The following is a 57,671-nucleotide window of genomic DNA, read 5'->3' on the forward strand; positions in this document are numbered from 1 at the left end:
TGGCCTGGGCCTTGGCAGTTTCCAGATCGGGATACCATTTGCCGCAACGGTGCGGGGTGACGAAGCGATACATCAGCATGCTCCGACAATGCCTGCAGCGCCGTGCCGTTCCCGCTTTCTGCTGCGCGCGTGCGCGATTTGCGACGATCCGTTTGTTGCGGGAAACGGCTGAAAATGTTGCTTTAATATGTCTACCAGGCAGAGGCCATCGGTGGCAGCATTTCCGCCAGGAATTCGATCCAGGCGCGGGTTCTGGCGGCCGGCCGGCGCGAGGGATGGGTGACCGCATGGATCGCGCCGAGTTGCGCCAGGGGCTGGTCCAATGGCACCTCCACCAGCCGGCCCTCGCGCAGCGCGCGTGCCGCGATGAAGCGCGGGCCATAGACCAGGCCCAGGCCCGCAGCAGCAGCTTCAACCAGCACATCGCCGTTGTCGGCTTGCAGCGTTCCGCGCACCGGCTGGTGGATCGTGCCGTCCAGGCCAAAGCGCCAGATGTGCCGCCCCAGCATCGACAGCGTGAAGCCAAGGCAATCGTGCTGTGCCAGGTCGCTCAATTGCGTGGGCGTGCCGCGCCGCGCGAGATAGCTGGGTGAAGCGCAGACGACCAGGTGCATGTCGGCCAGCTTGCGGGCGATCAGGTTGCCATCCAGCAGCCGGCCGATGCGGATCGCCATGTCCCAGCGCTCTTCCACCAGGTCGACATGCCGGTCGCTCAACCCCAGTTCGATGACGATGCCCGGGTGGCGCTGGTTGAAGGCGGCCACCAGCGGGGCCAGGTGCAGCACGCCGAACGACATCGGCACGCTTACCCGCAACAGTCCCTCGATCGCCACGCTTTGGGCGGCGGCATCGGCTTCCGCCTCGCGCAAGTCGGCCAGCACGCGCGTCGCCCGGTCGAGGTAGGCCGTGCCCGCCTCGGTCAACAGCAGGCGCCGGGTGGTGCGGTGGACCAGCGTTGTGCCCAGCCTGCTTTCCAGCGCGGTAAGATGCTTGGCGGCCATCGCGGGGGACATGTGCAGCGTGCGCGCGGCGGCCGAAAGCCCGCCCAGGCGGATCGCTTCCACGAAGACTTCGATGCCGGTCAGGCGGTCGGCCACAGATTTCCTACCTCTGGTAAAAAGACAATGTCGTTGGCGACATATTATCATCCAAGGGTGGAAACGCCATCATGGCTGGGATCATTTCAACAAGGACGATCCCCTGTCATGACACGCAACAAGACTTTCGCCGCCCTGGCCCTGGCGCTGGCGGTTCCCGCCCTCGCGGTGCCGGCGCTGGTCGCCGCGCAGGCGACTGCCGCGCCCTCGGCCGTGCCGGCTGGCACCTATCAGGTGGAAAGCCACCACACCCTGGCCGAATTCACGGTCAGCCACTTCGGCTTCAACGATTTCTTCGGCGTCATCCCCGGCGCCACCGGCACGATGACGCTCAACCCGGCGGATCTTGCCGCCACGGCGCTCGACGTGTCGCTGCCGGTCTCGGCCATCTCCACCACCAACGCGACGCTCGATGGTGAACTCAAGAGCGCCGACTGGTTCGACGCGGCCAAGTATCCCACCATCCGCTTCGTGGCGCGCAAGGTGGTGCCCACTGGCGAGCGCAGCGCCAAGATCGAAGGTGATCTTACCCTGCACGGCGTGACCAAGCCGATTACGCTCGATGCCACGTTCGGCGGCGCCGGTGCCAATCCGATGAGCAAGGCCTTCACCGTGGGCTTTGGCGCCACCGGCACGCTCAAGCGCTCGGACTTCGGCGTGAGCAAGTACGTGCCCTTCGTGAGCGACGAAGTGCGGCTCAAGATCACTGTGGCGTTCGAAAAGAAGGCCTGATCGGCAAGGCGGCCCGGTGCGTGCAAACGCATCGGGCCTGCCGGCCAACCGCTGCTCGCAGGCAACAAAAAAGGCGGGGCAAAACCCCGCCTTTTCCGTTTGTCTTGTCCGAATGGACCGACCGATCAGCGCGAATAGAATTCGACGACCAGGTTCGGTTCCATCTTCACCGGATAGGGCACTTCGTCGAGCGTGGGCACGCGCACGAAAGTGATCTTGTCGTTGCCTTCCTGGGCGACGTAGTCAGGCACGTCGCGCTCGGGCAGGGCCTGGGCTTCGGCGATCAGGGCCATTTCCTTGGCCTTGGGGCCCAGGGTGATGACGTCGCCGGGGCGCACGCGGCGGCTGGCGATGTTGCACTTCACGCCGTTCACGCGGATGTGGCCGTGCGAAACGATCTGGCGAGCCGAGAACACGGTCGGCGCGAACTTGGCGCGGTACACGACCATGTCGAGGCGCTGTTCGAGCAGGCCGATCAGGTTCTGACCGGTATCGCCCTTCATGTTCGACGCTTCCTGGTAGGTGCGCTTGAACTGCTTTTCGGTCACGTCGCCGTAGTAGCCCTTGAGCTTCTGCTTGGCGCGCAGCTGGATACCGAAGTCGGAAACCTTGCTCTTGCGGCGCTGGCCGTGCTGGCCGGGGCCATACGAGCGGCGGTTCACCGAGCTCTTGGGGCGGCCCCACAGGTTTTCACCAAGGCGACGGTCAATCTTGTACTTGGACGAATGGCGCTTCGACACGCGTTCGTTCCTTTCAACTAGCGTTTCATGTGAGGAAAGCCGCAGCGGCCCTCCTGGCTGTTGTCCGGACCCGCACCATCTGGCCTGTTGCCAGATGCGGCCACCACTTCACCGGACGTGTGGGGCCAATTGCGAAGGCGCGCCTAGAACAGGCATTGCCTTCAGAGTCAAGTGCGGAAAGGGAGAACGGGAAAAATCGGCGGGTTTGCGCCGTTCAGGGCCGCTCGCCAGGGGTGCGGCGCAAGGTGGAGAGCACCCCGCGCAGGGTGCGGATTTCCAGGTGATTCCACGCCGGCTTGGTCAACATCGTGCGCAAGGTGCGGCGGCTGGCCTCAGCGCGGCTGGGGGGCTGGAAATAGCCACGCGGTTCCAAGAGGTCGCACAGCTGGCTGAACATGCCCTCGAATTCCTCCTGCGGGGCAGGGGGCAGCAGCTCTTCCACCGTGGGCTGCACCAGCGCGGTGGCGCAGCCCTGGTGCTTGGACCATTCATAGGCGCACAGGATCACCGCCTGGGCCAGGTTGAGCGAGCCGAATTCCGGGTTGATCGGCACGGTCACGATTGTGCGCGCTAGCGCCACGTCGTCGGTCTCCAGGCCCGACCGCTCCGGGCCGAACACCAGCGCGCTGCGGCCTTCCTCGGCCACGATCGCGCGCGCGGCTTCCTCGGGTGTGACGACCGGCTTGGTCACCCCGCGCTTGCGCACGGTGGTGGCATAGACATGGGCGCAATCGGCCACGGCCTCGGCCAGGCTGTCGAACACCTGGGCGCGTTCCAGCACGATGTCGGCACCCGAGGCAGCGGGCCCTGCCGAGGGGTTGGGCCAGCCATCGCGCGGGGCGACGAGGCGCATTTCAGCCAGGCCGAAGTTGAGCATGGCGCGCGCGGCCTTGCCGATGTTCTCGCCCAGTTGCGGGCGCACGAGCACGATAACGGGTTGGAAAGGCATGGTTCTTACTTGGCCACTTCGCGCACGGAAGAGGCGAATTCCTCGAAATCGCGGGCTTCGGAAAAATCGCGGTAGACGCTGGCAAAGCGGATATAGGCCACGCTGTCCAACTGGCGCAGCCCGTCCATCACCATTTCACCGATCACCTTGCTGGCCACTTCGCCATCGCCCATCGTCTCGATCTGGCGCTGGATGCCGGTGACCAGCTGGTCGAGCCGTTCCTGGGTGACCGGGCGCTTGCGGCAGGCGAGCGCCACGGACTGTTCGATCTTGGTGCGGTCGAACGGTTCGCGGCGCGGCTCGCTGCCATCGCCCTTGTTCTTCACCACCAGCACTTCGCGCAATTGCACGCGTTCGAACGTGGTGAAGCGGGCGCCGCAGCTTTCACATTGGCGCCGCCGGCGGATCGAGGTGTTGTCCTCGGTCGGCCGGCTGTCCTTCACCTGGCTGTTGTCATGGGCGCAGAACGGGCAACGCAAACGTTCAAAGCTCCGGGTAGATGGGGAACTGGGCGCACAGGTCGGCCACGGCATCGCGCACGCGCTGTTCCACCTGGCCATCGCCTTCGTCGCCATTGCGGGCAAGGCCTTCGACGACCTGGGCGATCAGCTGGCCGATCTGGCGGAATTCTTCCTCGCGGAAGCCGCGCGTGGTGCCCGCCGGCGTACCCAGGCGAATGCCCGAGGTGACAAACGGCGAGCGCTTGTCGAACGGCACGCCGTTCTTGTTGCAGGTGAGCCAGGCGCGATCGAGGCCCTTTTCAGCGGCCTTGCCGGTCACGTCCTTGGCCGACAGGTCCACCAGCATCAGGTGGTTGTCGGTGCCGCCCGAAACGATCGACAGGCCCGCATCGACCAGCGACGCCGAAAGCGCGCGGGCATTGGCCACGATCTGGTGGGCATAGGCCTTGAATTCTGGGCGCAGGGCATCGGCAAAGGCCACCGCCTTGGCAGCGATCACATGCACCAGCGGACCACCCTGCAAGCCGGGGAACACCGCCGTGTTGAACTTCTTGGCCAGCGCCTCATCGTTGGTGAGGATGATGCCCGAACGGGGACCGCGCAGGCTCTTGTGCGTGGTGGAGGTGACCACATGGGCATGCGGGAACGGCGAGGGGTGCGCGCCACCGGCAACAAGGCCGGAGAAGTGCGACATGTCGACCAGCAGCCAGGCGCCCACTTCATCGGCGATTTCGCGGAAGCGTGGGAAATCCCACACGCGCGAATAGGCGGTGCCGCCCGCGATGATCAGCTTGGGCTTGTGTTCGCGCGCCAGGCGGGCCACTTCGTCCATGTCGATCAGGTGATCTTCCGGGCGGACGCCATAGGGGATCGGCTTGAACCACTTGCCGCTCATGTTGACCGGCGAACCGTGGGTGAGGTGGCCGCCCGAATTGAGATCCAGCCCCATGAAGCTGTCGCCCGGCTGGAGCAGGGCCAGGAACACCGCCTGGTTCATCTGGCTGCCCGAATTGGGCTGCACATTGGCGAAATCGCAGCCGAACAGCTTCTTCGCGCGTTCGATCGCCAGGGTTTCCACCACGTCGGCATATTCGCAGCCGCCGTAATAGCGCTTGCCCGGATAGCCTTCGGCATACTTGTTGGTGAAGACCGAGCCGGTCGCCTCCAGCACGGCCAGGCTGGTGATGTTTTCCGAAGCGATAAGCTCGATCTTGGTCTGCTGGCGCTTCAATTCACCCTGGATGGCGGCGAAGACTTCGGGATCGGCCGAGGCGAGGTGCTCGGTAAAGAAGCCGGCCGTGCGGACTTCCGACGGTGCGGTGGCAGCGGTGGACATCGGTGGGGCTCCTTTTCAGAGTGCGGGATTGGAAAGCTTGGTAACGCGGCGCACGTGGCGGTCACCAGCAAAGGGGGTGGCGAGAAACGCCTCGACGCAGGCCTTGGCCATGTCCAGCCCGGTCAGGCGGGCACCCATGGCCAGCACGTTGGCATCGTTGTGTTCGCGCGAAAGCTTGGCCGAAAGCGGCTCACCCACCAGGGCACAGCGCACGGCGGGATTGCGGTTCACGGCAATGGAAATGCCGATGCCCGAACCGCACAGGGCAATGCCGCGCTCGGCTTCGCCAGCCGCCATCGCGCTCGCCAGCTTATAGCCATAGTCGGGGTAGTCGACGCTGTCGCCGTTGTAGGGGCCAAGGTCGGCCACGTCGTGGCCCAACTCGCCCAGCCATTGGACAAGATCGGCTTTCAGCGCCAGCGCGGCGTGATCGGAAGCAATGGCAATGCGCATGGGTTATAGCGTTTCCGGTTGCCTGTTACGGATATCGTGTCGGGGATTCTGGCGTCCCCCTAAACCCATTGCGCGCGCTATGCCAGATTAATTGGGCTTATGTTGCACCCATTGCCCCGATGGGTGGGCGAGGGGCGTCTGCGCTCAATGCGCCTCGCCGTGCGCGGCAGCCATCTTCCTGGCCACTTCGGGATGCTTGGCGAGATAGTCGGTGATCTGCGCTTTCATTTCCTGCGCGGTGGCCATCCCAACGGACATGCCCTCGCGGTTGAGCGCACCCATCACGGCCACCACTTCCGGGTCCTGCATCAGCTCTGCCGCGCGCGAGAGATAGCGCCCGCCCGCCGGCGTCTGGGCAAAGGCCAGGATGGCGCGCAGGTCTTCGCTGGAAAAGCGGCGCACATAGGCATGGGCCATCGCCTGCGTCAGTTCGGGCAGGTGGCGTTCCATCGCCGGGCGCATCGCGGCGGGCATCTTTTCGAGCATGGTGTCGAAAATCTGGTTGAGGCCGGGATCGTCCACGCCCAGGCCGGCGGCGATGTTGCCGCGCATGGCAGCCATCATCGCTTGCGTGACGCGCTCCACGATGGCCAGGCGCTGTTCGGGCGGCAGGATCACCGCGATGATCTGGTTGGCCACTGCCACGTCGGCGGGATTGAGCGGCACGGCAGCGGGGGGCGGCGTGGTCTGCGCGGCTGCGGGGCTGAGCGGCATGGCAATGGTGGCCAGAACGGCAAGGGCCATGGCGCGGCGGGCAAACGGCATCATCGGCTTCTCCCAGATACGGGGCAGGTGATCCATGCGTCCCGTGGCGCGGTGGTTGCGCCTTGTTGCATCCCGGTCAAGCCGCGAAAGCACTGCGACAGCGCCATGCACCGGGTTGAAATGAAAACGGGGCGGCATCGCTGCCGCCCCGCTTCATGTCATCAGCGGAACGAACCGCTGAGCGAAACCCCGATCGTGCGGGGATCGTTGTAGATCCCGGCGCGATAGTTCGAGGTGTCGATCACCCCGATCAGGTTGCGCTTGTCGGTCAGGTTGCGGGCAAACACCGCCAGTTCATAGCGGCCCCAGGCAAAGCCAGCCTTGGCGCCCAGCTCGTAATTGCCGTTGGAGGTGTATTCCACCGTCTTGTACGGCACGTACATGGTATAGCCCTGCAGATTGAAATCGCCGCCGACAAAGGCCTTGAAATCATCGCTGAGCGGCAGGTCGTAACGGCCCGAGATGTTCAGGTTGAACTTGGGCGCGTTGGGCAGCGGATTGCCGTTGATCTGCGCAAAGTAGTTCGCGCCCACCTGCTTGACCGGGTTGAGCACGGTTTCCGACAGCACGCCGCCGGCCGAGCCGGCCTGGGCATAGACATTGCTGTCCTTCACTTCGGTGTGCAGCACGCTCACGCCGATATCGAAGCGCAGGTTCGTTGCCGGGCGCAGGCCCAGTTCCGCTTCCGCGCCATAGCCCACGGCCTTGTCGGCATTGAACAGCACGCCGCTGCCGTTGCTGTCGTTGCCGTTGAGCTGGATGTCGGTGACGGTGTAGTAGAACCCGGTGAGGTTGAACGTGACGGCATTGTCCAGCCACGCGCTCTTCACGCCGGCTTCCCACGAGGTGTTCTTTTCCGAATTGGCCGTGGTGAAGGCCGAATTGAACACGGCCGAGCGACCCTGGATGGTCGGGCCACGGAAGCCTCGCGCCACGCGGGCAAAGAACGACAGGTCGGAATTGGCGCGATAGAGCAGGCTTGCGTCAAAGCTCGGCTGCGTGTCCGACAGGCGCACGGTGCGCGGCGCGGTGGACGGGAACGTGACGACGCCGCCCACGGTGTCTGCCGTCTTGAGCAGCGAGGTGGTCTTGGTGTCGTTCGACAGGCGCGCGCCAGCGGTGAAGCGCAGCTTCTCGGTCAGGTCATAGCTGGCCTGGCCGAACACCGCCCAGCTGGTGTTGACGTTGTGCAGCAGCACCCAGTTGTTGGGATTGGGCGTGGTGCCCAGCGCATTGCTGGTGAGGAAATAGGCGCGCTGGTCGAACTCGGTGTAATCACGCGAATCGAAGTAGATGCCGCCAAACTGCCACTTGAAGCGGGCCGCATCCGGGCTCGCCAGGCGCAGTTCCTGGCTCCACTGGTTGAGGCTGCGCAGCACGCCGCGCGATTCGCCATAGCCGGCGCCGCCGAAATTGGCAGCCGCGCCGCCGTCGGTGTCACCCCGGCTGGACCCGTGCGAGGCTTCGTAGGCGGTGATCGAGGTCAGCGTCGCGCCGCCGAAATCCTGCACGGCCTTGAGCGAGACGCCCTTGGTCTTGTAGGCCTGCGGGTTGTTGCCGCCTTCGTCATAGGCAACATTGGTCAGGTCCAGGTTTTCCGGCACGGTGTGCGTGCCCTTCTGGATCGACCCGCGATAGAAGATCGAGGCGCTGCCGTCATAATCGCGGTAGTGGCCCGACACGCGCAGCGACAGGGTTTCGGTGGGCTGGACCAGCAGCTGCAGGCGCACGTCGCGTTCGTTGAAGCCGCCCATCACATTGTTGCCGGGCTTGGTGCCGTCGTCGCTCACGCCGGTGTAGGTGTTGTTGATCCAGTTGTCGCGGTGCTGGTAGAGGCCCGACAGGCGGAAGCTGATGCGGCCATCGCTGGTCAGCGGGCCGCCGACGCCGGCATCCACGTTGATTGCGTTGCGGCTGCCCCAGCTGGCGCTGCCCTGGCCCTGCCACGTGGCGGTGGGCTGGGCGGTATCGAACTTGACGATGCCGGCCGTGGTGTTGCGGCCGAACAGCGAACCCTGCGGGCCACGCAGCACTTCGACCTGGGCAATATCGAACGCGGGGTTCGACTTGAGCACGACGTGCTCCATCACCACGTCGTCCTGGATCACCGAGACCGGCTGCGAGGCGCCGAGGTAGAAGTCGATGTTGCCCAGGCCACGGATATAGAAGCGCGGGAAAATGCGGCCCGTGGTCGATTCAACGTTGAGGCTGGGCACGCGGCCGGCCAGCGAAAGCAGCGTGTCGGCGCCGGCAGCCTGCAGGTTGTGCAGCAGCTCAGGCTTCATCACCGCCACCGAAACCGGCACGGACATGATGTTTTCCTGGCGGCGCTCGGCGGTCACGACGATAGCATCGCCGGTTTCGGCGGCCGTGTCGGCAGCGGTCGGTGCGGTGTCTTGCGCGAATGCTGCGGGCGCGATGGCCGCAAGCGCGGCTCCCGCCAGCATGGCGGCAGCGAAATGGGTGGTACGCATGGAAATTCCCCTGACGGAAGGACGCGGTCTTTGCCGCTGTGGTTTGGTCCCTGCGGGGCTATTAGCGTTGTGTGTCAAACCTGTGTCAGACTAATGCAGGTTTGTGTCGGTTTCATCTGATACTGATGCCGCATTGCAACACAATGTCCGCAACGCAAAAGAGGCGCCAGGCCGGTGGCCGGGCGCCTCTTGCATGATGGGGCAGGAATGCCGCGCTTACTGGTCCAGGAACGAGCGCATCTTGCGGCTGCGGCTCGGGTGCTTGAGCTTGCGCAGCGCCTTGGCCTCGATCTGGCGGATACGTTCGCGCGTCACCGAGAACTGCTGGCCCACTTCCTCCAGCGTGTGATCGGTGTTCATGCCGATGCCGAAACGCATGCGTAGCACGCGTTCCTCGCGCGGGGTCAGGCTGGCGAGGACGCGGGTGACGGTTTCCTTAAGATTGGCCTGGATGGCCGCATCCACCGGGATGATCGCGTTCTTGTCCTCGATGAAATCGCCCAGGTGCGAATCTTCCTCGTCGCCGATCGGCGTTTCGAGAGAGATCGGCTCCTTGGCGATCTTCATCACCTTGCGCACCTTTTCGAGCGGCATCGACAGACGCTCGGCCATTTCCTCGGGCGTGGGCTCGCGGCCCTGCTCGTGCAGGAACTGGCGGCTGGTGCGCACCAGCTTGTTGATCGTTTCGATCATGTGCACCGGGATGCGGATCGTGCGCGCCTGGTCGGCGATCGAACGGGTGATTGCCTGGCGAATCCACCACGTGGCATAAGTGCTGAACTTGTAGCCGCGGCGATACTCGAACTTGTCCACCGCCTTCATCAGGCCGATGTTCCCTTCCTGGATCAGGTCCAGGAATTGCAGGCCACGGTTGGTGTACTTCTTGGCGATCGAGATCACCAGGCGCAGGTTCGCCTCGACCATTTCCTTCTTGGCGATGCGCGCTTCGCGCTCGCCCTTCTGCACCATGTTCACGATGCGGCGGAATTCGGCCAGTTGCATGCCGGTGGCCGAAGCGATGTCGGCCACTTCGGAACGAATGCGCTCGACGGCGGCGGTTTCGTTGGCGGCAAAGGCCGCCCACTTCTTGTCGCGCGTGGCAAGCGACTGCAACCAGCCTTCGTCAAGTTCACGGCCGACGTAGTGATCGAGGAAATCCTTGCGGCTCACCTTGTGGCGTTCGGCCAGGCGCAGCATCTGCCCGCCCAGCGTGGTCAGCCGGCGGTTGAACGCATAGAGATTGTCGACCAGGTATTCGATCTTGGAGGCATGGAACTGCACGCTTTCCACCTGCGCGGTCAGTTCCTCGCGCAGCTTGTGGTATTCGGCTTCCTTGGCTGCCGAAAACGCCAGGCCAAGGCCCAGGGAATCCAGGCGCTCGCCCTGCAGCTTTTCGAAAGTGCGGAACAGGCTGGTGATTTCGGCGAACTTCTCAAGCGCGGCCGGCTTGAGCGTGGCTTCCATCTGGGCAAGGGAAAGGGTGTTGTCCTCTTCCTCTTCCTCGGCCGGGCGCGCGCGGCGTTCGCGCAGCTCGTCGTCCTCGTCCTCGGTTTCCTCTTCCTCGACGTCTTCCTCTTCCTTGAAGGAAGGGCCGGCGGTCGCTTCGCTGATTTCGCCGTCGGCGTCTTCACCGTCTTCGGAAAGGTTTTCCGGCTGCGGTTCCTTGGACAGCATGGCGTCGAGATCGAGAATCTCGCGCAGCTGCATTTCGCCCGCGTTGAGCGCTTCGGACCATTGGATGATGGCGTGGAAGGTGATCGGGCTTTCGCACAGGCCCATGATCATGGTGTCGCGGCCGGCTTCGATGCGCTTGGCGATGGCGATTTCGCCTTCGCGGCTGAGCAGCTCCACCGCGCCCATTTCGCGCAAGTACATGCGCACCGGGTCATCGGTGCGTTCGATGGTTTCCTTGCGCTTTTCCACAACCGGGCGGTCGTCCATCCCGGTGTCGGCGTCTTCGGCTTCCTCGGCCTCACGCTCTTCGGGATCGACCGCGTCCTCGTCGCTCTCGACGATGTTGACGCCCATTTCCGAGATCGCGGCCATGATGTCCTCGATCTGCTCGGAGGACATCTGGTCTTGCGGCAAAGCCTCGTTCAGCTCGTCATAAGTGATGACCCCGCGGCGCTTGGCGCGCGCGATCAGCTTCTTGATCGAAGCCTCGTTAAGGTCGATCAGCGGTGCATCGCCGCTATCGGTCTTGTCGTTGGAAGCCATTAACCCCGGTACCACCCTTTGACGTCATGCCGCTTTGGCCCTGGTCGGGGCCTAGGCCGGGATCGCGGCCGGTCTCGGGCGATCCCTATCTACCTATTATAACGATGCACGAGTGCGACCCATTTGCCCCAACCGGGCCAGCAATGCCAGCCTTCGTTGCAGCAATCGTTGCTGTTCGGCAAAGCTATCCTCGGAAAAATCGCTTTCCAGGCGCTCTGTCGCGTGCGCCAGCGCCGATTCCACCGCCGGAAGATCCACGATCAGCTCGATTGCCTCGGCCAGTTCGTCAAGCGCAGTTGCGCTCGTTTCGGACAAGAAGCCGAATCGCAGCCCATCGTAATCGTCTGCCTGTGGCACCCGTAGCTGCCGCTCCAGCAATATGGGGCGCAAGGCGGCGCTTTCAAGCGGGGCGCCCGATTCGGCAAAGGCCAGCAAAGTATCGAGCAGTGCCGCCATGCCGGGATTAGCCGGATGGATGCGGGCCAGCGCCTCGCCATGGCCGGCCAGCGCGGCGGGATGGACCACCAGCCCGGCTAGCACAGCGGCCAGCAGGGCGTCGCCCGATCCCACTTTCTGTTGCAGGCGGCTGGCCGCCTCGGCGGGCAGGGGCGGGGGCGCGGGCTTCCACGGGCCACCTCGGCGCTGCTGCCCGCCCTGGAAGCTGCCGCCGCCGGCCTGGCGCGGGGTAAACGCCGGCCGCTCGCGCCGGGCAAAGGCCAGTTCGCCAAACCGGTCGAGCAATTCGCGGCGATAGAGCGCCTTGATGTCGGGGTGCTGGATCGTTTCGCAATGGGCCAGCAGGCGCGCTTTCAGGCCGGCCTTGTCCTCCGGCGTGGCGAGCGGCAGGGCGTCGCGCTCGCCCTGCCATAGCACCTCGACCAGGCTGCGCGCCGTACCCAGCAGATCAAGCATGGCTTCGCGCCCGCGCTTCTTGACCACGTCGTCGGGGTCCATGCCATCGGGCAGGGTCACGATGCGCAGGGAATGGCCGGGGCGCAGCAAGGGCAGGGCGCGCGTCACCGCTTTCATCGCCGCGCGCTGCCCGGCGGCGTCCCCGTCAAAGCACAAGGTGGGGCATTCGGTCACGCGCCACAGCCGCTCGATCTGGTGCTCGGTCAGCGCGGTACCCAGCGGGGCCACCGCCTCGGCAATGCCGGCCGCGGCCAGGGCCACCACGTCCATATAGCCTTCGACCACCACGATCCGCGCGGCACTGCGTGCGGCGGGCGCGGCGCGGTGCAGGTTGTAAAGCGTGCGGCCCTTGTCGAACAGCGGCGTATCGGGCGAATTGAGATACTTGGGCGCGTCGGTCTTGTCGGCGGCCAGGATGCGCCCGCCGAACGCGATGATCCGCCCGCGCTGGTCGGCAATCGGCAGCATCAGCCGGCCGCGAAAGCGGTCGTACGGCGCCTTGCCGTCCACCACGATCTGCAGGCCCGCCTCGATCAGCATCTCTTCGGGAAACTGCGAGAGCGCCTCTTTCAGGGCGGTGCGGCTATCGGGCGCATAACCAAAGCCGAATTCGCGCGCCACGCGCTCGGGAAACCCGCGCGAGGCAAGATAGGCACGCGCCTGTTCCGCGCCCGGCGCCTTGAGGCTGGCCGCAAAGAAATCCTGCGCGGCTTGCATCACGTCGTGCAACGATTTGGCCGCCTGCGCGCGCTGCGCCGCCTGGCGGTCCATCTCGGGCATGTCCATGCCCGCCTGCGCCGCCAGTTCCTTGACCGCCTCGATGAACGGCAGGCCCTGGTGATCGGTCATCCAGCGGATGACATCGCCATGCGCACCACAGCCAAAGCAGTGGTAGAAGCCCTTTTCGTCGTTGATCGTGAAGCTGGGCGTCTTCTCGTTGTGGAACGGGCAACACGCCTTGAACTCGCGCCCCGCCTTCTGCACGCGGATCGACCGCCCGATCACGCTCGACAGCGAAATCCGGTTGCGCAGTTCATCCAGCCATTGCGGGGTCAGGCTCATGGCGTTGCCCGATCCTCCCTCGCGCAGCGGGGGAGGGGGACCGCGCGCGCAGCGCGGGGTGGAGGGGGGCCGCCCCCTCCGTCAGGCCTGCGGCCTGCCACCCCCCCCGCGATGCGAGGGAGGATCGAGGTCACTGGGGGGACGGAGGCAAAGGCGGCCATGCGGTTCAGCTCAACGCCGCCTTCACCAGCCCGCTTGCTTTGCTCATGTCGATCTGGGTGCCGTGGCGCGCTTTCAGTTCGCCCACCACGCGGCCCATGTCCTTCATGCCGGTGGCGCCCAGTTCATCCTTGATCGTGGCAATCGCGGCTTTCACGTCGTCTTCCGACATCTGCGCCGGCAGGAAATCCTCGATCACGGCCAGTTCGGCCTTTTCCACGTCGGCCAGTTCCTGGCGGCCGCCCTGCTCGAACAGGGCAATCGATTCGCGGCGCTGCTTGACCATCTTCTGCAGCACGTCGATCACGATGGCATCGTCTTCGGGCACCACCGTGGCGGTGCGCAGTTCGATGTCCTTGTCCTTGAGCTTGGCCAGGATCAGGCGGACGGCCGCCAGGCGCCCCTTGTCTCCGGCTTTCATGGCAGCCACTTGCGCAGCCTTGATCGTGTCGCGGATCATGTCTCTCGATTCCTGTGGGTGGATGCCGCGCCGATGGCGGCAAAGGATTCCTCCTAGGACAAACTTTCTTGAACCGCTAGGTTGACGCTGCGGCCTTAGGGGCGTAGCGGCCGGGCCTTAGCAACATCGCCAGAACCCCTGCCAACGGAGCGCCCCCATAATGGCCGACCCCGCCCTTTCGCTTGCGTCCCAACCAGAAGGATCGACGGGTGTTCTCGTCCTTGCCGACGGTTCGGTCGCCTGGGGCCGAGGCTTTGGCGCCGTGGGCGAAGCCGTGGGCGAAGTGTGCTTCAACACTGCGATGACCGGCTACCAGGAAGTGATGACCGATCCGAGCTATGCCTCGCAGATCGTCACCTTCACGTTTCCGCACATCGGCAACGTCGGCACCAATCCCGAAGACATGGAAAGCCACGGCGTGCCCGGCGCCGTGGGCTGCGTGGTGCGCGAAGACGTGACCGCGCCGGCCAACTTCCGCGCGCAGGGCACGTTCCAGCAGTGGATGGAGCGCCAGGGCCGCATCGGCCTGGCCGGGATCGACACCCGTGCGCTCACGCGCCGCATCCGTGTGGGCGGCGCCCCCAACGCCGTGATCGCGCACAACCCCGAAGGCAAGTTCGACCTCGAAGCGCTGCTCGACAAGGCGCGCGCCTGGCAGGGCCTGGAAGGGCTGGACCTGGCCCGCGTGGTCAGCCGCGAGGCGCAGGAAGAATGGCAGGGTTCGGTCTGGCACCTGGGGCAGGGCTATACCCGCCCCGAAGGCACCGGCCGCCCGCATGTGGTCGCCATGGATTTCGGCGCCAAGGACAATATCTTCCGCAACCTGGTCAAGGCCGGGGCAGACGTGACCGTAGTGCCCGCGCAGACCGGGTTCGACGCGATCATGGCCTTGCAGCCCGCCGGCGTGTTCCTCTCCAACGGCCCTGGCGATCCGGCCGCGACCGGCGCCTATGCGGTGCCGGTGATCCAGAAGCTGCTGGCGGCCGACGTGCCGATCTTCGGCATTTGCCTGGGCCACCAGATGCTCGGCCTTGCCGCCGGCGCGCGCACCACCAAGATGAACCAGGGCCATCGCGGCGCCAACCATCCGGTGAAGCGCAACGAGGATGGCGTTGTGGAAATCACCTCGATGAACCATGGCTTTGCCGTGGACAACGCGCCGGGTTCGCTGCCCGAGAACGTCATCGAAACCCATGTCTCGCTGTTCGACGGTTCCAACTGCGGGATCGCGATTGCCGGCAAGAAGGCGTTCGGCGTGCAATACCACCCCGAAGCCTCGCCCGGCCCACAGGACAGCTTCTATCTGTTTGAAAAGTTCGTGAGCATGCTGGGCTGACTGCCCGCAACCTCTTCACGAACCCATCCGCCGTGCCCGGCACGGCCGACGCAAGAACAAAGACAAAGGCCCTCCCATGCCCAAGCGCACTGACATCTCCTCGATCCTGATTATCGGCGCCGGGCCGATCGTCATCGGCCAGGCTTGCGAGTTCGACTATTCGGGCACGCAGGCGGTCAAGGCGCTCAAGGAAGAGGGCTATCGCATCATCCTGGTCAATTCCAACCCGGCCACGATCATGACCGACCCGGAAATGGCCGACGCCACGTATGTGGAGCCGATCACCCCCGAAGTGGTCGCCAAGATCATTGCCAAGGAACGGCCCGATGCGGTGCTGCCCACGATGGGCGGGCAGACCGCGCTCAACACCGCGCTGGCGCTGGCCCAGGATGGCACGCTGGAAAAGTATGGCGTGACGATGATCGGCGCCAATGCCGAAGCCATCGACAAGGCCGAGGACCGCCAGAAGTTCCGCGACGCGATGGACAAGATCGGGCTGGAATCGGCCCGCTCGGGCGTGGCGCATACGGTGGAAGAAGCACTGGCCGTGCTCGAAACCACGGGCCTGCCTTCGATCATCCGCCCCAGCTTTACCCTGGGCGGCACCGGCGGCGGCATTGCCTATAACAAGGACGAATTCATCAAGATCGTCCGCGGCGGGTTGGAAGCATCGCCCACCACCGAAGTCCTGATCGAGGAATCGCTCCTCGGTTGGAAGGAATACGAGATGGAAGTCGTCCGTGACCGGAACGACAATGCCATCATCATCTGCTCGATCGAAAACGTCGATCCCATGGGCGTGCACACCGGCGATTCGATCACCGTGGCGCCCGCACTGACGCTGACCGACAAGGAATACCAGATCATGCGCAATGCATCGATCGCGGTCCTGCGGGAAATCGGCGTGGAAACCGGTGGTTCCAACGTGCAGTTCGCGGTCAACCCCAAGGATGGGCGCCTGATCGTGATCGAGATGAACCCGCGCGTCTCGCGCTCCTCGGCGTTGGCGTCCAAGGCCACCGGCTTCCCGATCGCCAAGGTCGCGGCCAAGCTGGCCGTGGGCTATACCCTCGACGAGATCGTCAACGACATCACCGGCGCCACGCCGGCGAGCTTCGAGCCGACGATCGATTACGTCGTCACCAAGATCCCGCGCTTCGCCTTTGAAAAGTTCAAGGGCTCCGAACCGCTGCTGTCCACCGCGATGAAGTCGGTCGGCGAAGTCATGGCGATCGGGCGCAACCTCAAGGAATCGCTGCAAAAGGCGCTGCGTGGGTTGGAAACCGGCCTTGACGGCTTCAACCGCTACGATGCACTCGAAGGCGCCACGCGCGACGAGATCAACGCCGCCTTGAGCCGCGCTACGCCCGAGCGCCTGCTCGTGGTGGGCCAGGCCTTCCGCGAAGGCTTCAGCGTGGAAGACGTCCACGCCGTGACCAAGTACGAACCCTGGTTCCTGCGCCACATCGCCGAAATCATCGCCGAGGAAGAGGCGGTGATCCAGCATGGCCTGCCCGTGACCGCACAGGGCATGCGCCGGTTGAAGGGCATGGGCTTTTCCGACAAGCGCCTGGCCAAGCTGGCCGTGCGTTCGGCGGGCCTTGTCGGCAGCGCCAACCACGCGCGTTCGGGCCTGGTCCACGATGTGGTTTCGGCGATCGCCGGCGCCACCAGCGAGGCTGAAGTGCGCAAGCTGCGCCACAAGCTGGGCGTGCGCCCGGTGTTCAAGCGCATCGACAGCTGCGCGGCGGAATTCGAAGCCGTCACGCCCTATATGTATTCCACCTATGAAGGCGGCCTATTCGGCGAGCCGGAAAATGAAGCAGCGCCGAGCGACCGCCGCAAGATCGTGATCCTGGGTGGCGGGCCCAACCGCATCGGCCAGGGCATCGAGTTCGATTACTGCTGCTGCCACGCCTGCTTCGCGCTGGAAGAGGCCGGGTTCGAGACCATCATGGTCAACTGCAACCCGGAAACCGTCTCGACCGACTACGACACCTCGGACCGCCTCTATTTCGAACCGCTGACCGCCGAGGACGTGCTCGAGATCCTGGATGTCGAGCGTGAGAACGGTGAACTGGTCGGCGTGATCGTGCAGTTCGGCGGGCAGACCCCGCTCAAGCTGGCCCAGGCGCTCGAAGACGCCGGCATTCCGATCCTGGGTACCTCGCCCGACGCGATCGACCTTGCCGAAGACCGCGAACGCTTTGCCGCCCTGGTCGAGCAGCTTGGCCTGCGCCAGCCGGCCAACGGCATTGCCCGCAGCCGCGACGAAGCCATCGCGGTCGCCACCCGCATCGGCTATCCCGTGCTGATCCGCCCCAGCTATGTGCTGGGTGGCCGCGCCATGGAAATCGTCGACAGCCAGGCCCAGCTTGAGGACTACATCGCCACGGCGGTGCAGGTTTCGGGGGACAGCCCCGTGCTGATCGACCAGTACCTGCGCGACGCGATCGAGTGCGACGTGGATGCCCTGGCCGATGGTGAAACGGTGCGCGTGGCCGGTGTGCTCCAGCATATCGAGGAAGCCGGCATCCATTCGGGCGACAGCGCCTGCACCCTGCCGCCCTACAACCTGCCGGCCGAAATCGTGGCCGAAATGGAACGCCAGGCCGTCTTGCTGGCCCATGCGCTCAAGGTGCGCGGGCTGATGAACATTCAGTTCGCGGTGCAGGAAGGCGAAGTCTTCCTCATCGAGGTGAACCCGCGTGCCAGCCGCACGGTGCCCTTCGTGGCCAAGGCGGTGGGGCAGCCTGTGGCCAAGTATGCCGCGCGCGTGATGGCGGGCGAGCGCCTCGCCGATCTGCCCGAAATCCGCCGCGACATCGACTATATGGCGGTGAAGGAAGCGGTGTTCCCGTTTGCCCGTTTCCCCGGCGTCGATCCGGTGCTTTCGCCCGAAATGAAGTCCACCGGCGAAGTCATGGGCATCGACAGCAGCTTTGCCGTTGCTTTTGCCAAGGCGCAGCTTGGTGCCGGCACGCGCCTGCCGCAGGGCGGCACGCTGTTCGTTTCGGTCAAGGACACCGACAAGCCGGTCGTGCTGCCGGGCGTGCGCAAGCTGGCCGCGCTGGGCTTCAAGATCGTGGCGACGGGCGGTACGGCGCGTTACCTGGCGGAACAGGGCGTGGCCGTGGAGCAGGTCAACAAGGTGGCCGAAGGCCGCCCGCACATCGTCGACCGCATTATCGATGGCGAGATCGCCCTTATTTTCAACACGACCGAAGGCTGGCAAAGCCACAAGGACTCCGCTTCGATCCGCGCTTCGGCCCTGAACGGCAAGGTTCCCTACTTTACCACGGCGACCGCTTCGGTGGCCGCGGCCGAAGCGATCGAGGCCTTGCGCAGTGCCGAACTTGAAGTGAAGTCGCTGCAAGACTATTATCGTTGATCGTCCAAGGGTTCCCCTCCCACAGCGGTTAAATGCGGCCGGGCTGGTTTTCAGCCCGGCGGGGGAACGGTTTTCCCTTGAACCGATTGGGCCAGGGAATTGAAAGAGAAGGATTACGGATGGCCAGTGTAGAAAAGCTGCCGATGCTCCAGGAAGGCTATGAAAAGCTGACCGCAGAGCTCAAGCTGCTGCGCGAGGAGCGTCCCAAGATTGTCGACGCCATCGAGGAAGCACGCGCCCACGGCGATCTTTCCGAAAATGCCGAATATCACGCCGCCAAGGAACGCCAGGGCCAGGTGGAAGCGACGATCGCGGATCTCGAAGACAAGATCAGCCGTGCGCACATCATCGATCCCACCACCCTTTCGGGTGATCGCATCGTGTTCGGCGCCACGGTCACGCTGCTCGACGATGATGAAAAGCCGGTGCGCTACCAGATCGTCGGCCAGGCCGAGGCCGACGCCAAGCGCGGCCGGATCAGCTACAACTCGCCGCTGGGCCGCGCGCTGATCGGCCGCAAGGTGGACGAAGAGATCGAAGTGACCGTCCCTTCGGGCGACAAGTTCTATCTCGTCCAGAAGATCGAGTTCATCTGAGACCGACCTTCCAAGCATCATCAAAAAGCCCCCGGAAACCAATGTTTCCGGGGGCTTTTTGCTGTGCCTTGCGGCCGGTCAGGCTTCGCTCTGCGCCGGATCGAGCAGCTTGTGGAGGTGCACCACCACATAGCGCATTTCAGCGTCGTCAACCGTACGCTGCGCAGCCGAGCGCCACGCTTCTTCAGCGGCGGCATAATCGGCATAGACGCCAACGAGGTCGATGGCCTTGAGGTCGACAAAATCGAGGGTCTGCGGGTCTTTCACCCGGCCGCCCATCACGAGGTGGAGTTTCTGCATTGTGGCCCTTCCCTGGGAGGATGCGCCACAGCCGATGGCAAACTGCGCGCCTTTGCGCAAGGCCCGTGCACATGGCTGCATTTGCAACCTGCGCACGGGCGTTTGCGCAAAATGGGCGTCAGGCCCTGTGTTCAGCGCTTGAACCGCGCGGCGAGCTCGCTTGCCTTGGCCAAGGCGGCATCGGCTGCTTCGCGCACCACGTGGCCGGCAACATCGGCCAGGTCGCCGGCTTTCTTGCGCGCCTCGCCAGCGCCATCGGCCAGTTTGCCACCGGCATCGCTGCCGATATCTTCCAGTTTGTGCACGCTGTCACGGCCGGCTTCGGCCGCCTTGGCGGCATAGGCCATGGCCACTTCGGCAGCGAGCGTCGCCAGTGCGCCCGCTTTCTTGCTGAGGCCGGCTGCCGCCTGTTCCGCCGGACCGGCGAAATCGGCGAAGCTGCGGCTGGGCGGCGCCTTGCGGGCTCGCCCCGCCAGCTTGCCGACGACGAGGCCGAGGGCGATCCCGCCGGCAAGCGCTGCCAGCGGGTGTTGTTCCACCACCTGGCGCACGGTGGTACCGACATCGGCTGCCTTGGCGCGCGCCTGGGCCAGGCGGTCGGTGGTGTTGGCGCCGGCGTTGTCTTGAACCGGCTGCTCGGCCTCGGCCGGCGTGGCCAGGGCTAGGTCGGGCGTCTGCTTGGTTTCTTCGCTCACCATAATCCTCCAGATTTGCGCCCCCGATGTATATTCGCCCAGCTGCGTCGTGCCGGTTGGCCAAACCATCCGGCGGGCCGTTTGCGCCACAGCCATTGGGCCAGCGTGGCCAAGGGCGCGCGCAAGGTCCATCCGGCCAGCAGCACCAGCGTGGTGATGAGGGCAGGGGCCGTGTCGCGCACCACGGTGCCCGCGCCGTCGATCGCCTCGACCATTTCGTCGATCAGCCGCTCACGCAGGCGCAATCCAAGCGGACGGGCCGTCAGGTCATCTTTCAACCCAACCAGTTGCGCGCGCATGTCCTGCCAGGCTTGCGCGCGGGCCTGGGCCGTGGCGAGCAGGGTGTCTTCAGCGCTCATGCCTCACTCTCCTGCACGGCATTTTCCTGCACTGCGGCGACCACGGCCTCTTCGGCCTTGGTCGGTTTGCCCAGCACGGTGTCGCGCGCATCGCGGAATGCACGGACCGCCGCGCGGAACCACAGCGCGCTAAGCAGCGCGAGGCCCAGGCCCACCACTGCCAGCGCGCCCCATGGCGTCAGCAGCGGGGCCAGCGCAATCAGCAGCCCCACCACCAATGCCACCAAGGTCAGTCCGCCGAACGCGCCGGCCAAGGCCAGATAGAGGGCAACATGCTTGCCCCTGCTCCAGCCAAAGCCCACGCGCGCCTTTTGATAGGCCAGTTCTGCGCCCAACAGGGTTTCGCCCTGGCGCAGGAGCGCTTCGAGTCGCGCGGCCAGCGGCGTGGCCTCAGCTTCGGCACCGCTGCTGTCAGGCATCCTTGCTGTCGCCGCCGCGGAACAGGCGCGCCAGCACGAAGCCGGTGACGGCAGCAATGCCCAGCGCGGTGGCCGGGCTTTGGCGCACGAACGTCTTCACGTCTTCGCCCAGTTCGGCAAAGTCCTTGGATGCCAGCTTGTCGGCGGTTTCTTCCACGCTCCTGGCGGCGGTGCGGGCATAATCGCCGTACTTCACGCCCAGCTTCTCGTCGATCGCCTCGGCCGAGCTGCCGATGGCCTTGGCAACGGTAGCAAGCGCTTCGCTCGCCTTGGCCTTGCCATCGTGTGCCAGGTCGGCGCCCTTGTCCTTGGCCTGCGCGGCCAGGGCCTTGGCTTCGTCGGTCCACTGCGCTGCGGTGTCGCTCGCCTTGTCCTTGTAGGCCTGGCCCTTTTCCACGGCTTCGGCCTTCAGGGTTTCGGCGCTGGTGCGCGCGTCTTCCACGGCCTGGGCAAAGCGAGTCTTGGCCTTTTCGGCCAGATCGCGCGCGGCTTGGGCAAGATCGCCCGCCTTCACTTCGGCGGCGTCGGCCGCCTTGGTCCCGGCATCCACCAGATCGGTGCCGGCATCCTTGATGGCGGCCTTCGTTTCGTTGGTTTCAGGTGCGGTGTCGGCCATGAGAATCCCTTTCTCTTTCGACAAATTCGTATGCCACAATCGTATGCCCTGGTCGGGCAGGCGCTTGGGCGGCGTTCAGGTGTTGCACTGCGGCATTATTTGCCGCTCTACGCCATCTTGCAAGCCAACGCCGCTTGCTTGCCAAGGTTCCACCCGATAGGAGCCCGGCAGGCCGGTGAAGTCCAGAGAAACTTGCCCTGGAAACTTGCACCGTCGTTCGCTGCTGGAAGCGGGCTCAAAGGGAGCCTGCCACCGAAAGCCAAGGGGAAGCCGATCATGACCGCGATCATCGATATTCACGCCCGCGAAATCCTCGACAGCCGGGGCAATCCCACCGTCGAAGTCGACGTTCTCCTTGACGATGGCTCGTTCGGTCGCGCCGCCGTTCCTTCGGGCGCCTCCACCGGCGCACACGAAGCGGTGGAACTGCGCGATGGCGACAAGAGCCGCTATCTGGGCAAGGGCGTGACCAAGGCGGTGGATGCCGTCAACGACGAAATCAGCGAAGTGCTGCTCGGCCTCGACGCCGAAGACCAGCGCGACATCGACCTGGCGATGATCGAGCTGGATGGCACCGAAAACAAGAGCCGCATCGGCGCCAACGCCATTCTCGGCACCTCGCTCGCGGTGGCCAAGGCCGCGGCCGACGCGCGCGGCCTGCCGCTCTATTCCTATGTCGGTGGCGTTTCGGCCCATGTCCTGCCGGTGCCGATGATGAACATCATCAACGGCGGCGAACATGCCGACAATCCGATCGATTTCCAGGAATTCATGATCATGCCGGTGGGCGCGCCCACCCTGGCCGAAGCGGTGCGCTGGGGCGCGGAAGTGTTCCACACCCTCAAGAAGGGCCTGCACGAAAAGGGCCTGGCCACGGCCGTTGGCGATGAAGGCGGCTTTGCCCCCAACCTTGCCAGCACGCGCGACGCGCTCGATTTCGTGATGGCCTCGATCGAAAAGGCCGGGTTCAAGCCGGGCGAGGACATGGTCCTGGCGCTGGACTGCGCCTCCACCGAATTCTTCCGTGGCGGCAAGTACGAAATCAGCGGCGAAGGCCTTTCGCTCAGCCCCGATGCCATGGCCGACTATCTCGCCGCGCTGTGCGATGCCTATCCGATCCTCTCGATCGAAGACGGCATGGCCGAAGACGATTTCGAAGGCTGGGCTGCGCTCACCGCCAAGGTCGGCAAGCGCGTGCAGCTGGTGGGTGACGACCTGTTCGTAACCAACCCCAAGCGCCTGCAGATGGGCATCGGCAAGGGCCTGGCGAATTCGCTGCTGGTCAAGGTCAACCAGATCGGCACGCTGACCGAAACGCTCGAAGCCGTCAGCATTGCGCAGCGCGCCGGCTATACCGCCGTGATGAGCCATCGTTCGGGTGAAACCGAAGATGCCACCATTGCCGATCTTGCGGTTGCCACCAACTGCGGCCAGATCAAGACCGGCTCGCTTGCCCGTTCGGACCGGCTTGCCAAGTACAACCAGCTCATCCGCATCGAGGAAGAGCTGGGCCAGGCCGCGCATTATGCCGGCCGGGGTGCGTTCGGCCGCTTGGCCTGAACCTAAAAGAAAACCCTCTCCCCGGCGGGGAGAGGGTTGGGTGAGGGGGTGTTGGGATGTTCGCTTGGTAACATTCCATCCCCCGGCCCCTCCCGCAAGCGGGAGGGGGAAGGTTAGGGGTGACGGCTCAGTTGCCCCACTTCTGCTTCAGGTCATAGAGCGCGATCGCCGCCTTGGCCGCTTCGCCGCCCTTGTCCTTTTGCGCCGGATCGGCGCGGACCAGGGCTTGGCTCTCGTTTTCCACCGTCAGGATGCCGTTGCCGATCGGCAGGCCATCCATGGTCAGCGCCATGATCCCGCGCGCGCTTTCACCGGCCACGATCTCGAAATGATAGGTCTCGCCCCGGATCACCACGCCGATGGCAACATAGCCGTCATAGCTGCCGTCCTGGTCGGCCAGGGCAATGGCGGCCGGGATTTCCAGCGCGCCGGGCACGGTGACCACGTCCGCCTTGTGGCCGGCGGCCTTGATCGCGGCGCGGGCCCCGGCAATCAGCTTGTCGTTGAGGTGCTCGTAAAAGCGGGCTTCGACGATGAGGAACTTGGCCAAGCAACTTACTCCGAAAGAATGGGGCGTTCGCCCACGATATTGAGGCCATAGCCTTCGATGGCGACCAGGGTGTGATGGGAATTGGTCAGCAGCACCATGTCGTGAATGCCCAGGTCCGCCAGGATCTGCGCCCCGATGCCATAGACGCGCAAGTCCACGTCCTGCCCCGGCGCGGCGCCGCGCACCGGGTCGCTATCGGCGTTGGGGAACAACAGCACGATCACGCCGGCGCCTTCGCGGCCGATTTCGGCCATGGCGCGCTGCAAGGTGCGCTTGCGCGGGCCGGCGCGGCCCAGCAGGTCGTCAAAGGCGGAAAAGGAATGGACGCGCACCAGGGTGGGGCGGCCAGGCACGACATGGCCCTTTTGCAGCACCAGGCTTTCGGTGCCGTCCACCTTGTTGCGATAGGTTAGCACGCGCCAGTCGCCGCCATAGTCCGACGTGAAGGGCACGTCCGCCGCTTTCTGGACGAGATGATCGTGCCGGCGGCGATATTCGATCAGGTCGCGAATCGTGCCGATCTTGAGGCCATGGCGCCGGGCAAATGGAACGAGATCGTCCATTCTGGCCATGGTGCCGTCGTCCTTCATGATCTCGCAGATCACGCCCGAGGGGTTGAGGCCGGCCAGGCGCGAAATGTCCACCGCCGCTTCGGTATGGCCGGTGCGCACCAGCACGCCGCCATCGCGCGCGATCAGGGGAAAGACGTGGCCGGGCGTGACGATGTCGCCACGTCCCTTGGTCGGGTCGATCGCCACGGTCACGGTGCGGGCACGGTCGTGCGCGGAAATCCCGGTGGTCACGCCATCGCGTGCCTCGATCGAAACGGTGAAGGCGGTTTCGTGGCGGGTGCCGTTGGCCCGGCTCATCAATTCCAGGCCCAGTTCCTCCACGCGCTGGCGGGTCAGCGTCAGGCAGATCAGCCCGCGCCCGTGGGTGGCCATGAAATTGATCGCATCGGGCGTAACCATCTGGCCGGGGATGACCAGGTCGCCCTCGTTTTCGCGGTCCTCGTCATCCACCAGGATGAACATCCGGCCGTTGCGCGCTTCCTCGATGATTTCCTCGATCGGCACGATCGCGGGGCTGTCATCGCCTTCGGTCAGCACGCGCTCCAGCTTGGCCAGGGTGTCGGCCGTGGGGTTCCAGCCGGGCGAGGTGCATTCGCGCAAGGTGTTGGCGTGAAGGCCGGCGGCGCGGGCGAGCCCGGCGCGCGACATGCCCCCGTCGGTAACGAGCTTGCGGACGCGTTCGATCAGATCGTTTGACATGCGCCGGCATTGTCACATTGAAATGTGATATGCAAGAGGTCAAAATCACATTTGCATGTTGTCCGCCTGGGGAACGACCAGGACAGTGACCGATGGCGTCGCGCTGGCGGCCACTTGCAACACATAGTCTCCGGGCTGCAAGGCAAAGTCCACGATCTTGCGGATGCCGCTGCAGTCGGGCCCATGGCCGTGGCCGGTGGCGGGCAAGGCGGTGCCGTTGGCCAGCAGATCGATCCAGGCCGGGGCACCCAGCGCCACGCGATAGGTGCCCGCGGCAGTCACATGCACGCCGACCATGCCGCCAAAACTCCCGGCACCGCCTAGTTTTGCCGGGGGCGAGACATAGTGAACCTCGGCCGTGGGATGCAGCGCCAGGTTTTCTGCCTCGCCCGGCGCGATCTGGGTCATGGCAAGGCCGGGCTTGTCCGGGGCGCTGGTCAACGCGGTGGCGTTGGGCCAGGCGGAAAAGGCCGGCGGCAGCGGGGCCGGCGTGGCGGGGCAGGCGGGGCTGGCGCCCGGCGGCGTGGCGGGCTGGGCGTGGCCCGCCATGGGGAACGCCGGCACGGCGAGCACGCCGATGGCCAGTTGGCACAGAAAATGGCGGGGCATGCGCATCGGGTTTCCTTTCATCCTGGCCGGGCTGGCCATGCCGGGCGGGGGCCATGAGAATCACGGCCAGGGCATGCAACCTGCTGGACGATAACCAACAATTGGCCGATGGCTATCCCAAAGCCGGGCCCTGTTCTGGCGGAGCGCGCTCGCCGACGTTCTGCCGGCGGCCCGGTGACCATGGAGGCACGCGATGGAATTCGATTTTTCGGTGGTCCCGGCGGGCGACCGCTATAAGCTCATGAGCGCCTCGATCACGCCGCGCCCGATCGCCTGGGTCACCAGCCGCTCGGCCGCCGGAGTGGCCAACGCCGCGCCGTTCAGCTTTTTCAACATGGTGGCGGCCGATCCGCCACTGGTGGCCATCGGCTTTTTGCGCCAGGCGGATGGGCGGCACAAGGATACCCCAGCCAACATTCTGGAAACGAAGGAATTCGTTGTAAACCTGGTGTCCGAAGCCGATGCCCCTGCCATGAATTTCACCTGCATTGACGCCCCACCGGAATTCGACGAGGCGGCCCACGCCGGCCTGGTGCTGGCGCGTTCAAGCGTGGTGGCCCCTGATCGCATCGCCACCGCGCCGGTTTCGATGGAATGCCGCCTCTACCAGGCGATCGAGGCGGGGCAGAGCACGATCGTGCTGGGCGAAGTGGTGCGTTTTCACATCCATGATCGTTTCATCGATGCGGAAAAGCTGCATGTCGATACCATGGCCATGGGCCTGGTGGCGCGCATGCACGGGGCAGGTTGGTACAGTCGCAGCGACACCTCGTTCCAATTGCTGCGGCCGCGCTATGCCGATTGGCTGGCGGCGCAAATAACCGCTGATTGACGGAATTCGTGCGAAATCGTTGCAATGCGGCATTCGTTTCGCCGCATTGCCACATCTTGCCAATGTAGTTTCATGTGTATCTTTGATAAACAAAAATATCAATATAAAACAACGGTATATACCGAATAACTGTAGCAAATCCGGCATATTTGCGCCTTATCCGATCGCGGTTTCAAGGAGGCAATATGACCCATCAAAAATACCGTCTGGCGGGCTACGCCAGCGCAGCCGCGCTTGCCCTGGCGGGTTTGGCCGCAGCCACGCCTGTGCTGGCCCAGTCCACCGGCACGCTCGATTTCGGCAACCAGATCGTGGTGACTGCAACGGGCCAGAAGGGCATTGCCGGGGTGGCCAATCCCGACACCACCAAGGCTTCGGCGATCCTCACCCAGGCCTGGATCGAGCGGCAGACGCCGGGCCAGTCGATCAACGACACGATCAACTATCTGCCCGGCGTGAGTTTCCAGAACAACGATCCCTATGGCGGCAGCGGCGGCACGCTGATGATCCGCGGCTTTGACGCAACGCGCATTTCCGAAACCATCGACGGCGTCACGCTCAATGACGATGGCAACTATGCGCTTTATTCGGGCGAACTGCTCGATTCCGAAGTGATCGACCAGGTTTCGGTGAACCTGGGCACCACCGACGTGGACAGCCCGACGTCTTCGGCTTCGGGTTCGAGCATCAACATCCGTTCGCACCGCCCGACCGAGGATTTCCATCTCAAGGCTTCGGGCGCGCTGGGCACCGACAACTATTACCGTGTGATGGGCATGGTGGACAGCGGTGCGATCGGGCCGGCCGGCACGCGCCTCTATGGCGAATACAGCCGCTCGCACAACGATTCGCCATTCAACAACTATGGCAAGGTGCGCCGCGAACAGGCCAATGGCGGTATCTACCAGCCGCTTGGCAACAACGGCGATTTCCTGTCGCTGACCGGCACGTATGTGGGGACGGAAAACAACTTCTCGGGCTCGGTCCCGCTTTCGAACGTGGCGCTGACCAGCGACACCGGCACGGGCTTCACCTATTTCCCCACCAGCTTCAAGAACGCCTATTACAAGTACAGCCCGTGCACCACGGCTAGCGCCAATGCCGGGGTGGCCGATGCGGCCAACACCTGCGGCTCTGCCTATGACTACCGCGTCAATCCGGCGCAGCTGTTCAACTTGCGCGGCAGCGCTCGGCTGACGCTGGCACCGGGCCTGGTGTGGACGATCGATCCCAGCTTCCAATGGACCAAGGCCAACGGCGGCGGCACGGTCGTGGCCTCGGAAGGCACGTCGAGCGGGATGACCGGCTACATCAACGGCACATACTACCTGGGCAAGGACCTCAACGGCGATGGCGACACGCTGGACAAGGTGCGCCTGCTGGCCCCCAGCCAGACCGTGACCCATCGCATCGCGCTGACCACTTCGATGCGCTACGATCTCGATGATCACCAGGCCGTGCGCCTGGCCTATGCCTTCGCTCGCTCGGTCATCGCGCAGACGGGCGAACTGGGCACGCTGAACAGCGACGGTTCGCCCACGCTGATCTCGCCGGTCAACGATCCGCTGACCGACGCGGCCGGCAACGTGGTGGAAAAGCGCGACACGCGCTCGATCGCGCTGCTCAATCAGGTTTCGGCCGAATATCGCGGCACGTTCCTGGACAATCGCCTGAAAGTGAACGCTGGCCTGCGCGCGCCGTTCATGCACCGTGACCTGACCAACTATTGCTTCACCCGCAATTCCAGCGGCAGCGTGACCTGCGCGTTCGGGGATTCGGCCACGACATATGCCGCCTCGATCACCACGAGCCCCTATTACGGCGCGCCGCAGCGCCGCACCTATAACTACAGCGCCGTGCTGCCCAGCCTTGGGGTGACCTATGACCTGCCCGCGGCCGGGCAGATCTTCTTCAATTACTCCAAGGGCATGTCCGTTCCGCAGACGACCTCGCTCTACCAGTCGTTCTATTTCGCCAATGGCAGCGACGCCGGGCTGGTGAACCCGGAAAAGACCGACAACTTCGACCTGGGCTTCCGCCGCACCAGCGGTCCGCTCCAGGCGCAGGCCGATCTGTGGTATACCCACTTCACCAATCGCCTGGGCACGGCCTACCAGCCCGATGCGCAGACCACGATCTATACCAACCTTGGCACGGTGGACCGCTATGGCATCGATGCCAACCTGTCCTACCGCTTCAGCAGCCATGTGAGTGGCTATGTCTTCGGGTCCTGGCTGCATTCGCGGATCAAGGACAACGTGACCTCGTCCACCGGCGATCTGGCCACGGCGGGCAAGTTCGAATCCGCCGTTCCGATTACCACGTTCGGCGCGCGGCTTTCGGGCAATTTCCAGCCGTTCACGCTGGGTGCGCAGGTCAAGCGCACGGGCCCGCGCTATGTCAACGACCAGAACACGCCCTATTACCTGGCTGGCACCACCACGGTGGCCTATGGCGCCAAGACGCCGTCGTACACGGTGGTCGATCTCGACGCCCGCGTGGCGCTGGGCGCGGTGGGTCTGAACGACAAGTCGTACCTGCAGCTCAACGTGACCAACCTGTTCAACCAGTATTACGTCGGCGGGTTCTCGGGCACCTACAACAACCAGATCAGCTATTCGGGCAGCTATACCAATGCCCAGATCGGCGCGCCGCGCGCGGCGATCGCCACGCTGGTGCTGGCCTACTAAGCGACAACTTGCGTGCATCGATGGGGCGGCGGTTCGCAAAGGGCCGCCGCCCTTTTTTTCGCGCATTTGCCCTTGGCTTGCGCCTATCATGCGGCATGAGCACGATTTCCTGCGCGATTCATCGCCTTCATCCCGCCCAGCGTGACGATATCGGAGACCTGGTCACGCGCCGCCCGTTGCCGGGGCCCGATCTTGATCACCTGGGTGCGTTCCTGTTTCTCAACCACCATGGGCCGCAGGTCTATCCTGCGCCAAACCGGGGCCTGCCGTTCGGCCCGCATCCGCATCGCGGGTTCGAGACCGTCACGTTCATTCTCGACGGCGAACTGACCCACCGCGATACCGGCGGCCACGAGAGCACGATCTACGCCGGGGGCGTGCAATGGATGACGGCCGGCAGCGGCCTGATCCACGCCGAAATCTCGTCAGAGGCGTTCAAGCAGGCCGGTGGCCGCCTCGAAATCCTGCAATTGTGGGTGAACCTGCCGGCGCGGCTCAAGATGACGGCGCCGCGCTATACCGGGGTGCAGGCCGATGCCGTGCCGGTGCTGGTGGAGGACGAGGGCCGCGTGCATGTGCACCTGGTGGCCGGATCGCGCGGCGGCGCAACCGGGCCGGTCGATTCGCTGACCGGGGTATTCATGAGCTTTGCCCACCTGGCCCCGGGTGGCACCCTGGCCATCGACGGTTTGGGCGGGCGCGACGTGTTTCTCTATATCGTGCGTGGGGCAGTCAGCATCGCTGGGCAAGTGGCCCCGGCGTTTCACCTGGCGGAGCTGGTGCCCGGCGAGCGGCTGGAACTGACGGCGCAGGAGGACAGCGTGATCCTGCTGGGCCATACCGAGCCGATTGCCGAACCGATCGTGGCGCACGGACCCTTCGTGATGAACAGCGTGGCAGAAATTCACCAGGCCTATGCCGATTTCCGCGCTGGTGCGTTTGGTACCATGGGCTGAAATGCAGCACAGAACCGCCGATCGTTGATTGAGGCCAAAGCCTGTAGCGACGGGCAATGTCATTCTTCATGCAATTGGCAAAAAAGGAGAATGGCAATGGTCGAAATGATGAAGGCCGCCGTGGTGCATGGCTTTGGGCAGCCGCTGGTGATCGAGGACGTGCCCGTCCCCACCCCGGGGCCGGGGCAAGTGCTGGTGAAGATCGCCACGTGCGGGGTGTGCCACACCGATCTGCACGCCGCGCATGGCGATTGGCCGGTCAAGCCGGCGCCGCCATTCATTCCCGGGCACGAGGGGGTGGGCCATGTCGTGGCCCTGGGGCCAGGCGTAACCGGCGTGAAAGAAGGCGACTGTGTGGGCGTGCCGTGGCTGCATTCGGCCTGCGGGCATTGCCCGCATTGCCTGGGCGGCTGGGAAACCCTGTGCCACGAGCAAGAAAACACCGGCTATTCGGTGAACGGCGGCTTTGCCGAATATGCCCTGGCCGAAGCCGCCTATCTGGGCCACGTGCCGCCCGGGCTGGACCTGGCCGAAGTGGCACCGATCCTGTGTGCCGGCGTGACGGTCTACAAGGGGCTGAAAGTCACCGATACCAAGCCGGGTGACTGGGTGGCGATTTCGGGCATCGGCGGCCTGGGGCACATGGCGGTGCAATATGCCAAGGCCATGGGGCGCAAGGTGATCGCGGTGGACGTCGACCCGGCCAAGCTGGACCTGGCAACCAGCCTGGGCGCCGATCTGGTGGTCAACGCGCTGGAACACGATCCCGCCGTTTTCGTGCAGGATCATTGCGGCGGGGCGCAGGGCGTGCTGGTCACGGCGGTTTCGCGCAAGGCTTTCGAACAGGCACTGGGCATGGCGGCGCGTGGTGGCACGGTGGCGCTTAACGGCCTGCCGCCAGGCGATTTCCCGCTGTCGATCTTCGACACTGTGCTGAATGGGATCACCGTGCGTGGCTCGATCGTGGGGACGCGGCTCGACCTGATCGAGGCGCTGGATTTCGCCGCTGCGGGCAAAGTGCGCGCCACGGTGCAGACCGCGCGGCTGGACGAGATCAACGCGGTGTTTGCACGGATGGAGCAGGGCACGATCGAAGGGCGCGTGGTGCTCGACTTGCGCTGAAGGCCTTTGCCGGGCCGGTGCGTCTGCTGTCTGGATAGGATGGTGGACGCACTAGGGCTCGAACCTAGGACCCGCTGATTAAGAGGACCTTTTCGGGCCTTTTCGGCAGTTTTCTGTTCTACGCCATAATTCACTAAGTCATTGATATTGATAAGATGGTATCCGAAAGGCGTAACCTGTGTTACGCTGCGCTCGTCGTTAAACCGATTACGTGGCGATTACGCAGGATCGATCTCAATGGCTAATCAGCGGCTCTCGAAAACCTCTGTCGATGCTATACCAGTGCCCGTGGGGAAGGACTCTTTCGTGTGGGATACAGAGCTCCGGGGGTTCGGCGTTCGCACGACCCCGAAGGGCGTTAAGTCGTTCGTCCTGCAATACAGGCTGAAGGGTAAGCCTGCGAAGCGCATGACGATTGGCGGCTTCGGTAACCCCTGGACTGTTGAGACTGCCCGAAAGGAAGCGGAGCGCCGGCTTATCAAGATCCGGCAGGGCATCGATCCAAAAGCGGAAGCTCGTGAGCAGATCCAGCAGGAGGAGCGGGATGCTCAACAGGAGGCTGAGCGCATTCGTGAGGAAGCCCAGGCTGCCCTGCTGGCGGAGAAGTTCGCGTTTGCAAACTATGCCGACGTTTTCCGTGACCAGTATTTGAAGATTCACTGGGTCGATACCTGGAAAGACGCAGAGGGCGTGCTGAAAGCGGTCCGGCCATATCTGAACAAAGTCGTTCACGACATCACCCGCGCGGACGTCGTCGACGTCCTTGATCGGTACAATGACCGACCTGGACGGAAAAAGGTGGTGCACTCTGTGCTGCGCAAGTTCTTCAATTGGTCGGTGGACCGCGGCGACCTGGATCGTTCACCGATCGATCGAATGAAGGCGCCCAAGCCAGTGCCTGCGCGTCGGCGGGTTCTGTCGGCCGAGGAGATCATCGCATTGTGGCAGGCAAGTGCTGACCTCGGGGCAATCTGGCGTCCCTACATCCGCCTGCTCTTGTGCACGCTGGCCCGGCGGGAGGAAGTGGCGAACATGGACTGGTCGGAGATCGATCTGACCGGGGCCGTGTGGGAGCTGCCAGAGGAGCGGGCGAAGAATGACAGGACCCACCGAATTCCGCTGAACGCCCTGGCACAAGCTGAGCTGCGGACGCTTGCGGTCTCGACCAAGGGCTTGGTGTTCACCACGACCGGGCAAACGGGAGTTTCTGGCTTCTCGAAAATGAAAAAAGCACTCGACGAGAAGATGCTCGCGATCCTGAGGACGCGTGCCGAGAAGCGTGGGGACGATCCCGAGACGGTCATGCTCATGCCCTGGAGAATCCACGACCTCCGTCGAACCGGCGCGACCAATCTCCAGGCGCTGGGCGTTCCGATCGAGGTGACCGAGGCCGTGCTCAATCACATCAGCGGAACGACCTCTGGAATCGCGGGTGTTTACAACCTCTATCGCTATGAACCTGAAAAGCGGGTTGCTCTGGAAAAATGGTCCAAGCAGCTTTCGCTGCTGCTTCGGGATTCAGCGGGTCAATCTTCCGGAGATGAAACTGGCGAGGGGGAGCATCCGAAAAGTGCTCAAGCTTGAGATGGGCCATCGCGTCTGGCTGACAGCAAGTCGTGCCCCAACGATTTTTAGCGATGGTGGGCATGCTTCGCTCCTCGCAAGCACGCACGGTGTGGGATGGTTAAGTTGCTGACTTTCTGGCGGCTGCAAGTGGGACGAAGCGGCCATTCCCGGGTACGGCCGTGAAGGTCGGGTTTCGGCCAGACCTGACGTTTGCGATCGCGAAGGTTGATCGCGGAACGACCGAGCCTGGGCCGTCTCCGGTCCGGCCCCTTTCGGGAACCGAGGTTAGAAGAGCTGCCTCGCCGTGCCGGTGCCCTCCACTGTAATCATCGCCAGTGGCCTGCAGACTTCAGCGCCGGGTGGGGGCGAACACGAGCGGTCGACGGATTAGGCGCGCGGGTTGCCGGCACCGTCCGCTACAATGAAATCCGCAAATTGAATCGGCTTGGATCGCGCGATCCCTTAGTTGGAGGACATGCCTTGGCAAACCGCTGTCCTTTCGCTCCTTGTCGCTCAGCTCACCATCCTGTCGACAGCGCTCGTCACCAGCGATCGCAATCGCACTGCCAACCGGCTGCTCGCGGCATGGCTGCTCGTGTCGGCCGGCTTGTTGATGCCATTCGCCCTGGGATATGCCGGGATGTTCCAGCGGCACGCGTGGCTGGTCTTTCTTCCTCTCGCGATACCGCTCGCCGTGGGCCCGTTGGCGTGGGGATATGTTCATAGTCTTGCCAACGGCCGCCCGCCGTCGCTCTTTTTCTGCCATCTCGGCCTTCCGGCAGCCCAGTTTATGTACGGGACAGCCTGCTTCCTTCTGCCGATCCCGACGAAATTCTGGTGGAGCGATAATGTGCACGAACCGTGGGTCGCGCCGTTTTCGAGCGTAATTTCTCTCGTTTCACTGGCCATCTACACCACGCTGGCATTCCTTGCACTCCGCAGATATCGGGCCCGCCTCGCAAGCGAGCGCAGCGACGACGAGCGTTTTGACGGCCGCTGGCTGGGGCGGGCTCTCGGCGCGCTTGGGCTCATCCTCGCGCTACGCATTATCTATCAGGGGGTCGGGGCGATGACCGGCGAAGGCAGCTATGGGGTCGTTGCCAGTTTCTACGGCATGTACGGGGCCATCGTGCTATATGTTGCGGTGGAAGGGTGGCGCCACGCCGAAACGCCATATCCCCGTTTTGCGCCGCTTGCTGCAACAGAGGCGCCGCTTCCGGAGCGTGGTCCCGACTGGGCAGAGATGGGACGACAGTGGACTGCGCGGGTACGCGAGGAAGGCTGGTGGCGCGAGCCCGAACTCGACCTGCCGACTATGGCGGCAAGGCTCGGGACCAATCGCAGCCATCTCTCGCGCGCGCTCAACGATGGCCTTGGCGTAAGCTTCTCAACCTTCGTAAATGGCCTGCGTGCCGAAGCCGTCGCGGAGCGACTGCGCGCCGGCGATACCAGCAATTTGCTTCCGCTGGCGCTCGGCATGGGGTTCAATTCGAAAGCCAGCTTCAATCGCGCGTTCTCCGCGCGGTTTGGGGTCACGCCGACGGCCTACCGGCGGAGCCTCGATTACCCTTCGGCGCCGCAATAGATCAATTTCCGCATCGCGCGGGGATATTGCAGCGCCGGATCGGGCTCGCTGCCGCACAGGAAGCGTGCCATATTTGGAAGATTCGCAATGATCGCCCGACGCTTCGCACTACTCGTCATCGCCGTGGTCTTCGGCTTTACGCCAACGCTCACCGCTGCTCAGGATTCGATCCCGCGGCGTTACAGCGCCGCGCAATTCTATCAGACGACGACATACAAGCTGCCACGTGGCGCCAGCCTCGCAATTGCGCCGGACGGCCGGTCCGTACTCGCCTCCAGCGATCGATCCGGAACCTTCAACGCCTATGCGTTGCCGCTTGACGGGGGCACGGCGCGTGCGCTGACCGACTCCGCGACCAACGCGACCTATGCCGACAGCTGGTTCCCGGACGGGAAACGGCTCCTCTATACCGCCGACACCGGCGGCAACGAATTGAGCCACGTCTTTGTGCGCGAAGCCGATGGTCAGGTGCGCGACCTGACGCCGGGTGAAAAGGTCAAGGCGATCGTGGCAGGGTGGAGCGGTGACCGCCGGAGCCTGTGGGTCCTCACCAATGCGCGCGACGAGTCCAGCTTCGATCTCTATGCCGTCGACCCGGAGACCTACGCGCGACGGATGATCTACCGCAACCCGGGCATGGGATTGCTCGCGGTATCGCCCGACGGCCGATGGGTTGCGCTGGTTAAGCAGACCAGCAACGCCGACAGCGACATCTATCTGGCCGATCTGGTCAGCGGCGGCGCCCCGAAGCTGATCACCGACCATGAAGGCAATGTCAGCCATACCCCGTTCGCCTTCACGCCCGACAGCAAGGCGCTGATCTATGCAACCGACGCGCACGGCGAATTCATCCAGGCATGGCGGCACGATATCGAAGGGGGCGCCGACGAGGTGGTCGTCGCGGCCGACTGGGACGTTTCGGATCTCGGCTTTTCGCGATCCGGACGGTATCGCTACGTCACACTCAACGCCGATGGCCGTACCACGCTGGATGTGATCGACACCCGGACCGGACGCGCTGTCACGATGCGCGGATTGCCGGCGGGCAATGTTGAGGATGTGCGCTTCGACGAGGAAGAGCGGCGCATGCTCTTGGCGGTATCGTCGGACACGTCGCCCACCGACATCTATGTCGTCGATTTGGCGGGTGGCGCGGCCACCCGGCTGACCCGCGCGCTCAATCCCGAAATTCGTGAAAGCGATCTGGTCGAGGCGAAGCCGGTCCGCTTCAGGGCGCCCGATGGCGTCGAGATCCCCGCCTTGGTCTATCGGCCAAAAGGCGCATCGGAAGGCCGCAAGGTGCCCGCTCTGGTCTGGATCCATGGCGGACCGGGGATTGGCGGCCAGAGCCGGCGCGGCTATCTGCCGCTGCTCCAGCATCTGGTGAACCATGGCTATGCGGTGTTGGCCGTCAATAACCGCGGCTCGGATGGCTATGGCAAGACCTTCCTAGCGCTGGACGATCGCCGCCATGGTGAAGACGACCTTGACGATGTTGTTGCCGCGGCGGATTGGCTGAGGCGCCAGCCATGGGTCGAGCCGAGGGCCATCGCGGTCGCGGGCGGCTCTTATGGCGGTTATCTCGCCACGGCGGCGATGGCGTTTCGGCCAACGGCTTTCCAGGCAGGAATCAGTGCCTACGGCCCCACGAACTGGCTACGGACTTTGACTGACGTCCCGGCATGGTGGGGAAGCGAGCGGCAGTCCATCTATGCCGAGATGGGCGATCCCGCGACCGATGCCGAGCGATTGCGACGCACGTCACCCTATTTCCACGCCGGGTCCATCCGCCGGCCGATGCTGATTTTGCAAGGGGCCAAGGACCCCCGCGTCCTAAAGACCGAAAGCGACGCGATGGTCGCGGCGCTCAAGGCCAACGCGGTGCCGGTGGAATATGTCGTGTTTTCCGACGAGGGCCATGGTTTTCGTCGCAGGGAAAACCGCATCGCGGCGTCAGAAGCATATCTTGGCTTTCTCGGTCGCTTTCTTGCCAACAACCCACATTAGCGCAATGTCCATCGGGCGAGAATGGAGCATCTCGCTGCGTCCGGCTAGTTCATCCGGCGGGGATCGCAGGCCATCGCAGTTTAGCTGTGAGCAGTCGCACGCTCCCATGCCGCACACGGCGGCTGTCGAGCGTCGTACGGCGCGGAGTGGATACCCATTCTGATCGCATTTCCGACCCGCAGGTTTGCGTGGGGCGAATGGCGGATACGGCACAAGCGGCCGTTCAGTCCAACGCCGTTGAAGGTCTTGAATTGGTCGTTGGGGGCCGAAAAGAAGCGCCCTCCAGACTGCCCCTTTTACTTCGTGGCGCCAGTCTGGGGGGGGCAAAGTCCTGCTCAATCTGAACGGCCGAGCTCGTTTACCCATGCCGCCCTGTTGACCCTTGGCGATCTGTGAAGTCCCTTCCAAAGTGCTGCGATCTCTGCCCGGCTACTCAGCACCGCGCCAAGAACATATTCCTTTCTTCAACGCCGAACACGGGGTTCGGAACAGAACTGAAAGGTTACAACGATGGCACTTAAGGACATTCTCCCGAGCCACATCGGCTTTGGCGCAGCGCCGCTCGGCAACATGTTCCGCGACATTCCCGAAGAAGAGGCGCTGGCGACGGTCGAGACCGCTTGGGCTGACGGCATCCGCTACTATGACAACGCGCCCTTTTACGGTGCAGGACTGGCCGAGATCCGCATGGGCGCGGCCCTTGCCGACAAGCCGCGTGATGCGTTCGTCATCAGCACCAAGGTCGGCCGGGTCATCTTGGACGAGGTCGAGGACGTCAGCACCCGCGACTTGGGCGAAAAGGGCGACGTGTTCAAATATGGCCGACCCAACAAGATCGTGAACGACTACTCGGAGGACGCCACCTACCGGTCGATCGAAGACAGTCTCAAGCGCCTCAAGACCGACCATATCGACATCGCCTGGGTCCACGACATCGCGCAGGATTTCTACGGCGACGAATGGCTCGCCATGTTCGAGCAGGCACGGCGCGGCGCGTTCAGGGCGCTCGACCGGATGCGCGATGAAGGCGTGATCAAGGGCTGGGGCCTAGGCGTCAACCGGGTCGAGCCGATCGAACTGCTGCTCGATCTCGACGGCCCGCGCCCGGACGGTTTCCTGCTTGCCGGCCGCTACACGCTGCTCGATCATGACCGGGCGCTCCAGCGCGTGATGCCGAAGGTGGCCGAGCGTGGGCTCGGGATCGTGGTAGGCGGCCCATACAGTTCCGGCGCGCTCGTTGGCGGACCCAATTTCGAATATGCGCCGGCGACCCCTGCGATCCTTGAAAAAGTCGCTCGCATAAAGGCGCTTGCCGATCATCACGGCATCAGCATGAAGGCTGCGGGCCTCCAGTTCGCGCTGGCCAACCCCGCCGTCGCCGCGGTCATTCCGGGCGCAAGCCGCCCCGGCCGCATCGCCGAGGACAGTGCTGCGCTCAAAGAGGTTGTTCCTACCGACTTCTGGCGTGCCCTGCGTGCCGAAGGCCTGGTGAACCCGGCCGCTCCGCTCCCCCTTACCAACTGAACGAAACGACCATTTCCACCCTGCTCTCCGGTCAAGGCAGCGCTTTGACCGGCAGGCATCCCGCGCGCCGTCGATCCGGCGATCAACCCCAGAAACAGGAGAACGACCATGACCGATGTGAAGACCAATGATGCCGTAACCCTTGGCCGCCGTGACATGCTCCGCGCGACGAGCGCCGCGCTTGTGGCGGGCATTGCAGGAACGACCACGCCTGCAGCCGCTGCGAGCGGGGCCAGCATCTCGCCCGCCGCACGCAATGCCGCGCCGCTCGGCGCTCGCCTGCAGGGCGTTCAGCATTTCGGACTGACGGTGCAGAATATGGAGCGCGCCTTCGAGTTCTACACCGAGGTGCTCGGCGGCACCGAGGTTTTCCGCCACGGCGACTTTCAGGGCGATCCGGTGCAGAACACGCTGCTGGCCGATCAGGAAATCCGCGCCAACGACCTGCACGTCAACCCGGCGACGATCGGAGTGCCCAACTTGCGGGACGGCGATCAGCGGCTGGACGTGCGGTTTATCCAGTTCGACAATGTGGTGATCGAGCTGCTGCAATATCGCAACGCCAGTGAGCCGATGGGAGGCCCGAACAGCTTCGCCCCGCCGCTGGAGAATATGAGCCCGGCCTTTCCGCGCATGATGCACATCTGCTTCTACGTGCGCGACGATGTCGACTTCAACAAGTTCATCACCGACCTGGAAGCCGAGTCCGCCCGTCGCGGCATGACTCAGGTGCGCGCTAACCGCACCATCCGCCTGCGCAGCGAAGCCGATCGCCGCTCCGCCCCGCAGGACACAAACACCAACAAGGTGACGGTCGCACCCTCGGACGGCTGGGAACTGATCTACTGCAAGGGACCGGAAGGCGAGCAGCTCGAGTTCGTCAAGGCGCTTGGCCCGGTGAAGCAGCGCTTCGCCAACGCCCTCGTCGGACGCCAGCGCGCGCGGGCCGGACTGTGACCCACAGCCCCCTCCATCACCATCGAAAGGAAATTACCATGCCTGTTTCGTTCAAGATGATCGGCCTGTCTGCGCTGATGCTAGCGGCGATGCCCGCGACCGCCGTCGCACAGGAGAGTGCGGCTCCCAAGGAGGGCCTCGCCTACGCGCAAATCCCCCGAGGCGCATGGTCCATCGTTGCCGAGATTCGCGCAAAACCGGGCAAGGAAGCCGAACTGCGCGAAGCCACGCTGCCGCTGGTGGCTCTGGTCCGCAGCGACCCCAAGAATCTCGTCTATTTCCTGCAGGAAGATCGCTCTCAGCCGGGGCACTTCATTTTCTACGAGGTCTTTGCGTCGCGTCAGGATTTCGAGGCCCACAACGCGATGCCCTATGTGCAGGCGTGGTTCGCGAAGCTGCCTGCTCTCGCCCAAGGCGGTGTCCAGGTGATGCGGATGGAAGTGCTGGGCCACTGATCGCCCCGAACAGCCATTGCCGGTCCGTCATCGCGGCGGATCGGCCACGCTTTATCTTTGCTCCAGAAATGCCTGCATGCGCGGCACCGTGAAGTCCAGAAAAGCCCGAACCCGCGCCGGCAGGAACTGCGATCCCCGAAACAGCGCATGGATATCGTCCGCTTCGCCCAGTTCGCTGTCAGCCAGCAACTCGACCAGCTCTCCCCGCGCGATGGGTTCGCGCAGATGATAGTCGGCCAGGCGGATGATGCCGACGCCCGCGAGCGCCATGCGTCGGAGCGTCTCGCCATTGTTCGCCAGCAGCGAGCCGCTGAGCATCCGCTCGACGATCCGACCGCCCTCCCGCATCGGCCAGACCGGCATTGCGCGGCGGAAATTGAAGCCCAGGCAATTGTGATGGACCAGATCCTCCGGGCTGCGCGGTGTGCCGTGGCGCGCGAGATAGGCGGGCGCTGCGACGATGCGGCGGCGCGTCTCGCCGATCTTGCGGGCCATCAGGTTGGAGTCCGCAAGCTTGCCGACCCGGATCGCGATGTCGGTGCGCTCCAGGTAGAGGTCGGCCACATCGTCGGACAGGGACAGATCGACGATGACCTTGGGATAGGCTTCGAAGAAGGCCGGGAGGATCGGTTCGAGCGCTGCCGTGCCGAACGTCACCGATGACGTGACGCGGACGATACCTTCGGCTTCGGCACCGCCCTGCGCAATCTGCTGCTCAGTCTCGTCGAGTTGCCCCAGCAACGTCTGGCTGCGTTCATAATAGAACTGGCCCTCGCCCGTCAGAGCCAGACGCCGTGTGGAGCGTTCGATCAGGCGAACCCCGAGCCGCGCCTCCAGCCGGGCGATGAGCTTGGACACCGTCGAAGGCGTCATCAGCATCAGCCGTGCCGCCTCGGAAAAGCTGCCTGCTTCCACCACCCGGACGAACACCACCATCTCGCCTGCGCGATTATCCATGAGCCGCCTGTGATCTGCTTTCCCTGAACTGTAGCCGGTTTAACGAGCTTTTCGGCCCATGTCGCTTCATCTGTGAACCTGGCTATCAAATGCAGTGAAAAGCCGCTGTCTAATCAGGCGAGCGACATTGTGCGATTTCCATCGGCGACGGGTTGCCGGGCTCTTCGAACTCACCGGCACCAGGGTTCAAGACGAAAAGGAACGCGACATGTCTGACACGCTTGCTGCCGATCTGTTCACGCCGACGTCAATTGGCGCCATTGATGTTGCCAACCGCGTCGTGATGGCGCCGCTGACCCGGTCACGCGCGGGAATGGACGGAGTGCATAGCCCGATGGCCGTCGACTATCATCGTCAGCGTGCGTCCGCCGGTCTGATCATCACCGAAGCGACCAATATCTCGCGGCAGGGCCGGGGCTATGCCTACACTCCTGGTATCTACACCGATGCCCATGCCAAGGCATGGCGCGAAGTGACCAACGCCGTTCATGAAGCGGGCGGCAAGATCGTGGTCCAGCTCTGGCATGTCGGCCGCGTCTCACACTTCAGCCTTCAGGAAAACGGGGCGCCGCCGGTGGCACCATCGGCCATTCGCGCGGGCGGCCGGGTCTATACGCTGGCGGGCGATGACGTACCCTCGATGCCGCGCGCTCTGGAGGCAGACGAAATTCCTGGGCTGGTCGAGGACTATCGCAACGCTGCCCGTTTGGCCAAGGAGGCCGGGTTTGACGGGGTCGAGGTGCACGCCGCCAATGGCTACCTGCTCGACCAGTTCCTACGCGACAGCACGAACCGCCGCACCGACCTCTACGGTGGCTCGGTCGAGAACCGTGCGCGCTTCCCCATCGAGGTGGTAAAGGCCGTTGTCGAGATCTGGGGTGCGGATCGGGTGGGCGTGCGCATTTCGCCGCTGTCCACCGCCATTGGCGAAACCCCGCTCGATAGCGATCCGCAAGCGACGTATGGCTACTTTGTGCAGCAGCTTGGCGGTCTGGGCCTTGCCTATCTACATGCCGTGGAAGGACAGCTGCGCGAAGCCAACGCCGCGTCCGCTCTCGATTTCAAGGCATTGCATGCGGCCTTTGGCGGCGCATACATCGCCAACAACGGCTATGATCGGCAACTGGCAATGGACGCTATAGCGTCCGGTCATGCGGACATGATTTCTTTCGGCCGGGCCTTCATCGGCAATCCCGATCTGGTCGAGCGCCTGCGCCGGAACGCTCCTCTCTTCGAGGCCCCGCTCAGCGCCTACTACGGCGGCGGCGCTGAAGGTTACACCGACTTCCCGACATTGGCCGACTAGAGCCAGCTCAACGCGCAGGAGATCATCATGAACACGTCAGCATTGCTGGCGATGGGGAAGCTGTGCCTGCAAGGCGCGCATCCGGTCGCCCAATCCATCGATCACCGAGACGAACGCGCCGGGCGCGGCGGCACCATGACGCTTATGGCGCTGGCCCTGGGCAGTTTCGTGATCGGCACGTCGGAATTTGCCAGCATGGGGATCATCCAACTCTTTGCCGGCGATCTGGGCCTGAGCATCCCCCAAGCCACCAGTGCCATTACCGCCTATGCCTTCGGTGTGGTGATCGGCGCGCCGCTGGTCACGCTCGCGGCGGCGCGGCTCAATCGGCGCAAGCTGTTGCTATGGCTGATGGTGCTGTTCCTTGTCGGCAATCTGGCCTCCGCCGTGGCGGACAGCCTTGGCGCGCTGATAGCGGTGAGATTCATCAGTGGATTACCGCAGGGCGCCTACTTTGGCGCCGGGGCGGTCGTGGCGGCCCACGTCACCGGGCCGGGCCGCGCAGGTCGCGCTTTTGCCATTGTCATGACCGGCCTCACGGTCGCAACGATTGTAGGCTCTCCGCTCGCTACGTTCATGGGCCAAACGCTGGGTTGGCGTGAGACCTATGGTGCCGTCGCCTTCCTCGCCGGCCTTGCCATTGCCGCGATCTGGCACTGGGTGCCGAGCACCGCGGCCCTTGATGGGGTGCCGGTGATTCAGGAGCTGTCGGCGCTTCGCAAGCCTGCGGTCTGGGGCGTGATGCTGATCGCTGCAGTTGGCGTAGGCAGCATATTCGCCGTCTATACCTTCATCGGTCCGATCGTCACCGATGTTGCGCGCTTGCCCGCCGCCGTCATTCCGCTGGCTTTGGGAGTCTTTGGCGTTGGCATGACCGTCGGCAATCTGCTCGGCGGCCGGATCGCGGACCTCCATCCAGCGCGCGGGATAGTCTTGGGCTATGGCAGCGCGCTGGCGGTGATGGCTGTGCTTGCCACATATGGCGCCAATCCGCTCGTGCTCTTCCCCGGCCTGTTTGGCGTCGGCGGGGCGATGATGATGGCGATCCCGACAATCCAGGTCCGCCTGACGCGGTTCGCACCCGAAGCTCCCAGCCTTGTGGGCGCCATGAACCTCGCAGCTCTGAACGCTGCCAACGCTCTGGGCGCCTGGAGCGGAGGCCTGAGCATCAGCGCCGGCTTCGGCCTCATGTCGGCAATATTGGCGGGCTTCGGCCTGACCTTCGCCGGCCTCACCCTGTTCGGTCTGACCCTTTTGAGTCAGCGCCGTACCGCCGGGGTCATCTGACCTCCCATCCTCCAGAACCAAAGTTGAAAGGAACTTATCATGGCAAAGGCATACGCAAGCATCGATATCGCCCGCAGCGCGGCCGAAGTTTGGGAGCTCATCGGTGGTTTCAACGCGCTCCCCGATTGGCTGCTCTACATCCCCTCGTCACAGCTTGAAGAAGGCGGCCGCATTCGCCGGATCCGCAACCTTGATGGCGAGGAAATCGTGGAACGCCTCATGGCATTCGACGAGAAGGCGCGCAGCTACAGCTATCGCATCCTGAAGGCGCCATTTCCACAGACGAACTATTTGGCAACCTTGCGCGTCCTGGACATCGAAGACGGGCACGCGGCACGTGTCGAATGGTTCGGGCAGTTTGATCCGGCCGGCGTGACGGAAGACGAGATCGTAAGCCTGTTCAAAGGCATCTATGAAGATGGTCTGGCAGCGCTAGCGAGCAAGTTGAGATAAGCGAGCCAAGCGATGGTGAACGGCGGGTTTTTATCAAATCCGCCGTTTTCAGCTGATTAGTCGAATGGCGTGTGTTGGTCGGCAGCTGCCGGTTGCCGTGAATGAGGCGAAGTGGGACTTCACGGTCATTCCCTTCAACAGTTCGATCGGCTGATTCTGCCAGAACCCGACAATCTGCGCTCGGCCAATTGAACCAGCACATTGACTGCAACTGGGCCGCCAGCGGATTGGCCATTTTCAGAAATCCATAGAAGGTGCGGACATCCTTTTGGTCGGGAACGCGGCTAGATCGGGTACGTTGCCTCATTTATCCTGCTCCCCGATATGCCGGATGATCGCACGGCATCCGACCTCAAGGCCATGCGCACGTTGTTCGGCCCGCGAGGCTATAATCCCGGTCAGGAGCAAAGATTTTCACTGAGCCCGAAATACCTGCCCCTGTCAGATACTGCTGCCCGGCACTGCTTCCCTCAAGACACCGATCACGCCGTCTCCTCCGCTTCTACCGCTGTCACGGTAGCCCCCGAGCGCCCGGATGAGTGACATGGCATTCTCAAACGCTCGTTCGAGCCGCGTCTCGTGGGTCAGAAGGCCATCGAAATAGCTCGCCTGAGCAGCAATCTTGATGTCCATGACATCGGCGCCGACATTGCGACGATTGACCGGATAGGCGCCAGGTGATCCGCGGCGACAAATCCAGAGGCCGACCATCATGGCGGCATAGCGAAATGCCAGACTATCGATGAAGCCAGCCATATCGCGGGGATCGGCACTTTTGTCGGGCGTCCGCCCCCGGATCATCCCTGCCGCAATGCTGCCAGCCATCTCGTAGGTGCGTTTCTGGATAGCCGGGGACATGAGTGTCGGCACGACAGCCAAGGCCTTCAGCTCCGTGACTTCCGCCGCTGAAAGCGTTTCATCTTCCTTTTCAAAACGTCGGTAAACCTTGAGCCCCTCTTCGACCAGATTGTCAATGTGAGCTTGGGCATAGGCCTCATGCCCGGCAAAGCACTCCACCATTTCCTCGCTCTCCGGGGCATTGATCACGGTATCGCAATATGCCGGAAAATCTCTCGTCTGCGCTTTGTCGATCATAGCTTCGACAATGGACACACAATCGGCAGGGCGATCAAACTGATCTGAGGTTTCCCGTAACACGATGATCTGCTCAGGATAACGGCAGGCGATCTGAAGGGCATGCCGGGCGGTTGCCATCGCCTTCTTGCGATGCCACTCGATCAGAACAGTGTCCGGCAAAACCGCATAATTTCGACGCGATGCAGACAGGTAGGCCTCCATCCCGCCACGCTGCGCAAAATTATTGTCGACGACCTTATAGCAGGCGTCCGGAATAATCGGCATTGGCAAGCCCCGAAATGGAATGCGGGTATGAGTTGGAACGATCCAAAAATCGATCCACCTCATATCCCTGCAATCAGCCCACGATCTCACCGATCTTGCTGAGCCGCGTTCTGGAAAGGGCTTCAGTCAATCGATCAATGGCGCTCCAGGCGGTTTGCCGTGCGGCTTCGATGGCAGCGCGCTGCTGCTGACCTGGTCCGGTGTTTTTCAGGACCACTTCCTGCAATTCGCCGATCGCGGTCTTAGCGGCGGCAAAGCATTGGTTGGTTTCATCCGTGGCGACGACATATTGCCCGATGCTATCCAGAAAATTGCATGCGTTCCGGCATTTCATCCCGACATCGAGAAAATCTACCTTGGTGAGGCAGGTTTTAGCCGTCTTGATGAAATCGTCGACAGTTTCAGACATAAGCAGCACGGGCTTCTCCGCTTTTCCAGCCATTAAAAATGGCAACTATCCTATTATAAAAGAAGCAGATCCCGTCCATTCAAATCTGGTGCCCCGGATTAGGAAATACTCGGTCCTTGGCGGCGAGGTTTGGCGCGCGCGTGGTGACCTTTCCCAAATGCTAGCGCAAACGTCAGATTCGGGTAACAAGCAGCCGTTGAAGGGCCAAACATGGAATGGCTTAATCTGGTCGGTACGAGCCTGAAACTCTTGATATTTCAGTGGCGGGCTGAAGTTGCTCCCCGCTTGCATCCCATTCATCTGCAGCGGATCGTCAAGCCCAGCGCAGGCTCACGAGACGTGGTGCGGTTCGCGCGCTACGCCGCCTGTTCTCGGTTGCCGAAATTAACCTTCAAGGTGTATGTGTGGAAATGGGATCGGGGTTCGAACTTTCGCTGCGGTCGAGATCAGGTTGCTGGAGTAGTTCGCCTCGTTGATGTTGTCCTCACTTCCTTCAAGGCGTGAACCAATGGCTGAGACACGACTTCACCCCGAGACGGGAAAATTGCTGACCCGGGGCGAGCGGCCTCAACTCGTGACGTTTGGCTCGTTCTCGCGGACGGTCATGGTTCCTGGTTGGTATCCTGAAGATGACAGCGATTCCGTCCATTCAGGCGAAGATCTGAAGATCTCCGATGCCGCATTCCAGGAACTGAAGGCTGCTTATGCGGCGCATGTCCGCCGGATTCGCAAAGAACGGCTTAAGCTTACGCAGGAGGAGGCGGGAAGGCTGATCGGCGGCGGACGACGGGCCTTTCAGAAGTATGAGAGCGGTGCGACACCGCCAAGCGAGGCTGCGATCGGCCTCATAGAAATGCTGGATCGGCATCCCGAGGACGTTGAATTTCTGCGATCCATCCGATCGGCTGCGGGCTCTGTCTGATCTGGGCGGTTACAGGCCGATCGACCGCTGCGACCACCAGCGGATTCCCCGTTGACCCGGCCGCCAGCGGCTGACCAATCTCCTTGAGATGACCATGGAACTCTCCCTCCGCGACGCCAGGCGGGTTGTCCTCGCCGCCCAGGGGTTCGCGGCGCGCCGTGTTGCCCAGCCTGCGGAAGGGCGATTGGTTCGCCTGCTGGACAGGCTCTCCCTCTTCCAGATCGATAGCGTGAACGTGCTGACGCGGGCGCACTATCTCCCGGCCTTCTCGCGTCTTGGCGGCTATAGCCGGGCGGAACTGGAAGAGGCGGCGTGGGGCGGGCGGCATCAGCGACGGATGTTCGAGTATTGGGCACACGAGGCCTCGCTCTTGCCGCTGAGCCTCCATCCGCTGTTCCGCTGGCGCATGGAGCGGGCCGAACGCGGCGAGATCGGCTATCAGGCTCTGCGGCGCTTCGCGGCAGAGCAGCGGCCGCAGGCCCAACTTGTGCTGGACAGGATCCGATCGGAGGGCGCGCTTACCGCCGCAGACTTTGAGAATGGCGCAAGCAAAAGCGGGTGGTGGGAATGGAGCCACACCAAACACGCACTCGAATGGCTGTTCTGGTCCGGGCAGATCACCACCGCAACGCGGCGCGGAAGCTTTGCACGCGTGTATGATCTTCCCGAGCGGGTCCTCCCGACACGAATCCTCGATCTTCCGACGCCCGATCCCGCGTCTGCACAGCTAGAGCTCATTGCTCGCAGCGCGCTGGCATTGGGGGTGGCGACCGCATCAGACCTGCGAGACTATTTCCGGCTCAAACCCGAAGAGGCCGACCATGCCATCGCTGCGCAGGTCGATGCCGGAGTCCTGGTTCCCGTGCGCGTGCAGGGCTGGAGCCAGAAAGCCTGGATGCATCGCGACGCGCCCCGGCCCAGGCCGGTTACCGGATCTGCCCTACTTGCTCCGTTCGATCCGCTCATCTGGGAGCGCGGCCGCGCGGAGCGGTTGTTCGGGTTTCGCTATCGGATCGAGATCTACGTCCCTCAGGACAAACGGATCCACGGCTACTACGTCCTGCCCTTCCTCATGGATGAGGGGCTGGTCGCGCGCGTCGACCTCAAGGCAGACCGGGCAGCGGGCGTGCTTCGGGTCCCTCGCATAACCCTTGAACCCGGTGCACCTCCCGAGACGATGGAGCGGCTGACTGCCGAGCTCAATCGGATGGCGCAATGGCTCAACCTTGCAGAGGTGCGCTTTTCCGAAGCTGCATGATTATGGGGCGTGAAGTCTGGACATGTGCCGGCGGCGAGCCACTGGCGCGTCATGAGTGTGTTGCGGGCTATGTCACCCTGAGGAATTGGCGCTCCGCTCCAGCATGGTCGCATTAGGGGCAAAGCTCGAATTTCTATGGCCTTGAAGCAAGTTGTTACCCCGCCCGAGTTGATTGACCTCCTACCACAAACTGTAAGCGCCAGTAGCAAGCGGGGCGCAAAGCCCAAGCCGATTGTCGAGTTTCCCGAGCCGCACCAGACGGTTTGGGAAGATGTGCACGTCTTCCACGAAGCCCTGCTCCTGCACGCAACGCGCCACGGCGATTCGATCTGCTATCTGCACAGGTGCCTTGTGCATCACGGTGACCGCGTAGAACGATCCACCCTGCTGCAATGGGCGGCAGGCAAGAAGACGCCGACGACAGTGAAGAGCCTTGGGATACTGTCCAGGATCGAGGGGCGATACGGCCTGCCGAATGGCTATTTCAAAGCCAAGCTTCCCACGATCAGCCGCGCGCCAAGCGGGCATCGCAAGCTGCAGGGACTGACGCCCTCTGAGCAGCGCAGGTTCGCCTGGCATCTGCCCGACGATTTTGACCGGCGCCCGGCAAGGGAACGTGCCGAGATCCTCGAGTGGGTCCGCACCGTCGTGATCTCCGGGGCCACCGATTATCGGCGGTATCAGGCCGAGGCCTCGAAGCATCGCTACGCCATTCGGTTTCCCGGGATCACCGGGAGGAAACCGGGTGTTCACAGGTCTCTGGAACCTGAGGACGGGTGGTTTCGCGATCAGGTCGAATGCGAGCTGGAAACCGCGAGCGCCGATGCACCGCGCGCGCTTGCCGAGGAAATGGCCCAGCTCATTCGGTTCAAGACGGCGACACTGACGGATATCGGCTTTCAGCGCAGCGGCGTCTGGAACGGCAGCACGGCTTTCCAGAAGGTCGAGCATTTGGGGCTCTTGTTTGGCGCGCTCGCGGCAGGGAAGGGCGGCCCGGTGCGAGGCCATGGAGTGCCGCCAGATCGCCTCGCGATGGGACTGCTCGTCTTCCCCGCAATCTGGGATTGGTACATCCAGTGGCGCGAGGCGAAACGGGGCTTCTTCACGGTGTGGGAAGTGAATATGCTCCAGCTTGCCTTGTCGCTGACGCGGGCGGAGACGGGTTGGCTGCGCCAGTCACCAGCACTCGCGGGGCGCTTGCAGCCAATCCACGGACTGGTCTCTCAGGCGGATATCGAGGCGGTCCGGGCCGATTGGCAGGGGGCGTGCGATCGCTTCTACAAGCACGGGCTGGCGCGGTCCAAGGAGGTCCAGCGCGTAGCCCGGGTCCATCGCGACCCGTTCGAGCCCATCATGCCGATCCTTGAGGCGGATAGCCCGGTTGGAGAATATCGCCGCATCACTGAGGAAATCATCCGCCTGATGCCCGATCCCAGGCGCTACCCTCGCCAGGCCGCGGAAGCAGTGCGTTCATTTCTGATGCTGAGGCTTGGGCTCCACCTCGGGCTTCGCCAGAAGAATCTGCGGGAACTGCTGGTTTGCCCGCCTGGGCGAACGCCGACGGCCGACAGGGCTCTTGAATTCGCCAAACGCGGCGAACTGCGTTGGAGCGAGCGTGACGGCGGCTGGGAAGTGCTCGTGCCGGCGTCCGCCTTCAAGAACGCCAACTCTTCGTTCTTCGGAAACCGGCCCTTTCGGCTCGTCCTTCCCGATCTGGGCGGGCTCTATGGGCACATCGATGCCTACATAGGCCAACACCGCGCGGTTCTCCTGAATGGCGCTGCAGACCCTGGAACTTTCTTCGTCAAGACCATGAAGATTACGAGCCGGAATGCGTCCTACGACATGAACACCTTCTACGAAGCCTGGCGGCTGACCATCCAGCGATATGGCATTCGCAATCCCTACACGGGGCGGGGGGCGATCGAGGGATTGTTGCCGCATGGGCCGCACAATGTGCGCGATGTCCTGGCAACGCATATTCTCAAGCAGACCGGCTCCTACGAGCAGGCGAGTTATGCCATCCAGGATACGCCGGAAACTGTCGCGCAGCACTATGGCCGCTTCCTTCCACAGGATAAGGCGGCATTGGCGGCTCAGATTCTGAACCGCGTATGGGAGGCTGCCTGATGGTGGCGTTACCCGTTCAGCACCAGATGATCCCTAAGCATGGCCCCTAAAAATTGTATCTTATTTAGGTTTATGCCATTATTCCTTCATTGGATCGCGTTCTAAGGTCGGTATGGGAAGGCTTAGTGCATAGAAACCACCTTGCAGGGGCGCTACGCGAGCGGCTGGTTCGCTATCCTGCCCCCTTTGACAATCACTACGGCGTCATCCCGCTGCCGCCGCCTGAAGATGGACTGCCGATACAGGCCGTTCAGCTCGCGCACGACCGTGCACTCTCCATGCTCGGTCGCGTCCAGACGCTCGCCGAACGCGCGCCCGATCCTTACGTCATCAGTCGAACGCTCAGCCGGCGTGAAGCCGTTGACAGCTCCGCCATGGAGGGAACGCATTCGACCCTCAACGAACTGCTGACGGTTGAAGAAGACGATGACAATGCCCGCGATGCGGCCCGTCAGGTTCGTGACTACGCCCTGACACTCGATCGCCTGCTACCTCGCGCCACGAACGACGGCGTCGATATCTTCACGATCGATCTCGTCAAGGAACTGCATCGCGAGGCGATGCGCCACGACCCCGACTACCGAGGAGTCCCGGGGGAGCTGAAAGACGTCGTGAACTGGATCGGCGGCACAGGCCATATTTCGACTTCGACCTACAATCCGGCACCCCCGGATTGTGCCGCTGCATGTCTTGAGCAAACCATGGCCTATATGCGCTGCGAAGGCATGCAGGCGGTCTCGCAGAGCCTGATCACACGGATGGCGGTCGCACACGCCCATTTCGAGGCCGTCCATCCCTTCGCCGACGGGAACGGGCGTGTCGGTCGGCTTCTGCTGCCGCTTATGATGGCGGCGGAAGGCCAGGTGCCCCTCTATCTCGCACCGTTCATCGCGGCCAACCGCGCAGGCTATTATGAGGGGCTGAAAGCTGCCCAGCAGCGGCTCGATTGGGCGCCGCTGATCGGCTATCTCTCGGACGCGATTACCGGCACCGTGGAAGAGCTGTTCGCGACGCGCGACACGCTTGGGCAATTGACCGCCGATTGGCGAGGGCGACGCAAGTTCAGAGCAGGGTCGGCGTCGCTGCGCGCGCTTGATCTCCTCGTCGATTATCCGGTGATCACCTTGACGCGTCTGGCCGGAAAGCTGGGTGTTTCAAAACCGCAGGCCCTTGCGGCCATCAACCAGCTTGTCGAGGCAAACATCCTTGTCGAGCGGACGGGCTATCGTCGCAATCGCGTCTTTGTGGCGGAAGCTGTCTTGGCGGTCGTTAACCGGCCGTTCGGGGACGTTCCTCGGATTTGAGCGAAGGTGGAGTGGGGCCTGAGTTGATCACCAGGCGCATTATCTGCAGCCCTGCAATAGGCGGGTTCTGGGACAAATCCGCCATCCACCGAGGCCAAGCCGAACGGCGGGTTCAACGGAGAGCAGCCGTTCACAGCGTCCCGATTGGAATCGAATTTCGGAAAAGAACCGCCCATTATCTCCGTCCTATGAGCGCTTCGGATGCCTTAGTGATGGTGAAAACTCCATCAGACCTAAGGAAGGCGCTTTCAACGGCAGCCGCCAGCTTCTCCATGACGCCCGGCTTGTCAGCGATTGGATAGCCCAGCAGATCGACGGGATCAGTCACGCGAAGCTCGTCGTCGTACCTGCGGGTAACGTGACGAAGATGCTTTACAGCGCTTCGCAATTCACAAACTATGATGGGCTGTCGATGACCTGACCAAGGAAGCTTTCTATCAGTTCCGTTCAGACGATCACCGCTTCGCAATTTGCCACTGCATTCGCGCTTCGGCCCAACGTGGTGAGTTGGTTTCTGGGCGCCGGAGCCTCGGCCGCGTCTGGCATTCCCACGGGATATGCGATGATCCGGGACTTCAAGGCGCTGATATTTTGCCGCGAGAACAACCTTTCACGACGAGAGATTGACACTGCCGATCCGATCTGGACGGACAGAATAGATGCCTTTTTTAGGAAGACGGCGATCCTTCCCCCCGACGGAGATCCCACCGAATATGCGAAGGCCTTCGAAGCGGTTTACCCAGAGGCCCGGCTGCGGCGGCAATATATCGACGACGCGATTTCCAAGGGTACTCCCTGTTTTGGGCAAAAGGCCCTGGCGGCTTTCATCGCGGCGGGCATGGTCGACTGCGTCTTCACGACGAACTTTGACCCTCTGATCGAGGAGGCCACCGTCACTGCGAATGCGCTCCTGCCGGTCGCACAGCAGGTGAGGCCGACAGTCGCAGCAATCGATTCCGCGGACCGGGCTATGCGATGCCTGAACGAGTCAGGCTGGCCGTTGGTGGCTAAACTTCACGGCGACTATCAGTCGATCGCGATCAAGAACACCGGGTCAGAACTGAAGACACAGGACGCTCGCATGCGTCACGTCCTAGTCGAAGCCGGCAAGCGCTTCGGCTGCGTCTTCGTTGGCTATAGCGGTCGTGATGCGTCCATCATGGAGGCGCTTAATGACGTGCTCAAAAGCCCGTCGCCATTTCCCAATGGCCTCTATTGGGTAGCGTCGTCCGTCTCTCGCGTCCTGCCTGCCGTCACGGACTTTCTGGCCCGAGCTAGGGATGCCGGCGTAGACGTGGCAGTCGTTGAATGCGCGACCTTCGATGAACTGGCCGCCGACCTCGTCAGGATCGGCGATCTCCCGCCCGCGCTTTATGATTGGGTAATGGCCGGACGGCCGGCTCCCCGACTGATCCCGGTGCAGCTTCCGACCCTCGATGCGCGGAAGTTTCCGGTTTTGCGCTATTCCGCCCTGCTGGTGGAAGAGATGCCACAGATGGCCAGGCGGATGACGCTCGCGACTGTGGCATCGACGCCCGAGATACGGGCCCTGCTGAAGGAGAAGAAATGCCCCGCAACAGTCGCCGCCCTCGGCCGGGAGTTGGCTGTGTTCGGCAACGACCAACAGGTGCTCGAAGCGCTGGCGCCGCTGGGGCCTAAGCTTGCGGGCACCGTAAAGCTCGATCCGCTCAGCGACAGCTGGGCGCTGGGCCTATTATACGATGCGCTCGTGCGCGCTTTGGCGCGGCGCCGACCCCTCAACACCCGCTACAAGCGCTCAGGCCATTCCATCGTGGTGGCCGCACGGCGCGATGGCGGCGACCCGGAATGGCTCCGCCGCAGTCAGCAGACTTTGCGAACGCTGCGCGAGGCCTATGGAAGCGCGCTGACCGGCAAGGTCCCGAAGCTGGGGTACGCTTATCAGGAAGGCATCTTCCTGAAGCTTGAGCAGATCGACGGTCGGTGGTGGTGTGGCTTCGAACCCTACACTTTCGTCGACATCCCGAAGCCTGAGGTGGGGGAGGAATTGAACGAGCGGGAATTCGCTGCTGCCGACCCTATCGGTGGCTCCACCCATCGTGGCGGCGACCCCGCAGGCGATTGGCGGCGCGAGCAGTGGGCGCCCCGCTTCAACAAAAGCTGGGCCGGGATCATCGACGCCTGGTCCCAACTTCTGACACATCGACGTGGTCCAGCCTCGGCATTCGGGCTGGACGAAGGGACGGGTATCGACGCCCGTTTCTCCCTTTCGACGTTCACCGGCTGGAGTAGACCCGGTCACCATCACGCCTATTTCGATCGGAGCAGATGATGGCCAATCCTGCTCTCGTTGCAAAGCTCCCCCCGTTCACGTTGCTCGATGAGGCGGACCTGGCCTTCTCGCCGTCAGATACGACGCATGTCGACGTCCATCCCCTGCGGGGATTGCTGAACTACGGTCCCTATTCGAAAGGATCGTTCGGCGGGTACACGCCAAAGGTTCGGATCGCGACGGTCGGACCGGAAAGCGCCTTCAGGCTCCGCGGCGAGTTGATGATGTCGCTGCGTAACGCGCACCGCCCCAACGATCGGACGGAATATGTCCCGGAATACCCCGGGTTCGAGCGGCTTTTCCACGTGGCGCTGGAATCGGCACCGGCCGAAGCGCATGTGAAGTGGCCGGATCGGCTTGATTCCCTGCCCGGCGATGGAACGCTGCAAGAGAAGCTTTTCCAATCAATGGAGGCCGCCCTCCGGCGACTGGACATGGTGCGGGACACGTTCGACGTTGTTCTTGTTCACTTTCCGGACGCATGGAATGGAGCGACACGGGGTAAGTTCTTCGACGCGCACGATGCGCTGAAGGCGCTGGGCGCCAAGCACAACATCCCCACGCAGGTGCTCAACGATCGTGCATTCACCTTCACCTACAAGGCGTCTCTTGCCTGGCGGCTGGCGACGGCTTTGTACGTCAAGGCCGGCGGCACGCCATGGAAGCTGGCACCGTTGCAGGGTGTGCCGGCCGACACGGCCTATATCGGCCTGGCCTATGCCCTACGCGGCGACCAGCGCGACGCCCATTATGTAACCTGCTGTTCGCAGGTGTTCGACATGGACGGCGGGGGCATGCAGTTCGTTGCGTTCGAAGCGCGCGATCCTGTGACCGACCTTGCCGAAGCACGGCGGAACCCGTTTCTCAGCCGGGATGACATGCGGGCCGTATTGGCGCGAAGCCTCGCGCTCTATCAAGGGCGCAACGGTGGAAACCTGCCGAAGCGTATGGTCATCCACAAGACCACGGCCTTCAAGGAAGGTGAGCTGGCTGGCGCTTTCGACGCCCTGTCCGGCGTAAGCGAGGTCGAGTGCGTCGAGATCGGAACCTCGGCGAGCTGGCGCGGCGTGTGGTTGATCAAGTCCGGCAGGCCCAAGCCGCCGAGCTGGCCGTCTGGCTATCCCGTTCCGAGGGGCGTCATGGTTCCCCGATCCGGTGTGTCCGCGCTGGTCTGGGTTGCCGGCAACGCGCCCGAAGTATCGACCAAGGGTGATTATTATCAGGGCAAGAAAAGCATCCCCAAGCCGCTCCAGCTGATCCGGCATGCTGGCAGAGGGCCACTCGAGATTACCGCCCGAGAGGCGCTCGCCCTCACGAAAATGGATTGGAACAACGACGCGCTTTACGATGCGGTCCCGGTGAGCATCCGGTACTCGCAGCGCCTGGCGAGGACGATCGCAAATGTTCCGGACCTGCCGCGTAACGTCTACCCATATCGTCTGTTCATGTAGCGGCTTCACCGCTTGCCGAACCCGGTCCTGCGGCATGCGGAAGGGACCGGTAAACAAGCGGCGGCACCAAGATCTTGGGGTGCTCGCGGCCCATCATCACCCATCGACGTCAAGCCATGGCGGTGGCCGGAAAACGGGCACCCCCATTTTCTCAAGCGCGGCGTAGGTGAAAACGAGATTGATCCCCCGCCCTCGTCCCGCATCGGTGAGTCCGAGCAGCGCAAAGAATGCATCGCGAAGCGCGGAGTCTTTCTTGCGGCGTTTTGTGGTCGCGCCACGGGCAAAGCGCATCGCGCAACCGGCCAAGAGGTCTGCAGCCTGAAGGCAGATCTCGCTCTTGCTGGCGGCGAAGCGGAGATCCGCCACACCAGATAAATCATAGTTGGCGAATAACGCCTGCGGCGCATTTCCCTGCTGTGCGAGGTCGTCCACCAATGCTTTGTTCGACTCGAGGACGGCGCCATATTGCAGCTGTTCGTCATGCACGAGGGTAATGCCGCCGACACCCTCAGGTCGCGACAGGTTGATGCGTGCGTAGATGTTGGTGAGGCATGTGAGGTTCGGCAGCATCCAAACCATACGGTCGGTCTCGGTCCGATCGGGGAGGGGCAGGAAACTCTCCAGCGGGGTCTCGCCCAGATCGAGGCGGTCGCGTGCCTCCATCGTGAGGAATTGTGCGACGCGGGCGACGTCTTCGTCAGACTCGTCGAGCCAAGCCCACAGCACCTGCAGGAGGCCGCGAAGAGCCTCGACTGAGGGATCACGACAGACGGCTATGTAGTCGAGCAGAATTCGATCTGACGACTGATCGGTCAGGAACTCAGCCACGGCGTTGCGCTCGGGCATGGGGACGCGATCGACCCCGAGCCCGCCACAGAGGAGGTGGTTGACGATATGGATCGCGATGAAGAACCGCTTGTCGACCAATTCGATGAAGATCGGGCTGTCGCGGGCCTCAAGATAGGCAACAAGGTCGGCAACGAAATGCGGCAGGCGCGCCATGTCGGACTTGAGTTCACCCGGTCCGCATCGATGTATAATACGTAGGCGCTCCATCTCTTCGGCTAGCGCTTTCTCGTCCGCCACGCCGATGCACGCCAGTGCGAACACTGGCTGATTGGCGAAATCGAGCGCTTTGACTGAGGCCAGATCGCCACTGTGGCCGCTCTCGTCGATGAAATAGGTTAAGGGTTCCATCGCGGTCACCGGTCAGTAGTAACGGTCATAGTCGCCGCCGAACCCGCCGAGGGCAGCGAGCTCCGCCAGAACGGTGATGGTCAATTCTAGCAGGCGGCGCATCCGGGTGGGGTCATCCCACTGATCGTGGCCATGCTTGCCACCATGGAAGAGGTTGTTCCGCACGGTCTTGGCATAGGCAACCACCTTGTCGAGGTCGACGGTCTTCGGCGGGAATGGCAGATCCTCGAAGCCGTGTTCCGGGTCGCCGACGACCTGGCGCCGGGGCTTTTCGGTGAGGAGCGCCGCCGCAGCGGGAGATACGGCGTAAGCGGCACGATGGGCTTTGACGAACTTGTCCCAATCCGGTTCGGCCCGCGCGCCGATCGTCCTGTTCTTGAGGAAGCGTTGTTCCTTAAGCGCAAACTCGAAGCGGGAGAACCAGTTGAAAAAGTCAAAGGCCAGATTCCGCAGGTCCTGATTGATATCCTCACGCCGCATTTCCTGGCCGCTCCTGATGATGGACCCGGCCACTTTATGACGTGGCAAAGGTCTATTTGAAGTCTGCTCGAACTTCTCAAAGCGGTTGATATCGGCTTCCCCAAGCCAGACTTCGACTATCAGCCGAGCATGCCAGAGGCTAATGTTCTCCGTATGGCTCTGAGGGCGTGGGACTGAGTGGCAAGGATTCGCAAGGTCGAGATCAGGAACTTTCGGTCAATCACGCTGGACTGGTTGCCGACGGTGTTTCGTGGGACAATCCCGTCATTCCCGTACGGCGGGCTGAACGGCAGGTCCAACGCCAGTACCTGACGCTCGGCGTCTGACCTGGAGGGCCAAGATCGCGACCGTATATGGCCGTTAGGCGAGTGACAGGTCTTGGGTAGCTAACAGGGAAGAGCAGGCTTTCATTCAGATTGCTCAAGAGAAATGCCGCTGCGGATGGGTGCGGATCACACCCTGATCCATTTGAAAGATCGCATCTCGAGGGTTGAAAATCGGGGCATCCGGCCCCAGAACATATGGTGAATACCAGCCGTCAGGGGGACACCATGGGAACGACTGCCAGTTTCACGTCTCGCCGCTACATCGAGGCGCTCGTCGACGAGCTCGACATCAGCGAAACCCGCTATGAGCAGGCGAACGAAAGTTACCATTCCCTCGGCCGGTGGCTAAACCGCCCCGCCTCCACAATCGCTGCCTACTCGCCGGCTGTCTACGTCCAGGGATCATTCGGGCTCGGCACCGTCATCAAGCCGCTCAACCTCCAGGAGGAGTACGACGTCGACGCGGTCTGCGAACTAGAGGGGCTCGGTAAGACGCAGCTGTCGCAGCACCAGCTGAAGTTGATGGTCGGCAAGGAGATCGAGGAGTACCGCCGCTCGAAGGCGATGGTGAAGCCGCTCCGAGAAGGCCGGCGCTGCTGGACGCTGAACTACGCAGACGGCGCCCAATTCCACATGGACGTCGTCCCCGCCTTGCCCAACGGCGCCACGGTCCGCAAAATGCTCGAAGCCCGGAGCATGGACGCCACGTGGGCCTCGACCGCGATCGGTATTACGGACAACGAGCGCTGGAACTACGCCTCGGTGACGGACGACTGGCCCAGGTCTAATCCCAAGGGCTACCTAGAATGGTTCAAGTCGAAGATGATTGTGGTCCTCAACGAACGAAAGCGCGCCCTCGCCAAGTCCATCAACGCCAGCGTGGAGAAAATTCCGGACTACCGCGTTCGCACCCCGCTGCAGTCTTCGATCATGATCCTGAAGCGGCATCGGGACATTATGTTTCAGCACGATCAGACCAACAGCTGCCCGATCTCCATCATCATCACGACGCTCGCGGCCCACGCCTATAACGGCGAGGAGGACGTCGCGGATGCGCTCTTCTCGATCCTCTCGGGGATGGAGCGCCATGTCCTTCGGGACGCAAATGGGCGCGCCTGGATTTCGAACCCGAGCGACCCGCTCGAGAACTTCGCCGACAAGTGGGCCGAACACCCAGAGCGCGAGACTGCGTTCTTCCAGTGGCTCCACCAGGCGCAGACCGACTTCTCGCGGATCGCCCAGCTCAGCACTCAAACGGCGATCACCGAGAAGCTCTCTCCGCACGTCGGGCAGGAATTGGCCAAG

51 protein-coding genes (2 of these 51 cut by a window edge) are annotated in these 57,671 nt (G+C 63.3%); 26 read left to right on the forward strand and 25 right to left on the reverse strand.

From position 1 onward, the window contains the following. A protein-coding gene (locus tag FHT19_RS04590) for a hypothetical protein (RefSeq protein ID WP_168554567.1) crosses the window boundary here: on the reverse strand, positions 1–79 show its start. 113 nt of this gene lie to the left of the window's left edge; the window shows 79 of its 192 coding nt (coding positions 1–79); it begins with the start codon at positions 77–79; the stop codon falls past the left edge of the window. Positions 80–191: 112 nt separating this feature from the next. Beyond that, positions 192–1,097 (reverse strand): LysR family transcriptional regulator, encoded by a 906-nt coding sequence (locus FHT19_RS04595; protein WP_169474081.1) that lies wholly within the window; start codon positions 1,095–1,097, stop codon positions 192–194. A gap of 108 nt (positions 1,098–1,205) precedes the next feature. Between FHT19_RS04595 and FHT19_RS04600 the strand changes: the two genes are divergently transcribed. Continuing rightward, positions 1,206–1,829 carry a YceI family protein gene (locus FHT19_RS04600; protein WP_168554569.1) on the forward strand — a complete coding sequence of 208 codons (624 nt, stop codon included), beginning with the start codon at positions 1,206–1,208 and terminating at the stop codon, positions 1,827–1,829. A gap of 125 nt (positions 1,830–1,954) precedes the next feature. Here FHT19_RS04600 and rpsD read toward each other — a convergent pair whose 3' ends face one another. The 10 genes from rpsD to FHT19_RS04650 all read right to left on the reverse strand — a co-directional run bounded on the left by rpsD (position 1,955) and on the right by FHT19_RS04650 (position 13,817). After that, positions 1,955–2,569 (reverse strand): 30S ribosomal protein S4, encoded by a 615-nt coding sequence (gene rpsD, locus FHT19_RS04605; protein WP_168554570.1) that lies wholly within the window; start codon positions 2,567–2,569, stop codon positions 1,955–1,957. 214 nt (positions 2,570–2,783) lie between these two features. Further along, complete coding sequence (locus tag FHT19_RS04610; RefSeq protein ID WP_168554571.1) at positions 2,784–3,518, reverse strand: RNA methyltransferase; 735 nt, start codon at positions 3,516–3,518, stop codon at positions 2,784–2,786. 5 nt (positions 3,519–3,523) lie between these two features. After that, positions 3,524–3,997, reverse strand: a complete 474-nt coding sequence (gene nrdR, locus FHT19_RS04615) for a transcriptional regulator NrdR (RefSeq protein WP_168554572.1) — start codon at positions 3,995–3,997, stop codon at positions 3,524–3,526. Positions 3,998–4,001: 4 nt separating this feature from the next. Beyond that, positions 4,002–5,315: a serine hydroxymethyltransferase gene (gene glyA, locus FHT19_RS04620; protein WP_168554573.1), complete on the reverse strand. Its 1,314-nt coding sequence runs from the start codon at positions 5,313–5,315 to the stop codon at positions 4,002–4,004. 15 nt (positions 5,316–5,330) lie between these two features. After that, the gene (gene rpiB / locus FHT19_RS04625) at positions 5,331–5,768 is read right to left on the reverse strand and encodes a ribose 5-phosphate isomerase B (RefSeq protein WP_168554574.1); all 438 of its coding nucleotides are present in this window, start codon (positions 5,766–5,768) and stop codon (positions 5,331–5,333) included. A 144-nt stretch (positions 5,769–5,912) separates the two neighbouring features. After that, complete coding sequence (locus tag FHT19_RS04630) at positions 5,913–6,569, reverse strand: DUF2059 domain-containing protein (protein ID WP_169474082.1); 657 nt, start codon at positions 6,567–6,569, stop codon at positions 5,913–5,915. A gap of 125 nt (positions 6,570–6,694) precedes the next feature. Beyond that, the gene (locus FHT19_RS04635; protein ID WP_169474083.1) at positions 6,695–9,007 is read right to left on the reverse strand and encodes a TonB-dependent receptor; all 2,313 of its coding nucleotides are present in this window, start codon (positions 9,005–9,007) and stop codon (positions 6,695–6,697) included. A 216-nt stretch (positions 9,008–9,223) separates the two neighbouring features. Next, positions 9,224–11,224, reverse strand: coding sequence for an RNA polymerase sigma factor RpoD (rpoD, locus tag FHT19_RS04640; protein ID WP_168554577.1), 2,001 nt, complete (start codon positions 11,222–11,224; stop codon positions 9,224–9,226). 96 nt (positions 11,225–11,320) lie between these two features. Continuing rightward, positions 11,321–13,198, reverse strand: a complete 1,878-nt coding sequence (gene dnaG, locus FHT19_RS04645) for a DNA primase (protein ID WP_169474084.1) — start codon at positions 13,196–13,198, stop codon at positions 11,321–11,323. Positions 13,199–13,364: 166 nt separating this feature from the next. Then, positions 13,365–13,817, reverse strand: coding sequence for a GatB/YqeY domain-containing protein (locus FHT19_RS04650; RefSeq protein ID WP_169474085.1), 453 nt, complete (start codon positions 13,815–13,817; stop codon positions 13,365–13,367). A gap of 160 nt (positions 13,818–13,977) precedes the next feature. On the opposite strand from FHT19_RS04650, the gene carA reads away from it, so the two are divergent. The 3 genes from carA (at position 13,978) to greA (ending at position 19,140) form a co-directional block, all read left to right on the forward strand. Continuing rightward, positions 13,978–15,153, forward strand: coding sequence for a glutamine-hydrolyzing carbamoyl-phosphate synthase small subunit (carA, locus tag FHT19_RS04655; protein ID WP_168554581.1), 1,176 nt, complete (start codon positions 13,978–13,980; stop codon positions 15,151–15,153). Positions 15,154–15,229: 76 nt separating this feature from the next. Continuing rightward, the gene (gene carB / locus FHT19_RS04660; protein ID WP_168554582.1) at positions 15,230–18,544 is read left to right on the forward strand and encodes a carbamoyl-phosphate synthase large subunit; all 3,315 of its coding nucleotides are present in this window, start codon (positions 15,230–15,232) and stop codon (positions 18,542–18,544) included. Positions 18,545–18,663: 119 nt separating this feature from the next. Beyond that, the gene (gene greA / locus FHT19_RS04665) at positions 18,664–19,140 is read left to right on the forward strand and encodes a transcription elongation factor GreA (RefSeq protein ID WP_168554583.1); all 477 of its coding nucleotides are present in this window, start codon (positions 18,664–18,666) and stop codon (positions 19,138–19,140) included. Positions 19,141–19,218: 78 nt separating this feature from the next. Here greA and FHT19_RS04670 read toward each other — a convergent pair whose 3' ends face one another. The 5 genes from FHT19_RS04670 to FHT19_RS04690 all read right to left on the reverse strand — a co-directional run bounded on the left by FHT19_RS04670 (position 19,219) and on the right by FHT19_RS04690 (position 21,529). Beyond that, positions 19,219–19,440, reverse strand: coding sequence for a DUF4170 domain-containing protein (locus tag FHT19_RS04670; RefSeq protein ID WP_168554584.1), 222 nt, complete (start codon positions 19,438–19,440; stop codon positions 19,219–19,221). A 131-nt stretch (positions 19,441–19,571) separates the two neighbouring features. Continuing rightward, positions 19,572–20,135: a hypothetical protein gene (locus tag FHT19_RS04675; RefSeq protein WP_169474086.1), complete on the reverse strand. Its 564-nt coding sequence runs from the start codon at positions 20,133–20,135 to the stop codon at positions 19,572–19,574. Continuing rightward, positions 20,132–20,494, reverse strand: a complete 363-nt coding sequence (locus FHT19_RS04680; protein WP_168554586.1) for a hypothetical protein — start codon at positions 20,492–20,494, stop codon at positions 20,132–20,134. Before FHT19_RS04680 ends, FHT19_RS04675 begins: the two co-directional genes overlap by 4 nt. Then, on the reverse strand, positions 20,491–20,913 hold the full coding sequence (locus FHT19_RS04685; RefSeq protein WP_169474087.1) for a phage holin family protein: 423 nt from the start codon (positions 20,911–20,913) through the stop codon (positions 20,491–20,493). The genes FHT19_RS04680 and FHT19_RS04685 overlap by 4 nt, the downstream gene beginning before the upstream one ends. Then, positions 20,906–21,529, reverse strand: coding sequence for a hypothetical protein (locus FHT19_RS04690; protein ID WP_248290269.1), 624 nt, complete (start codon positions 21,527–21,529; stop codon positions 20,906–20,908). The genes FHT19_RS04685 and FHT19_RS04690 overlap by 8 nt, the downstream gene beginning before the upstream one ends. A 276-nt stretch (positions 21,530–21,805) precedes the next feature. Between FHT19_RS04690 and eno the strand changes: the two genes are divergently transcribed. Then, the gene (gene eno / locus FHT19_RS04695) at positions 21,806–23,089 is read left to right on the forward strand and encodes a phosphopyruvate hydratase (protein ID WP_168554588.1); all 1,284 of its coding nucleotides are present in this window, start codon (positions 21,806–21,808) and stop codon (positions 23,087–23,089) included. A gap of 127 nt (positions 23,090–23,216) precedes the next feature. Here eno and ribH read toward each other — a convergent pair whose 3' ends face one another. From ribH to FHT19_RS24365, 3 genes are read right to left on the reverse strand one after another with little or no spacing between them, the layout of a single operon-like run. After that, the gene (gene ribH / locus FHT19_RS04700) at positions 23,217–23,639 is read right to left on the reverse strand and encodes a 6,7-dimethyl-8-ribityllumazine synthase (RefSeq protein ID WP_168554589.1); all 423 of its coding nucleotides are present in this window, start codon (positions 23,637–23,639) and stop codon (positions 23,217–23,219) included. Positions 23,640–23,644: 5 nt separating this feature from the next. Next, positions 23,645–24,910, reverse strand: a complete 1,266-nt coding sequence (gene ribB / locus FHT19_RS04705; protein ID WP_169474088.1) for a 3,4-dihydroxy-2-butanone-4-phosphate synthase — start codon at positions 24,908–24,910, stop codon at positions 23,645–23,647. A gap of 45 nt (positions 24,911–24,955) precedes the next feature. Continuing rightward, entirely contained in the window at positions 24,956–25,519 is a 564-nt protein-coding gene (locus FHT19_RS24365) for a homogentisate 1,2-dioxygenase (protein ID WP_169474089.1), read from the reverse strand. A 193-nt stretch (positions 25,520–25,712) separates the two neighbouring features. Between FHT19_RS24365 and FHT19_RS04715 the strand changes: the two genes are divergently transcribed. The 10 genes from FHT19_RS04715 to FHT19_RS04760 all read left to right on the forward strand — a co-directional run bounded on the left by FHT19_RS04715 (position 25,713) and on the right by FHT19_RS04760 (position 39,213). Further along, the gene (locus tag FHT19_RS04715) at positions 25,713–26,351 is read left to right on the forward strand and encodes a flavin reductase family protein (protein ID WP_169474090.1); all 639 of its coding nucleotides are present in this window, start codon (positions 25,713–25,715) and stop codon (positions 26,349–26,351) included. A 185-nt stretch (positions 26,352–26,536) separates the two neighbouring features. Then, entirely contained in the window at positions 26,537–29,041 is a 2,505-nt protein-coding gene (locus tag FHT19_RS04720) for a TonB-dependent receptor (protein WP_169474091.1), read from the forward strand. A gap of 95 nt (positions 29,042–29,136) precedes the next feature. Then, a complete protein-coding gene (locus FHT19_RS04725; RefSeq protein ID WP_169474092.1) occupies positions 29,137–29,997 on the forward strand; it encodes a pirin family protein in 861 nt (286 codons plus the stop codon). A gap of 96 nt (positions 29,998–30,093) precedes the next feature. Further along, positions 30,094–31,119 carry an alcohol dehydrogenase AdhP gene (gene adhP, locus FHT19_RS04730; RefSeq protein WP_169474093.1) on the forward strand — a complete coding sequence of 342 codons (1,026 nt, stop codon included), beginning with the start codon at positions 30,094–30,096 and terminating at the stop codon, positions 31,117–31,119. Between the two features lie 237 nt (positions 31,120–31,356). Further along, a complete protein-coding gene (locus FHT19_RS04735; RefSeq protein ID WP_169474094.1) occupies positions 31,357–32,703 on the forward strand; it encodes an integrase arm-type DNA-binding domain-containing protein in 1,347 nt (448 codons plus the stop codon). A gap of 457 nt (positions 32,704–33,160) precedes the next feature. After that, positions 33,161–34,270: an AraC family transcriptional regulator gene (locus tag FHT19_RS04740; protein ID WP_169474095.1), complete on the forward strand. Its 1,110-nt coding sequence runs from the start codon at positions 33,161–33,163 to the stop codon at positions 34,268–34,270. 87 nt (positions 34,271–34,357) lie between these two features. Continuing rightward, positions 34,358–36,277, forward strand: a complete 1,920-nt coding sequence (locus tag FHT19_RS04745; RefSeq protein WP_169474096.1) for a S9 family peptidase — start codon at positions 34,358–34,360, stop codon at positions 36,275–36,277. 510 nt (positions 36,278–36,787) lie between these two features. Continuing rightward, entirely contained in the window at positions 36,788–37,801 is a 1,014-nt protein-coding gene (locus tag FHT19_RS04750; protein ID WP_169474097.1) for an aldo/keto reductase, read from the forward strand. Between the two features lie 108 nt (positions 37,802–37,909). Then, a complete protein-coding gene (locus FHT19_RS04755; protein WP_169474098.1) occupies positions 37,910–38,758 on the forward strand; it encodes a VOC family protein in 849 nt (282 codons plus the stop codon). 38 nt (positions 38,759–38,796) lie between these two features. Next, entirely contained in the window at positions 38,797–39,213 is a 417-nt protein-coding gene (locus tag FHT19_RS04760) for a putative quinol monooxygenase (protein ID WP_211184777.1), read from the forward strand. A gap of 51 nt (positions 39,214–39,264) precedes the next feature. Here FHT19_RS04760 and FHT19_RS04765 read toward each other — a convergent pair whose 3' ends face one another. Further along, a complete protein-coding gene (locus tag FHT19_RS04765; protein WP_169474099.1) occupies positions 39,265–40,170 on the reverse strand; it encodes a LysR family transcriptional regulator in 906 nt (301 codons plus the stop codon). Between the two features lie 208 nt (positions 40,171–40,378). Between FHT19_RS04765 and FHT19_RS04770 the strand changes: the two genes are divergently transcribed. Genes FHT19_RS04770 through FHT19_RS04780 form a run of 3 tightly spaced genes read left to right on the forward strand, consistent with a single transcriptional unit; the run spans position 40,379 to position 43,216 of the window. Then, a complete protein-coding gene (locus FHT19_RS04770; RefSeq protein WP_169474100.1) occupies positions 40,379–41,476 on the forward strand; it encodes an alkene reductase in 1,098 nt (365 codons plus the stop codon). Between the two features lie 27 nt (positions 41,477–41,503). Further along, positions 41,504–42,763, forward strand: a complete 1,260-nt coding sequence (locus tag FHT19_RS04775) for an MFS transporter (protein ID WP_211184776.1) — start codon at positions 41,504–41,506, stop codon at positions 42,761–42,763. 39 nt (positions 42,764–42,802) lie between these two features. After that, positions 42,803–43,216 (forward strand): SRPBCC family protein, encoded by a 414-nt coding sequence (locus FHT19_RS04780; RefSeq protein ID WP_169474101.1) that lies wholly within the window; start codon positions 42,803–42,805, stop codon positions 43,214–43,216. Between the two features lie 441 nt (positions 43,217–43,657). On the opposite strand, the gene FHT19_RS04785 is transcribed toward FHT19_RS04780, so the two are convergent. Both FHT19_RS04785 and FHT19_RS04790 read right to left on the reverse strand, forming a co-directional pair. Next, positions 43,658–44,578, reverse strand: a complete 921-nt coding sequence (locus FHT19_RS04785) for a hypothetical protein (protein WP_169474102.1) — start codon at positions 44,576–44,578, stop codon at positions 43,658–43,660. A gap of 73 nt (positions 44,579–44,651) precedes the next feature. Then, the gene (locus FHT19_RS04790; protein ID WP_169474103.1) at positions 44,652–45,020 is read right to left on the reverse strand and encodes a hypothetical protein; all 369 of its coding nucleotides are present in this window, start codon (positions 45,018–45,020) and stop codon (positions 44,652–44,654) included. Between the two features lie 177 nt (positions 45,021–45,197). Between FHT19_RS04790 and FHT19_RS04795 the strand changes: the two genes are divergently transcribed. From FHT19_RS04795 to FHT19_RS04825, 7 genes are all read left to right on the forward strand, one after another. Then, a complete protein-coding gene (locus FHT19_RS04795) occupies positions 45,198–45,491 on the forward strand; it encodes a hypothetical protein (protein ID WP_169474104.1) in 294 nt (97 codons plus the stop codon). 4 nt (positions 45,492–45,495) lie between these two features. Beyond that, positions 45,496–45,909 carry a type II TA system antitoxin MqsA family protein gene (locus FHT19_RS04800; RefSeq protein ID WP_169474105.1) on the forward strand — a complete coding sequence of 138 codons (414 nt, stop codon included), beginning with the start codon at positions 45,496–45,498 and terminating at the stop codon, positions 45,907–45,909. Positions 45,910–45,997: 88 nt separating this feature from the next. Beyond that, positions 45,998–47,167 (forward strand): crosslink repair DNA glycosylase YcaQ family protein, encoded by a 1,170-nt coding sequence (locus FHT19_RS04805; protein ID WP_169474106.1) that lies wholly within the window; start codon positions 45,998–46,000, stop codon positions 47,165–47,167. 141 nt (positions 47,168–47,308) lie between these two features. Continuing rightward, entirely contained in the window at positions 47,309–49,297 is a 1,989-nt protein-coding gene (locus tag FHT19_RS04810; RefSeq protein WP_248290270.1) for a hypothetical protein, read from the forward strand. Positions 49,298–49,422: 125 nt separating this feature from the next. Further along, positions 49,423–50,601 carry a Fic/DOC family N-terminal domain-containing protein gene (locus tag FHT19_RS04815; RefSeq protein ID WP_169474108.1) on the forward strand — a complete coding sequence of 393 codons (1,179 nt, stop codon included), beginning with the start codon at positions 49,423–49,425 and terminating at the stop codon, positions 50,599–50,601. Between the two features lie 502 nt (positions 50,602–51,103). Next, positions 51,104–52,912 (forward strand): SIR2 family protein, encoded by a 1,809-nt coding sequence (locus FHT19_RS04820; RefSeq protein WP_211184775.1) that lies wholly within the window; start codon positions 51,104–51,106, stop codon positions 52,910–52,912. Continuing rightward, complete coding sequence (locus tag FHT19_RS04825) at positions 52,909–54,363, forward strand: nuclease PIN (protein WP_169474109.1); 1,455 nt, start codon at positions 52,909–52,911, stop codon at positions 54,361–54,363. Before FHT19_RS04820 ends, FHT19_RS04825 begins: the two co-directional genes overlap by 4 nt. A gap of 96 nt (positions 54,364–54,459) precedes the next feature. On the opposite strand, the gene FHT19_RS04830 is transcribed toward FHT19_RS04825, so the two are convergent. After that, positions 54,460–55,560 carry a DUF3800 domain-containing protein gene (locus FHT19_RS04830; protein ID WP_248290380.1) on the reverse strand — a complete coding sequence of 367 codons (1,101 nt, stop codon included), beginning with the start codon at positions 55,558–55,560 and terminating at the stop codon, positions 54,460–54,462. A gap of 12 nt (positions 55,561–55,572) precedes the next feature. Then, positions 55,573–56,073 (reverse strand): hypothetical protein, encoded by a 501-nt coding sequence (locus FHT19_RS04835; protein ID WP_211184774.1) that lies wholly within the window; start codon positions 56,071–56,073, stop codon positions 55,573–55,575. 518 nt (positions 56,074–56,591) lie between these two features. Between FHT19_RS04835 and FHT19_RS04840 the strand changes: the two genes are divergently transcribed. After that, positions 56,592–57,671, forward strand: partial view of a nucleotidyltransferase gene (locus tag FHT19_RS04840; protein ID WP_169474111.1) — the 5' portion only. It continues 132 nt past the right edge of the window; only the first 1,080 of its 1,212 coding nucleotides appear in the window; the start codon lies at positions 56,592–56,594; the stop codon falls past the right edge of the window.

The sequence above is a fragment of the Novosphingobium sp. SG919 genome (assembly GCF_012932495.1).
Taxonomy (GTDB): Bacteria; Pseudomonadota; Alphaproteobacteria; order Sphingomonadales; family Sphingomonadaceae; genus Novosphingobium; species Novosphingobium rhizosphaerae.

Bases quoted from the DNA above. Each gene is read 5' to 3' on its own strand.
- FHT19_RS04600 (WP_168554569.1), top strand. From the start codon at position 1,206: ATGACACGCAACAAGACTTTCGCCGCCCTGGCCCTGGCGCTGGCGGTT.
- FHT19_RS04610 (WP_168554571.1), bottom strand. From the start codon at position 3,518: ATGCCTTTCCAACCCGTTATCGTGCTCGTGCGCCCGCAACTGGGCGAG.
- glyA (WP_168554573.1), bottom strand. From the start codon at position 5,315: ATGTCCACCGCTGCCACCGCACCGTCGGAAGTCCGCACGGCCGGCTTC.
- rpiB (WP_168554574.1), bottom strand. From the start codon at position 5,768: ATGCGCATTGCCATTGCTTCCGATCACGCCGCGCTGGCGCTGAAAGCC.
- FHT19_RS04630 (WP_169474082.1), bottom strand. From the start codon at position 6,569: ATGGATCACCTGCCCCGTATCTGGGAGAAGCCGATGATGCCGTTTGCC.
- FHT19_RS04635 (WP_169474083.1), bottom strand. From the start codon at position 9,007: ATGCGTACCACCCATTTCGCTGCCGCCATGCTGGCGGGAGCCGCGCTT.
- rpoD (WP_168554577.1), bottom strand. From the start codon at position 11,224: ATGGCTTCCAACGACAAGACCGATAGCGGCGATGCACCGCTGATCGAC.
- dnaG (WP_169474084.1), bottom strand. From the start codon at position 13,198: ATGAGCCTGACCCCGCAATGGCTGGATGAACTGCGCAACCGGATTTCG.
- FHT19_RS04650 (WP_169474085.1), bottom strand. From the start codon at position 13,817: ATGATCCGCGACACGATCAAGGCTGCGCAAGTGGCTGCCATGAAAGCC.
- carA (WP_168554581.1), top strand. From the start codon at position 13,978: ATGGCCGACCCCGCCCTTTCGCTTGCGTCCCAACCAGAAGGATCGACG.
- carB (WP_168554582.1), top strand. From the start codon at position 15,230: ATGCCCAAGCGCACTGACATCTCCTCGATCCTGATTATCGGCGCCGGG.
- greA (WP_168554583.1), top strand. From the start codon at position 18,664: ATGGCCAGTGTAGAAAAGCTGCCGATGCTCCAGGAAGGCTATGAAAAG.
- FHT19_RS04670 (WP_168554584.1), bottom strand. From the start codon at position 19,440: ATGCAGAAACTCCACCTCGTGATGGGCGGCCGGGTGAAAGACCCGCAG.
- FHT19_RS04680 (WP_168554586.1), bottom strand. From the start codon at position 20,494: ATGAGCGCTGAAGACACCCTGCTCGCCACGGCCCAGGCCCGCGCGCAA.
- FHT19_RS04685 (WP_169474087.1), bottom strand. From the start codon at position 20,913: ATGCCTGACAGCAGCGGTGCCGAAGCTGAGGCCACGCCGCTGGCCGCG.
- FHT19_RS04690 (WP_248290269.1), bottom strand. From the start codon at position 21,529: ATGGCCGACACCGCACCTGAAACCAACGAAACGAAGGCCGCCATCAAG.
- eno (WP_168554588.1), top strand. From the start codon at position 21,806: ATGACCGCGATCATCGATATTCACGCCCGCGAAATCCTCGACAGCCGG.
- ribB (WP_169474088.1), bottom strand. From the start codon at position 24,910: ATGTCAAACGATCTGATCGAACGCGTCCGCAAGCTCGTTACCGACGGG.
- FHT19_RS24365 (WP_169474089.1), bottom strand. From the start codon at position 25,519: ATGCCCCGCCATTTTCTGTGCCAACTGGCCATCGGCGTGCTCGCCGTG.
- FHT19_RS04715 (WP_169474090.1), top strand. From the start codon at position 25,713: ATGGAATTCGATTTTTCGGTGGTCCCGGCGGGCGACCGCTATAAGCTC.
- FHT19_RS04720 (WP_169474091.1), top strand. From the start codon at position 26,537: ATGACCCATCAAAAATACCGTCTGGCGGGCTACGCCAGCGCAGCCGCG.
- FHT19_RS04725 (WP_169474092.1), top strand. From the start codon at position 29,137: ATGAGCACGATTTCCTGCGCGATTCATCGCCTTCATCCCGCCCAGCGT.
- adhP (WP_169474093.1), top strand. From the start codon at position 30,094: ATGGTCGAAATGATGAAGGCCGCCGTGGTGCATGGCTTTGGGCAGCCG.
- FHT19_RS04735 (WP_169474094.1), top strand. From the start codon at position 31,357: ATGGCTAATCAGCGGCTCTCGAAAACCTCTGTCGATGCTATACCAGTG.
- FHT19_RS04740 (WP_169474095.1), top strand. From the start codon at position 33,161: ATGCCTTGGCAAACCGCTGTCCTTTCGCTCCTTGTCGCTCAGCTCACC.
- FHT19_RS04745 (WP_169474096.1), top strand. From the start codon at position 34,358: ATGATCGCCCGACGCTTCGCACTACTCGTCATCGCCGTGGTCTTCGGC.
- FHT19_RS04750 (WP_169474097.1), top strand. From the start codon at position 36,788: ATGGCACTTAAGGACATTCTCCCGAGCCACATCGGCTTTGGCGCAGCG.
- FHT19_RS04755 (WP_169474098.1), top strand. From the start codon at position 37,910: ATGACCGATGTGAAGACCAATGATGCCGTAACCCTTGGCCGCCGTGAC.
- FHT19_RS04760 (WP_211184777.1), top strand. From the start codon at position 38,797: ATGCCTGTTTCGTTCAAGATGATCGGCCTGTCTGCGCTGATGCTAGCG.
- FHT19_RS04765 (WP_169474099.1), bottom strand. From the start codon at position 40,170: ATGGATAATCGCGCAGGCGAGATGGTGGTGTTCGTCCGGGTGGTGGAA.
- FHT19_RS04770 (WP_169474100.1), top strand. From the start codon at position 40,379: ATGTCTGACACGCTTGCTGCCGATCTGTTCACGCCGACGTCAATTGGC.
- FHT19_RS04775 (WP_211184776.1), top strand. From the start codon at position 41,504: ATGAACACGTCAGCATTGCTGGCGATGGGGAAGCTGTGCCTGCAAGGC.
- FHT19_RS04780 (WP_169474101.1), top strand. From the start codon at position 42,803: ATGGCAAAGGCATACGCAAGCATCGATATCGCCCGCAGCGCGGCCGAA.
- FHT19_RS04785 (WP_169474102.1), bottom strand. From the start codon at position 44,578: ATGCCGATTATTCCGGACGCCTGCTATAAGGTCGTCGACAATAATTTT.
- FHT19_RS04790 (WP_169474103.1), bottom strand. From the start codon at position 45,020: ATGGCTGGAAAAGCGGAGAAGCCCGTGCTGCTTATGTCTGAAACTGTC.
- FHT19_RS04795 (WP_169474104.1), top strand. From the start codon at position 45,198: ATGGAATGGCTTAATCTGGTCGGTACGAGCCTGAAACTCTTGATATTT.
- FHT19_RS04800 (WP_169474105.1), top strand. From the start codon at position 45,496: ATGGCTGAGACACGACTTCACCCCGAGACGGGAAAATTGCTGACCCGG.
- FHT19_RS04805 (WP_169474106.1), top strand. From the start codon at position 45,998: ATGACCATGGAACTCTCCCTCCGCGACGCCAGGCGGGTTGTCCTCGCC.
- FHT19_RS04825 (WP_169474109.1), top strand. From the start codon at position 52,909: ATGATGGCCAATCCTGCTCTCGTTGCAAAGCTCCCCCCGTTCACGTTG.
- FHT19_RS04830 (WP_248290380.1), bottom strand. From the start codon at position 55,560: ATGGAACCCTTAACCTATTTCATCGACGAGAGCGGCCACAGTGGCGAT.